At 68.2% G+C, this 55,865-nt stretch carries 50 protein-coding genes and 2 pseudogenes (1 of these 52 running past the window's edge); 23 read left to right on the forward strand and 29 right to left on the reverse strand.

The genetic code is table 11. The features are described 5' to 3' along the window. Positions 1–12: 12 nt before the first annotated feature. On the reverse strand, positions 13–315 hold the full coding sequence (locus tag AC06FA_RS13950; RefSeq protein ID WP_478068818.1) for a hypothetical protein: 303 nt from the start codon (positions 313–315) through the stop codon (positions 13–15). Between the two features lie 210 nt (positions 316–525). Then, positions 526–1,116 (reverse strand): hypothetical protein, encoded by a 591-nt coding sequence (locus AC06FA_RS13955; protein WP_478068819.1) that lies wholly within the window; start codon positions 1,114–1,116, stop codon positions 526–528. 129 nt (positions 1,117–1,245) lie between these two features. Here AC06FA_RS13955 and atpC point away from each other — a divergent pair, with 129 nt between their 5' ends. Continuing rightward, positions 1,246–1,701: an ATP synthase F1 subunit epsilon gene (gene atpC, locus AC06FA_RS13960; RefSeq protein ID WP_478068820.1), complete on the forward strand. Its 456-nt coding sequence runs from the start codon at positions 1,246–1,248 to the stop codon at positions 1,699–1,701. Between the two features lie 63 nt (positions 1,702–1,764). Then, a complete protein-coding gene (locus AC06FA_RS13965; protein WP_478068821.1) occupies positions 1,765–3,270 on the forward strand; it encodes a DASS family sodium-coupled anion symporter in 1,506 nt (501 codons plus the stop codon). Between the two features lie 7 nt (positions 3,271–3,277). On the opposite strand, the gene AC06FA_RS13970 is transcribed toward AC06FA_RS13965, so the two are convergent. Further along, positions 3,278–3,742, reverse strand: a complete 465-nt coding sequence (locus AC06FA_RS13970) for an Lrp/AsnC family transcriptional regulator (RefSeq protein ID WP_478068822.1) — start codon at positions 3,740–3,742, stop codon at positions 3,278–3,280. A gap of 124 nt (positions 3,743–3,866) precedes the next feature. Between AC06FA_RS13970 and AC06FA_RS13975 the strand changes: the two genes are divergently transcribed. The 3 genes from AC06FA_RS13975 to AC06FA_RS13985 all read left to right on the forward strand — a co-directional run bounded on the left by AC06FA_RS13975 (position 3,867) and on the right by AC06FA_RS13985 (position 6,638). Beyond that, on the forward strand, positions 3,867–4,601 hold the full coding sequence (locus tag AC06FA_RS13975) for an AzlC family ABC transporter permease (protein ID WP_478068823.1): 735 nt from the start codon (positions 3,867–3,869) through the stop codon (positions 4,599–4,601). Continuing rightward, positions 4,598–4,912 carry an AzlD family protein gene (locus tag AC06FA_RS13980; RefSeq protein WP_478068824.1) on the forward strand — a complete coding sequence of 105 codons (315 nt, stop codon included), beginning with the start codon at positions 4,598–4,600 and terminating at the stop codon, positions 4,910–4,912. Before AC06FA_RS13975 ends, AC06FA_RS13980 begins: the two co-directional genes overlap by 4 nt. Positions 4,913–5,765: 853 nt before the next feature. Next, positions 5,766–6,638: a hypothetical protein gene (locus AC06FA_RS13985; protein ID WP_478068825.1), complete on the forward strand. Its 873-nt coding sequence runs from the start codon at positions 5,766–5,768 to the stop codon at positions 6,636–6,638. 34 nt (positions 6,639–6,672) lie between these two features. Here the strand turns inward: AC06FA_RS13985 and glgX are convergent, their stop codons facing one another. The 8 genes from glgX to AC06FA_RS14025 form a co-directional block, all read right to left on the reverse strand. Next, positions 6,673–8,793, reverse strand: a complete 2,121-nt coding sequence (gene glgX, locus AC06FA_RS13990; RefSeq protein ID WP_478068826.1) for a glycogen debranching protein GlgX — start codon at positions 8,791–8,793, stop codon at positions 6,673–6,675. Continuing rightward, entirely contained in the window at positions 8,780–8,953 is a 174-nt protein-coding gene (locus AC06FA_RS13995) for a DUF2934 domain-containing protein (RefSeq protein ID WP_478068827.1), read from the reverse strand. The genes glgX and AC06FA_RS13995 overlap by 14 nt, the downstream gene beginning before the upstream one ends. Beyond that, positions 8,940–11,480: a malto-oligosyltrehalose synthase gene (treY, locus tag AC06FA_RS14000; RefSeq protein ID WP_478068828.1), complete on the reverse strand. Its 2,541-nt coding sequence runs from the start codon at positions 11,478–11,480 to the stop codon at positions 8,940–8,942. The genes AC06FA_RS13995 and treY overlap by 14 nt, the downstream gene beginning before the upstream one ends. Then, positions 11,477–13,315 (reverse strand): 4-alpha-glucanotransferase, encoded by a 1,839-nt coding sequence (locus AC06FA_RS14005; protein WP_478068829.1) that lies wholly within the window; start codon positions 13,313–13,315, stop codon positions 11,477–11,479. The genes treY and AC06FA_RS14005 overlap by 4 nt, the downstream gene beginning before the upstream one ends. Then, positions 13,312–15,033 carry a malto-oligosyltrehalose trehalohydrolase gene (gene treZ, locus AC06FA_RS14010; protein ID WP_478068830.1) on the reverse strand — a complete coding sequence of 574 codons (1,722 nt, stop codon included), beginning with the start codon at positions 15,031–15,033 and terminating at the stop codon, positions 13,312–13,314. Before treZ ends, AC06FA_RS14005 begins: the two co-directional genes overlap by 4 nt. Continuing rightward, entirely contained in the window at positions 15,030–17,264 is a 2,235-nt protein-coding gene (glgB, locus tag AC06FA_RS14015) for a 1,4-alpha-glucan branching protein GlgB (protein ID WP_478068831.1), read from the reverse strand. Before glgB ends, treZ begins: the two co-directional genes overlap by 4 nt. Continuing rightward, positions 17,261–18,805, reverse strand: a complete 1,545-nt coding sequence (gene glgA / locus AC06FA_RS14020) for a glycogen synthase GlgA (protein ID WP_478068832.1) — start codon at positions 18,803–18,805, stop codon at positions 17,261–17,263. The genes glgB and glgA overlap by 4 nt, the downstream gene beginning before the upstream one ends. Positions 18,806–19,086: 281 nt before the next feature. Continuing rightward, positions 19,087–19,407: a hypothetical protein gene (locus AC06FA_RS14025; protein WP_478068833.1), complete on the reverse strand. Its 321-nt coding sequence runs from the start codon at positions 19,405–19,407 to the stop codon at positions 19,087–19,089. 180 nt (positions 19,408–19,587) lie between these two features. On the opposite strand from AC06FA_RS14025, the gene AC06FA_RS14030 reads away from it, so the two are divergent. After that, on the forward strand, positions 19,588–21,918 hold the full coding sequence (locus AC06FA_RS14030; protein WP_478068834.1) for a TonB-dependent receptor domain-containing protein: 2,331 nt from the start codon (positions 19,588–19,590) through the stop codon (positions 21,916–21,918). Between the two features lie 404 nt (positions 21,919–22,322). On the opposite strand, the gene AC06FA_RS14035 is transcribed toward AC06FA_RS14030, so the two are convergent. From AC06FA_RS14035 to AC06FA_RS14055, 5 genes are all read right to left on the reverse strand, one after another. Next, a complete protein-coding gene (locus AC06FA_RS14035; protein WP_478068835.1) occupies positions 22,323–22,814 on the reverse strand; it encodes a hypothetical protein in 492 nt (163 codons plus the stop codon). A 91-nt stretch (positions 22,815–22,905) separates the two neighbouring features. After that, positions 22,906–23,730, reverse strand: coding sequence for an alpha/beta fold hydrolase (locus tag AC06FA_RS14040; protein ID WP_478068836.1), 825 nt, complete (start codon positions 23,728–23,730; stop codon positions 22,906–22,908). Positions 23,731–23,762: 32 nt separating this feature from the next. Continuing rightward, complete coding sequence (locus AC06FA_RS14045; RefSeq protein ID WP_478068837.1) at positions 23,763–24,743, reverse strand: MBL fold metallo-hydrolase; 981 nt, start codon at positions 24,741–24,743, stop codon at positions 23,763–23,765. Between the two features lie 101 nt (positions 24,744–24,844). Then, the gene (locus tag AC06FA_RS14050; protein WP_478068838.1) at positions 24,845–25,708 is read right to left on the reverse strand and encodes an alpha/beta fold hydrolase; all 864 of its coding nucleotides are present in this window, start codon (positions 25,706–25,708) and stop codon (positions 24,845–24,847) included. Between the two features lie 41 nt (positions 25,709–25,749). After that, positions 25,750–26,940: an MFS transporter gene (locus AC06FA_RS14055; RefSeq protein ID WP_478068839.1), complete on the reverse strand. Its 1,191-nt coding sequence runs from the start codon at positions 26,938–26,940 to the stop codon at positions 25,750–25,752. A gap of 109 nt (positions 26,941–27,049) precedes the next feature. Between AC06FA_RS14055 and AC06FA_RS14060 the strand changes: the two genes are divergently transcribed. The 7 genes from AC06FA_RS14060 (at position 27,050) to AC06FA_RS14090 (ending at position 32,038) form a co-directional block, all read left to right on the forward strand. Continuing rightward, positions 27,050–27,922: a LysR family transcriptional regulator gene (locus tag AC06FA_RS14060; protein WP_478068840.1), complete on the forward strand. Its 873-nt coding sequence runs from the start codon at positions 27,050–27,052 to the stop codon at positions 27,920–27,922. A gap of 438 nt (positions 27,923–28,360) precedes the next feature. Continuing rightward, a complete protein-coding gene (locus AC06FA_RS14065) occupies positions 28,361–28,717 on the forward strand; it encodes a hypothetical protein (protein ID WP_478068841.1) in 357 nt (118 codons plus the stop codon). Beyond that, positions 28,714–29,049, forward strand: a complete 336-nt coding sequence (locus AC06FA_RS14070) for a hypothetical protein (RefSeq protein ID WP_478068842.1) — start codon at positions 28,714–28,716, stop codon at positions 29,047–29,049. The genes AC06FA_RS14065 and AC06FA_RS14070 overlap by 4 nt, the downstream gene beginning before the upstream one ends. 274 nt (positions 29,050–29,323) lie before the next feature. Further along, positions 29,324–29,980, forward strand: coding sequence for a hypothetical protein (locus AC06FA_RS14075; protein WP_478068843.1), 657 nt, complete (start codon positions 29,324–29,326; stop codon positions 29,978–29,980). A gap of 43 nt (positions 29,981–30,023) precedes the next feature. Beyond that, the gene (locus tag AC06FA_RS14080) at positions 30,024–31,145 is read left to right on the forward strand and encodes a TrbL/VirB6 family protein (protein WP_478068844.1); all 1,122 of its coding nucleotides are present in this window, start codon (positions 30,024–30,026) and stop codon (positions 31,143–31,145) included. A gap of 19 nt (positions 31,146–31,164) precedes the next feature. Further along, the gene (locus tag AC06FA_RS14085) at positions 31,165–31,452 is read left to right on the forward strand and encodes a hypothetical protein (protein WP_478068845.1); all 288 of its coding nucleotides are present in this window, start codon (positions 31,165–31,167) and stop codon (positions 31,450–31,452) included. Positions 31,453–31,510: 58 nt separating this feature from the next. Beyond that, positions 31,511–32,038, forward strand: coding sequence for a hypothetical protein (locus tag AC06FA_RS14090; protein WP_478068846.1), 528 nt, complete (start codon positions 31,511–31,513; stop codon positions 32,036–32,038). A gap of 48 nt (positions 32,039–32,086) precedes the next feature. Here AC06FA_RS14090 and AC06FA_RS14095 read toward each other — a convergent pair whose 3' ends face one another. Then, positions 32,087–33,007: a M14 family metallopeptidase gene (locus AC06FA_RS14095; protein WP_478068847.1), complete on the reverse strand. Its 921-nt coding sequence runs from the start codon at positions 33,005–33,007 to the stop codon at positions 32,087–32,089. Positions 33,008–33,150: 143 nt separating this feature from the next. On the opposite strand from AC06FA_RS14095, the gene AC06FA_RS14100 reads away from it, so the two are divergent. The 4 genes and pseudogenes from AC06FA_RS14100 to AC06FA_RS14115 form a co-directional block, all read left to right on the forward strand. Beyond that, positions 33,151–33,804, forward strand: a complete 654-nt coding sequence (locus AC06FA_RS14100; protein WP_478068848.1) for a DUF3348 family protein — start codon at positions 33,151–33,153, stop codon at positions 33,802–33,804. A 10-nt stretch (positions 33,805–33,814) separates the two neighbouring features. Beyond that, positions 33,815–36,046 carry a DUF802 domain-containing protein gene (locus AC06FA_RS14105; protein ID WP_478068849.1) on the forward strand — a complete coding sequence of 744 codons (2,232 nt, stop codon included), beginning with the start codon at positions 33,815–33,817 and terminating at the stop codon, positions 36,044–36,046. Beyond that, the gene (locus AC06FA_RS14110) at positions 36,043–36,681 is read left to right on the forward strand and encodes an OmpA family protein (protein WP_478068850.1); all 639 of its coding nucleotides are present in this window, start codon (positions 36,043–36,045) and stop codon (positions 36,679–36,681) included. The genes AC06FA_RS14105 and AC06FA_RS14110 overlap by 4 nt, the downstream gene beginning before the upstream one ends. Further along, a pseudogene (locus AC06FA_RS14115) lies at positions 36,644–37,057 on the forward strand (DUF2894 domain-containing protein); the annotation flags it as partial. The gene AC06FA_RS14110 and the pseudogene AC06FA_RS14115, both read left to right, overlap by 38 nt. Positions 37,058–37,518: 461 nt before the next feature. Here AC06FA_RS14115 and AC06FA_RS14120 read toward each other — a convergent pair. From AC06FA_RS14120 to AC06FA_RS14160, 9 genes are all read right to left on the reverse strand, one after another. Beyond that, positions 37,519–38,277 carry a 2,3-dihydro-2,3-dihydroxybenzoate dehydrogenase gene (locus AC06FA_RS14120; protein WP_478068851.1) on the reverse strand — a complete coding sequence of 253 codons (759 nt, stop codon included), beginning with the start codon at positions 38,275–38,277 and terminating at the stop codon, positions 37,519–37,521. Continuing rightward, a complete protein-coding gene (locus AC06FA_RS14125) occupies positions 38,268–42,164 on the reverse strand; it encodes an amino acid adenylation domain-containing protein (RefSeq protein ID WP_478068852.1) in 3,897 nt (1,298 codons plus the stop codon). The genes AC06FA_RS14120 and AC06FA_RS14125 overlap by 10 nt, the downstream gene beginning before the upstream one ends. After that, entirely contained in the window at positions 42,161–42,418 is a 258-nt protein-coding gene (locus tag AC06FA_RS14130; protein WP_478068853.1) for a phosphopantetheine-binding protein, read from the reverse strand. Before AC06FA_RS14130 ends, AC06FA_RS14125 begins: the two co-directional genes overlap by 4 nt. Then, positions 42,418–43,050, reverse strand: a complete 633-nt coding sequence (locus tag AC06FA_RS14135; protein WP_478068854.1) for an isochorismatase family protein — start codon at positions 43,048–43,050, stop codon at positions 42,418–42,420. The genes AC06FA_RS14130 and AC06FA_RS14135 overlap by 1 nt, the downstream gene beginning before the upstream one ends. After that, positions 43,050–44,702, reverse strand: a complete 1,653-nt coding sequence (locus AC06FA_RS14140) for a (2,3-dihydroxybenzoyl)adenylate synthase (protein ID WP_478068855.1) — start codon at positions 44,700–44,702, stop codon at positions 43,050–43,052. Before AC06FA_RS14140 ends, AC06FA_RS14135 begins: the two co-directional genes overlap by 1 nt. Next, the gene (locus tag AC06FA_RS14145) at positions 44,702–45,898 is read right to left on the reverse strand and encodes an isochorismate synthase (protein ID WP_478068856.1); all 1,197 of its coding nucleotides are present in this window, start codon (positions 45,896–45,898) and stop codon (positions 44,702–44,704) included. The genes AC06FA_RS14140 and AC06FA_RS14145 overlap by 1 nt, the downstream gene beginning before the upstream one ends. Beyond that, the gene (locus tag AC06FA_RS14150; protein WP_478068857.1) at positions 45,895–47,091 is read right to left on the reverse strand and encodes an MFS transporter; all 1,197 of its coding nucleotides are present in this window, start codon (positions 47,089–47,091) and stop codon (positions 45,895–45,897) included. Before AC06FA_RS14150 ends, AC06FA_RS14145 begins: the two co-directional genes overlap by 4 nt. Positions 47,092–47,248: 157 nt before the next feature. Then, a complete protein-coding gene (locus tag AC06FA_RS14155; RefSeq protein ID WP_478068858.1) occupies positions 47,249–47,578 on the reverse strand; it encodes a DUF3817 domain-containing protein in 330 nt (109 codons plus the stop codon). A gap of 77 nt (positions 47,579–47,655) precedes the next feature. Next, positions 47,656–48,573, reverse strand: coding sequence for a TIGR03571 family LLM class oxidoreductase (locus AC06FA_RS14160; protein ID WP_478068859.1), 918 nt, complete (start codon positions 48,571–48,573; stop codon positions 47,656–47,658). A gap of 55 nt (positions 48,574–48,628) precedes the next feature. Here AC06FA_RS14160 and AC06FA_RS14165 point away from each other — a divergent pair, with 55 nt between their 5' ends. Next, the gene (locus AC06FA_RS14165) at positions 48,629–49,087 is read left to right on the forward strand and encodes a GNAT family N-acetyltransferase (protein WP_478068860.1); all 459 of its coding nucleotides are present in this window, start codon (positions 48,629–48,631) and stop codon (positions 49,085–49,087) included. A 9-nt stretch (positions 49,088–49,096) separates the two neighbouring features. On the opposite strand, the gene AC06FA_RS14170 is transcribed toward AC06FA_RS14165, so the two are convergent. Next, on the reverse strand, positions 49,097–49,858 hold the full coding sequence (locus AC06FA_RS14170; RefSeq protein WP_478068861.1) for an SDR family NAD(P)-dependent oxidoreductase: 762 nt from the start codon (positions 49,856–49,858) through the stop codon (positions 49,097–49,099). A gap of 105 nt (positions 49,859–49,963) precedes the next feature. Here AC06FA_RS14170 and AC06FA_RS14175 point away from each other — a divergent pair, with 105 nt between their 5' ends. Together AC06FA_RS14175 and AC06FA_RS14180 are read left to right on the forward strand one after the other, a co-directional pair. Next, positions 49,964–50,878 (forward strand): LysR family transcriptional regulator, encoded by a 915-nt coding sequence (locus AC06FA_RS14175; protein ID WP_478068862.1) that lies wholly within the window; start codon positions 49,964–49,966, stop codon positions 50,876–50,878. Between the two features lie 100 nt (positions 50,879–50,978). Next, positions 50,979–52,493, forward strand: coding sequence for a thioredoxin family protein (locus AC06FA_RS14180; protein ID WP_478068863.1), 1,515 nt, complete (start codon positions 50,979–50,981; stop codon positions 52,491–52,493). Between the two features lie 109 nt (positions 52,494–52,602). Here the strand turns inward: AC06FA_RS14180 and AC06FA_RS14185 are convergent, their stop codons facing one another. Then, complete coding sequence (locus AC06FA_RS14185; protein WP_478068864.1) at positions 52,603–52,833, reverse strand: hypothetical protein; 231 nt, start codon at positions 52,831–52,833, stop codon at positions 52,603–52,605. Continuing rightward, entirely contained in the window at positions 52,830–53,645 is an 816-nt protein-coding gene (locus tag AC06FA_RS14190) for a YggS family pyridoxal phosphate-dependent enzyme (RefSeq protein ID WP_478068865.1), read from the reverse strand. Before AC06FA_RS14190 ends, AC06FA_RS14185 begins: the two co-directional genes overlap by 4 nt. 96 nt (positions 53,646–53,741) lie before the next feature. On the opposite strand from AC06FA_RS14190, the gene ptsJ reads away from it, so the two are divergent. The 3 genes and pseudogenes from ptsJ to AC06FA_RS14205 all read left to right on the forward strand — a co-directional run. After that, the gene (gene ptsJ / locus AC06FA_RS14195) at positions 53,742–55,049 is read left to right on the forward strand and encodes a MocR-like B6 salvage transcription factor PtsJ (RefSeq protein WP_478068866.1); all 1,308 of its coding nucleotides are present in this window, start codon (positions 53,742–53,744) and stop codon (positions 55,047–55,049) included. A 51-nt stretch (positions 55,050–55,100) separates the two neighbouring features. Then, positions 55,101–55,718 (forward strand): annotated as a pseudogene (locus tag AC06FA_RS14200) (glutamine amidotransferase-related protein); the annotation flags it as partial. A 72-nt stretch (positions 55,719–55,790) separates the two neighbouring features. Then, a protein-coding gene (locus tag AC06FA_RS14205) for a superoxide dismutase (RefSeq protein WP_478068867.1) crosses the window boundary here: on the forward strand, positions 55,791–55,865 show its beginning. The gene runs 555 nt beyond the window's last position; the window shows 75 of its 630 coding nt (coding positions 1–75); the start codon lies at positions 55,791–55,793; its stop codon lies off the right edge, out of view.

Consider the following 55,865-nt stretch of genomic DNA (forward strand, 5'->3'; position numbering starts at 1 on the left):
GCAAGCTCAACTCTACGAATCGGTGCGCTTCAGGGTTCCCGGCGTCCATTGCAGAAGCCACTGCGCATCGCCTTCCGCTGGGCAGACATGCTTGGAACCGTCGTGCTCACAGACGGTGGCACCGGCCCTCACGGTGAAATCAACCCGGATCCTGCTGCCCTCGATCCGTATGGACCGCACGTCCCCAGGAATCTGCAGCCCTGCGTCATCGGCATAGCCTGACGCACGAATCGCCGCAAAATCGTCCGCTTCCACCGGGGAAAGACTTTTCGGGTTTTCTTTTCCGCGGGGGTCATCGGCCTTCAGCGCGGACATCACCACCACCGCATTGCTCTGGGCGAATGTTCCACCTGTGTAGGTAGACGTGTGGAAGTAGACGATCTGTAGCTGATATTTCTCTTGTAGAGTCGAGCTTGCTCGACTGCACGTGCACCGCCAGTCGAGCAAGCTCGACTCTACGGGCCGGGTCGGGCCGCGATCGGGGTCAGAGCCCTCTCCGTTGGAGAGGGATCCGACCCCATTCCGTCAATCGGCGCGGGCCAGCGTTCCGGCGGTCCACGCATAGCGCCAGGTGTGCCGCCCGTCCGGCGGGCAGGCCGTCCGAACCTTTCCAGCGCCGCACAGCCGGGTGGGCCGCGCACTGTTGAACGCCACCACGATGCGCCCCGCTTCGAACGTCACGCTTTCCACCTCGCCGGGCACGTGCACGCTGGCGGCATCCGCATACCCCGATGCACGGATCAGCGCATAGGTCTCATCGTCGTACACGCTCTTGCCAAGTGCCGGCGCCTGCGCGCGCGGGTCGTTGTCGGCCAGCGCGGTCATCACCACCAGCTCGTTCAACTGCTGCGCAGCGCCGCTCTGCGCGGCCGTGTACAGATAGACGATTTCCGGACGGCCATCGCCATCCAGATCGGCGTTGCCGGCCCACAGCGGGCGGTAGTCGTAGGTGGTGTCGGTGGCCGGGTGCAGCCGCAGCGACGCCTCGGCGGTGCGCCGCGCCTTGTCATAGCTGATGCCTTCTGTCGGCGCGGTCTGCGCAGTCACACCGACTGCCAACAGCATCAACACCGTGGCGCACGCGGCCTGCAACGGCCCCTGCCTGCGTTCTTTCATTGCAGCTCCCTTGGCAATGCGATTCCTGCGCCGATGATCGCACACGACACGCCCCGCATTTGACCCAGATCACGGCCCGCAGGCGGCATTGCTGCCACCCTGAAGTCCCCCGCACCGCACCCTGGCCTTATGTCTTCTCTGCCTCCCGCCGCCCCCGTGGCGGTTGCAACCCCCGGTTCCAGCTTTGCCCTGCAGGTCATCAGCCTGGATGGCGTGCACTGGGACGGCGATGTGCGCGAGGCCAGCGTGCCCGGCGCTGCCGGCCGCCTCGGCTTCCTGCCTGGCCACACCCCGTTGATGGCACCGCTGACCGCCGGGCTGGTGCGGCTGTTTCCGGCCGACACGAAAGACGTGGTGGAGATCCACGTCAGCGGCGGCTATGTGGAAGTGCAGCCGGACCGGGTGATCGTGCTGGCCGACCTGGCCGCGCGCAGCGATTCGCTGGACGACGCGCTGGCCGAGGAGGCCCGCGCCGCCGCGCACTCGCCGATGGCCGCCGCGTTCACCGACGCGGACTACGCACAGCTGCATGCCGAGCTGGCGGCACAGCTCGCGCAGGCCGCGCGCCTGTCACGCCCGCGCTGATCGCCCGTGCCATCATGGCGCGGCAGCTGCCGTGCCCTCCCCTCATCCGGTAAGGAAGCAACGATGCTCGAGCGCATCAAGGCCGCACTGCAGTACTTCAACCAGGCCGTCCCGTTCCGCCTGGTGCCCGCCCTCATCACCACCGCGGTACTGATCACCCTGTTGCTGCTGCCCTGCCCGCAGGGCCTGACCGCCGATGGCTGGCGGCTGGTGGCGATCTTCCTGACCACCATCGTGGCGATCATCCTGAAGGTAATGCCGATCGGGGTGATGGCGATGATGGCCATCGTCATCGTTTCGCTTTCGCAGGTCACCTCCACCAGCTCCAAGGGCGCCATCACCGATGCGCTGAGCAGCTTCGCCAGCCCACTGATCTGGCTGATCGTGGTGGCCATCCTGATTTCCCGTGGCCTGAAGAAAACCGGGCTGGGCAACCGCATCGGCCTGATGTTCATTGCGCTGCTGGGCAAACGCACGGTGGGCATCGGCTACGGGCTGGCGGTGTGCGAGCTGCTGCTGGCACCGTTCACCCCCAGCAACACTGCACGCGGCGGCGGCATCGTGCACCCGGTGATGCGCTCGATCGCCACCGCGTTCGATTCCGATCCGGCCAAGGGCACCCAGGGCAAGGTCGGCACGTACCTGGCATTGGTGAACTACCACGCCAACCCGATCACCTCGGCCATGTTCCTCACCGCCACTGCGCCCAACCCGCTGGTGGTGGATTTCGTGGCCAAGGCCAGCGGCCAGCAGCTGCAGTTGAGCTGGACCACCTGGGCCCTGTGCATGCTGCTGCCCGGCCTGCTGTGCTTGCTGCTGATGCCACTGGTGGTGTATCTGCTCAGCCCGCCGCAGTTGAAGCACACGCCCGACGCGGTCACCTTCGCGCGCAGCGAACTGGCCGCGATGGGCCCGCTTGCCGCCAAAGAGAAGGTCATGCTGGGCACCTTCGGCCTGCTGTTGCTGCTGTGGGCGAACGTGCCGGCCATGATCTTCGGCCCGGCGTGGACGCTGGACCCGACCGTGGTCGCCTTCGTCGGCCTGTTCGTGCTCATCATCACCGGCACCATCAACTGGGACGATGTGCTTTCCGAAAAGAGCGCCTGGGACACCCTGATCTGGTTCGGCGCGCTGGTGATGCTGGCCGAGCAGTTGAACAAGCTGGGCGTGATCGACTGGTTCTCGCAGGGCATGAAGGGCGCCATCGCCAGCAGCGGCATGGGCTGGCAGGCCATCGCCGCGGTGCTGGTGCTGGCATTCGTGTTCTCGCACTACCTGTTCGCCAGCACCACCGCACATATCAGCGCCATGCTGCTGGCCTTCCTGGGCGTGGGCGTGCAGCTGATCCCCGGCGAGTACATGGTGCCGTTCCTGCTGATGATGACCGCCGGCTCGGCCATCATGATGACCCTGACCCACTACGCCACCGGCACCTCGCCCATCATCTTCGGCAGCGGCTACGTCACCCTGGGCACCTGGTGGCGGGTGGGCTTTGTAATGTGCGTGCTGGAACTGCTGGTGTTCGCCGTGGTCGGCAGCGCCTGGTGGAAGCTGCTAGGCCTGTGGTGAGGCGGCGCTAGAGCGGCAGCTCGGTGGTCTGCTTCACCCGCTGCATGGGAATGTCGGTCTTGGTGTTCTGCACCCCGGCAATGCGGTTCAGGTGCTGGATCTGGAACTGCCGGTAGGCATCCAGATCGGCCACCGCCACCCGCAGCAGGAAATCGCAGTCGCCGGCCATCAGGTGGCACTCCAGCACTTCGGGAAACATCTTGACGCTGTTGATGAAGTGGTTGGTGGTGTCCTCGTCCTGCCCACGCAGCCACACCCGCACGAACACCGTGAACCCACGCCCCACCTTGGCCGGATTCAGCAGCGCCACGTAGCGGTCGATGTAGCCGCCCTCTTCCAGCAACCGCACCCGCCGCAGGCAGGCCGAGGGGGACAGGCCGACCTGGCGGGCCAGTTCCAGGTTCTGCAGGCGCCCATCGTGCTGCAGCGCCTGCAGGATGCGCTTGTCCAGGTTATCCAGGGCTTGCAGCATTAGATTTCACCATTTCCGCCATTGATCGATTCTGGTGCGGATTGTTGGCGATCGGGCCGCATCAACGCAACCCGATTTCCCTGCAGGCTCGTTAGCATGGGCCACCCCCAACGAAGCACGCCCCATGGACGCCCGCACCACCCTGCCGCTGCCCGACCCCGCCTGCCAGACCAGCACCCGCAGCGAATTCCTGCGCGGGCTGCGCGCCGCCGTTCCGGTCATGATCGGCTTCCTGCCGTTCGCCCTGGTGCTGGGTGCACAGGCCGCACAGAAGGGCCTGAGCGCGCTGGAAGTACCGTTGATGACCGGCCTGAACTTTGCCGGCGGCTCCGAATTCGCCGCCGTTGAGCTGTGGAGCTCGCCGCCGCATATCGCGCTGATCGTGGCCATCACCGCGCTGGTCAACAGCCGCCACCTGCTGATGGGCGCCAGCCTGGCGCCACTGCTGCAGCACCTGCCGCGCCGCAGCGTGCTGCCGGCACTGTTCTTCATGTGCGATGAGAGCTGGGCGCTGGGCGTGGCCGACGCGCGCCGCCGCGCCCTGGGCTTCAGCCTGGCGTACTACCTGGGTGTTTCGGCCGGGCTGTATACGGTGTGGGTGCTGTGCACCTGCATCGGCGCACTGGTCGGGCCGCTGCTGGGCGACATCCATGCCTACGGCTTCGACATGGCTTTCCCCGCGGTGTTCCTGGTGCTGTTGCGCGGCATGTGGCAGGGCATGCGCGCCGCACGCCCGTGGCTGGTCAGCCTGCTGGTGGCCGCGGCCACTTACCTGCTGGTGCCGGGTGCCTGGTACGTCGCCAGTGGTGCCTTGGCCGGTCTGGCCGCCGCGTGGTGGCTGGCGGGAGACGAAGCATGATCGTCGACGGCCTGCTGCACTGCACCTCGCTGCTGACCATCGTGCTGATGGCCGCGGTGACCTACCTGACCCGCATCGTCGGCTTCCTGGCACTGCGCAACCGCACGCTGAGCAAGCGTGCGATCACCGTGATGGAAGCGGCGCCGGGCTGCGTGCTGATCTCGGTGATCGCGCCCGACTTCGTGGCCGACAACCCGGCCGACCTGGCCGCGCTGGCCATCACCCTGCTGGCGGCAACACGCTGGTCGATGCTGCCCACGGTGCTGATCGGCGTGTTTTCGGCGGGCGTGCTGCGCTACGTGCTCGGGTGATCCGTCCGCCGGGCATGGCCCGGCGCTACCAGTTATCCCGCACACGGCGTCATCCCGTCATCCCAATCGCCCGACGCGGTAGCGCCGGGCCATGCCCGGCGTCTGATGCAAGTGTCGCGATTGGCTCGGCCTGCGGACTTTCCCAAGGCGTCAAAGATAGCCCAAAGCCAACTGCCGGATCCATTTGAAACAATTCCGATTGCCCGCGCGCGCTCAAGCCGATATGGATCGAATACCGAATCAGTAGCTTGAACTGTTCGGTCAGTCGAAGTTCAACGTGGAGAATACCAATGAGCAATCTACGAGTAGTCGTGGCAGCAATCGGTATCACCCTCACCGCTACTGGGTGTGGGCCAACGGAGTGGCAGTTGAGCGCATCGTGTGAAGAGAGCAAGAAATGCCGGATAGAAGGAAAGGTCGGAGGAAAGATCGGCGGGGGTGAGCGCGACGGCCTACCGTGGTTTGATCGGATAATGCTCGCGTCGATAGCGGAAGTACCAGATGCAGCCCAGTTCGAAATCGACATTTCGGGATCATCCGTAGCATTCCCAGCCAATGGATCTGTAACCCTGCAGCTGTTTGATCCCAGGCAAGGCGTCACGATTGCCTCCAGGGATTTCCAATGGCATCGCACGGGAACAATCCTTCGACTTGTCGACCCAGATGGAGCGAACACGTGGGCCGCAGCTGAGTCCGGTCCGGCGACTGAACTAAGGTATGACCTCGCAACATTTGATGTAGGTGCGGCCCCTGGGCCAAACACCATTGCGGCAGCGTCTCGATACAGCGGAGCCACCAAGGCAGCCTCCGTCTCGGACTTTCAAGTCTGTACGAAGTATCCATCACCCTATCAATGTGGGCTGACACCCTGATGGAGTGCCGCCAGTCCGTGCGCCACCAGCGGGGCTTCGCCCTCGCAGGCCGTATGGGGCTGGCGGCCATCCTCCTGGCAACAAGTGCATGCCATTCCATCCAGCTTCCTCCCCGTGACCTGGTCGGCGCCGACGGCGGATATGCCACCGTGCTGCGAGGCCCTACCTCCCGTCTGAAAATCAGCACAGTGTCTGTGCTGCCCGGCCCGGAGAGCGCGGAACGGCCCAACCGGTCCACCGAGTGCGGGTGGTCTACTATTGCCACCCAGGTTCTCTGGGCAGATGACACGCTTTCAGCCGTGCAGGCCTTGCAACTCTGCGAGGCCGCAGCACGCTCCGCAGCCCTACCGTTTCAGGCCAACGGGCTTGAACACGTTCCTGTGCGCTATCGGCTCACGATCGTCAGCGACGGAGGTGGCATCTGGCGCCAGTGGCCGCGAGCGGAGCCGCCTGTGCACTTCGTCGGCTTCTGGTTGCCTTCCGCACCGCATTTCGATGCACTGCGTCGGCGCGTAATCGCCACCACCGCACATGAATTCCAGCATATCGCCATCGCACTGGCAGGCTTGGCCCGGCGCGGAAGGCAGCGCGAACCCGATGCCTATCTGGCCGGTGCGTGTGCCCAGCTGCTGATCGAAGGTGCTCTGAAACGCGCCGATCTGCCCGGCGGACACGATGCGCGCGCAGATCCGTTGCTGACAGCCGCAGCCAGGCGCTCCGGGCATGCCGCCAACACGTCCGGAACCGCACTATTGAAGTTGTTTGGGGACGCAGATGTCCTGCATCTTGATGGTGGAGGCCGTAATCTGCTGCGGCATTGCCGCGCGAGGATCGGCTTTCCTTTGCAGCCGTGAGACGTTCCGCCGGGCGTGGCCCAGCGTCACGCCATCACGCCGCGCTGCTCGATGCCAACAGGCACAGACTGCGCGCCGGCAGCGTCCACTGCCCTTCCTCATCCATCTCCAACGGCGCCTCATCGGTCTGCAGCACCACCCGGCGGAAGGACAGCACCGTATCGGACGGGCGGAAGCACTGCGGCTGGTCACTCGGGTTCAACAGCAGGGCCAGGCTGACGTGGCGACCCGGTTCGCGCAGGCCACTGTCCGGACTGCGGCCATCGAGCACGATCAGCAGGGCGCGCTGCTCCGCATCGTGCCAATCACTCTCGCCCATGGGCTCACCGTCCGGCCGCCGCCACTCGATGTCCCGCATGCCCAGTGATTCATCGTAGTCACCGGTAAGGAAGCGATTGCGCCGCAGCAGGCCATAGCGCCGGCGCAGCGCGAGCGCGCGCCGCACGAACGCCGCCTGCGCCTGCGGGCCGGGCTGCGCTGCGCGTTCCCAATCGATCCAGCTCAGTGGATTGTCCTGGCAGTAGGCATTGTTGTTGCCGCGCTGCGAATGGCCGAACTCATCGCCGGCCAACAGCATCGGCGTGCCCTGCGCCAGCAGCAGCGTGCCCAGCAGGTTGCGCATCTGCCGTGCACGCAGGGCGAGGATGCCTTCGTCATCGGTATCGCCTTCAACCCCGTGGTTCCACGACAGGTTGTGCGAATGGCCGTCACGGTTGTCCTCGCCATTGGCCTCGTTGTGGCGATCGTTGTAGCTCACCAGGTCATGCAGCGTGTAGCCATCGTGGGCGGTGACCAGATTGATGCTGGCCGACGGTCGGCGGCCATGATGGTCAAACAGGTCGGCCGAACCGGTGAAGCGTGCCGCGAACTCCGGCAGCTGCCCGGCATCGCCGCGCCACAGGGCACGGGTGGTGTCGCGGAAACGGTCGTTCCACTCGGCCCAACCGGGCGGGAACTGCCCGAGCTGGTAGCCACCCGGACCGATGTCCCACGGCTCGGCAATCAGTTTGACCTGGCTCAGCACCGGGTCCTGGCGCACGGCATCGAGGAAGCTGCCCGACGGATCAAACCCATGCCGCTCGCGGCCGAGAATCGTGGCCAGGTCGAAACGGAACCCATCCACGCGCATCTCGGTCACCCAGTAGCGCAGCGAATCCATGACCATGCGCAATGCACCGGCATTGGTCAGGTCGAAGGTGTTGCCGGTACCGGTATCGTTGATGTAGTAGCGGCGATCCTCGGCCAGGCGGTAGTAACTGGCGTTGTCGATGCCCTTGAATGACAGGGTCGGTCCCAGTTCGTTGCCCTCGGCGGTGTGGTTGTAGACCACGTCCAGAATCACTTCGATGCCCGCGCTGTGCAGGCGCGCCACCATCTGCTTGAATTCGGCAACCGTCTCCAGCGACAGGTAGCGCGGCTGCGGTGCGAAGAAACCGATGGTGTTGTAGCCCCAGTAGTTGCGCAGCCCGCGTTCCAGCAGTTGCTGGTCGTCCACGTAGGCATGCACGGGCAGCAGCTCGATCGCGGTCACCCCCAGATAGACCAGATGGTCCACCACCGCGTCGTGGCGCAAGGCTGAGAACGTGCCGCGCTCGGCAGGCGGTACGCCGGGGTGCTGCATGGTCAGCCCGCGCACGTGCGCCTCGTAGATCACCGACCTGTCCCAGGCAGTTGCCGGCGCGCGCTCGCCGCCCCAGCTGAAGGCCGGGTCGATGACCGCACAACGCGGCATGTAGGGCGCGCTGTCGCGGCGGTCAAAACTCAGGTCTGCATCGCGGTGGCCGAGCGTGTAGCCGAACAGGTGCGGCGCCCACTTGATCTCACCTACGATCTGCTTGGCATACGGGTCCAGCAGCAGCTTGTTGGGGTTGAAGCGGTGCCCGTCCTGCGGCGCATAAGGCCCGTGCACGCGGTAGCCATAGCGCTGACCCGGCCGCACGTCCGGCAGGTAACCGTGCCACACCTCGTTGGTGTACTCGGGCAGCACGATGCGTTCGACTTCCCGGTTGCGCGCATCAAACAGACACAGTTCCACCTTGGTGGCATGTTGCGAGTACAGCGAGAAGTTCATGCCCAGGCCGTCCCAGGTGGCACCCAACGGGAACGGGCGGCCTTCGCGCACGCGCGAGGTCTGGGTCCACTTACGCGTTGCCATCGTGTTCGTCCTCAGCCGCCCGCAGGGCCGCTATCTCTGCTTCAACAAGGCGTTCGGCCATATGCCAGTGGCGCTGCTGCTGGTCATCCGGGCGCCCTTCGGCCTCCCAGATCTGATGCGCGAGCATCCTGATGCGGCGGCGCCGCTCACTGCTGTCCATCTGCCCCACTCTCCTGGTTGATCCATACCGCCACCGGGCTGCCGGCAAACAGCAGCGCGTCGGTGGCGGAACCGTTGAATACCTGCGTGCGACCGTCCAGAACGTTGCGCAGGCAACCTTGGGGCAGCCCGCTCACGGTCTGCGTCCCATCGTCGTGGCAGGCGAGCCCGGGGCCGGCAGGTCGTCCCACCCCCGCGCGCCTGACGGCGACCAGCAGTTGCTGCCCGGCGTGCTCGCGCACAAACACCAGCCGTGCCGAACCGGGATCGGGCACCCGGCGCAGCGTGCCCTGCAGGAACACCGCCACATGGTCCCTGCGCAGCTGCAGCAGCACGGCCAGCAACCGCATCTTCGGCGCTCCGCTGTGCCAGTCCTGCAGCAACGCTGGCCACGGTCGATCATCGGCGAGTGCCTGTGCGCGCTGCGCGAAATCCACCGCGCGTCGGTTGTCCGGATCAACCAGACTCAGATCCCAGAACTCGGTACCCTGGTAGATGTCCGGAACACCCGGCAGGCACAACTGCAGGCACAGCTGCGCCAGGCCGTTGCAGGCACCGGCCGGGGCAATGCGCTGCACATGGTCGGCCAGCGCGTTGCGGACGTTCTTCAGGCTGTCGGCGGTCAACAAGGACTGCAGCCACGCACACGCCGCATCTTCCAAGGGCAGATCGGGATCGAGCCAGCTGCTGATCCGTTTGCCCTCGCGCAGGGCCTTGCGCAGCCACTGCTGCATCCGCGCGGCGAATTCCGGCTCTGGCGCACCGTGCATCGGCCAGGCCGCGACCAGCGCCTGCCAGACCGCGTAGGCTTCGGCGGCGGGCAATGGCAAGGGCAGCGCGGCCGCGGCGCAGTCGTGCTCCCAGCCGGCCAGCGCCGCCTGCCAGGCGGCCACATCGTCACTCATCAGTGCCAGGCGTGCGCGCGCATCCGGGCCACGCTTGTGGTCATGGGTGGCCAGGGCCAGCATCGCCCGTGGATGCCGGCGCGCACGCGCCTGTGCAAGGTCAATCAGCTCGCTCCCCTGCAGACCGATCCGTTGCGCGTCACTGCCCACCTCGTTGCGCGAGAGCAACCGGAAGTAGCGATAGAAGGCGGTATCCTCCACCGCCTTGGCGTTCAGCGGTGCGGAAAGCTGGCCAAAGCGCACGCGCAGTACATCCGCCTGCGGGGCCTTCAATGCATCCACCAGCAGACGCAAGGCGGTGCGCACCGCCGCATCAACGCCTGCGGCCGCCGCGGCTTCGGCGCGATGCAATGCCTGGCGCTCGGGTTCGGTCTGAAGATCGTAGGGGCGATACACCGGGTAGCAGCGCAGCAACGCGCACACGGCCCTGCGCAGCATGGCGTCGGTGATATCCTCCTGCCGCGCCGCGTCGCCCACCCCCTGCCGCACGCAGACCAAAAGGCGCTGCAGATCCGCATGCAGGGACCCATCGAGCAAGACATCGCGCGCCGTCCGCTGTACCTCGTCCACCGTGCGGTGGTCCGCCGAGCGTGCCTGCCACAGCGCGGTGAGCGCGTCGGCGGCAGCGGCGTCATGCAGCCAGGCGCCCACCTGGTCCATGAAGTCATAGCCGGTGCTGCCATCGCAGGCCCAGGCAATCGGCAGTGCTTCGCCTTCGGCGAGAATCTTTTCCACGTGCAGGGTGACCTCGCTGCACGCGCGATCGCTTTCTGCAGCGGCCTGGTCCATACACGCACGCAGCCGGGCCAGATACCCCCCCGGATCGGCAAGACCATCCACATGGTCAATGCGCAGCCCGTCCGCCCAGCCCTCGCGTATCAGTCGCAGGGGCAGCGCGTGCGCGGCATCGAACACATCCTCGCGCTCTACCCGCAGCGCAACCAGCGAGGTGATATCGAAGAAGCGACGGTAATTGACCTGGTCACCGGCGGTGCGCCACCACGCCAACTGGTAGTGCTGTCGCTGCAGCAGCGCGTGCATGCGCTCGGCAGAGCGATTGCAGCGCTGCACCCACCCCTGCCGGGCGCCGGGTTGCGGCGGATAGCTGCGGGGTGACAACGGTAGGCGCAGGTCGTGATGGCAGAGCACAGGCAGATCGCCATCGTCCTCCACGCGCAGCAGGCCGCAGCGGAGGGCGGCCTGCAGCGGGCGATCCAGCACCGGCAGCCACACACGCTGCGGGCAGGCCGCGGCCTCCCAGTCAATATCGAACCATTGCGCGTAAGCACTGCGCCGTCCATGCCTCAGCACGTCCGACCACCACCGGTTCTGTGGCGCGGCGGCCAAGTGGTTCGGCACCCAGTCCAGGATAAGCCCCACCCCGTGCGCGCGGGCGCGGCGCGCAAGGTGCAGGAAGCCCGGTTCGCCACCCAGTTCCGGACTGATGCGCGTGGGGTCGATGCCATCGTAGCCGTGGCTGGAACCGGGCATGGCCGCCGCAATGGGCGACAGATACAGATGGCTGACGCCCAGCGACGCGAAGTACGCCACCTGGTCGGCGGCGGCAGCGAAGTCGAAGCCTGCGTGCAACTGCAGCCGGGCGGTTGCGCGCAGCGCGGTCATCGACCAGCTCCGCCACGACCGGCACTGATGCGTCGCAGTCGCGATTGCAGCGCAGACGCATCCCAGCGCAGCGGAAGCCGCCGCCGCCAGTTCGGGTGACCGCCGACGGTGCCTGGCAGATTGACCTGGGTACGCAGCCCCAGCGCATCCTCCAACGGCAGCAGGGCCAGCCGTGACGGTGTGGCGGCCAGCCGGTCCAGTGCCGCGTCTTCAACGGCCTCTGCAGGTGCGGCCTGCGCAAGTGTCCACGCATCGGCGCGGCGCTGCGCCATGGCCGCAGGCAGATCGTCGATCTCGCCCAGACGTGCGCGCCAGCGCAGGTCGCGCCCGCGCAGCCAGCCGGCCAGCGGTGGCAGATCATGCGTCGATGGCATGGCGACGGCGTTGCGACGCCAGTCCGCGGGCGCCAGGAATCGGCCCGCGTCGCGCGTGAACGGCAAGACATCCACACCCAGCACGCCGCGGCTGGCCAGCTGCTGGCGGATACCGGCAGGCACCACCCCCAGGTCCTCACCGATGACAACACACTGGTGGCGCCAGGACTCCAGCACCAGCAGGTTCAACAGGTCCACCAGCGGAAACTGCAGATAGACACCGTCGCCGGCAGACGCCCCGCGCGGCAGGACCCACAGCCGATGCAGTCCAAGAATGTGGTCGATGCGGATACCGCCCCTGTCGGCCATCACCGCCCGCAGCAGATGGATGAACGGCGCGTAGCCCTGGCTGCGCAGGCCCAGCGGAGAGAAGCCGGTGATGCCCCAGGCCTGGCCCTGCGTGTTGAAGGCATCCGGTGGCGCGCCCAGTTCCAGACCGGCGAGCATGGCCTGCGGCTGCGAGCGTGCCTCGGCACCGTCTGCCGCGCAGCCCACGGCCAGATCGGCAATCAATCCGATCGAGGCGCCATCGCGACGTGCGTGCGCCTGCAACTGCGACCAGCAGCGCCGCGCCATCCATTGGGCGAACGCGTGATCGTCAGCATCGCCGCTACGCGGGTCGGCGGCGAGGGCGCAGTAGGCCTGCAGCGCGGGCCCGGATTCGCAGCGCCACTGGCTGATCTGGCTCCATAGCGCCGACTGCCGGTGCTGCAGCTCCGCCCTGGCCACGCGCAGCCATCGCCACTTCAGGTCGGCCGCGCCGGGCCAATCGATACGCCGCGCCGCCGTGGCGGCCTGCACGGCCTCGGCCAGGGCGGGGTCGCTTGCCAGCGCGGCATGGGCCGCGTCGGGTACTCCTTGCAACAGCGATGCCTGCAACGGGTCAAGCCAGCGGCGGTCGCTGGGCGAATACGGGCTGTAACCCGCCGTCGGCGGCAAGCCGGCATGCATCGGGCTGAGCGCCAATGCGTGCCCGCCCTGTTCACGCAGGCGCTGCAGCCACGGCGCACACCCGGCACTGTCACCGATTCCCGCGTCTGCCTCGCCGCGCAGGCTGTACACCTGCGCCGCCAGGCCCCAGGCCCGGTCAAGCTGCGCTGGCCACCACGCCCGCTGCGGCGCCACGGCGATGGCGATGGATCGGTTGCCCTGTTGCCAGTGCCAATAGCCCGGTTGATCCGGCGCCGTCCAACCACCTCGGCCCTCCGGCCGCGCGTCGTGTGCCCTGCCCGCCTCGTCCACCCAGCCCGCCGCACCCGAAGCGGCGGGCAACACCACCGATTCACCACAGACAGCGGTAAGAAGCGGGGCATCCACGCGGTCCGCCTGCGGTTGCAACTGCGCCAGCACCGCGCGCAGCACATCCGGGGACACCGTGCAGGGGCGACCTGAAACGTCCTCCCACTCGGCCAGCAGCCCGGCCGAACGCGCAGCGGCCTGCAACGCAGCGTCGGCCCTCATGCCGGCACCCAACGCAGCTGCAGGCCACCCCGGGCGGCAAGCCGTGGGCCGTCCGCAAGCGGCAAGGGTCGCTCGCCCTCGGGAAGCGAATGCGCCACCGGCGCGGGGCCCGCGTTGATGGCGATCCACCACTGCCCGGAAGGCAGCTGCCAGCCCGCCTGCACGGCGCCGGCGCCGAGTACCGTCGCGCCCAGCGAGCGCGCGTGCTCCAGCTCCGGCTGCAGATAGCGGCGGCGCAACACCAGCAGCGCGCGCAACCACGCCAATGCCGCCTGCGACGCGGGGTCATCGCCGGGCGGCATCACGCAGGAGGCCTGCAGCGTGGCCGGATCGTTCGGATCGGGAATACGCGCGCGCGATGCAGCATCGGCGAAGGCGCTGAATCCGGCGAACTCGCGCCGGCGCCCCTCGCGTACGGCCTCGTCCAGCGGCGGCTTGAAATCGGTGAAGAACAGGAAGGGTGACCTGGCCTGCCACGGCTCGCCCATGAACAGCAGCGGCACCATCGGCGTCAGCACGGTCAGCGCGGTGGCCATGTCCAGCAGCGGTGTTGCAACCAGCATGCTCAAGCGCTCACCGAACGCGCGGTTGCCCACCTGGTCATGGTTCTGCGCGAACACCACGAAGCGGGACGGCGGCAGGTCAGTGCTGGTTTCGCCCCTGGGCACGCCGTGCAGATCCGGCTCCCCCTGCCAGGCGAAGCCTTCGGCAAGGCAGCGCGCCAACAGTTCCTCGGCGCGGCCAGCATAGGCAGCGTAATAGCCTTCATGCTCGCCGGTCAGCAGCACGTGCAGCGCATTGTGGAAGTCATCATTCCACTGTGCCTGGTAGGCACCGCAAAGCCAGCGAGCCTGGTTCCGCTCGTTTTCCAGCACCAGGTGCGCATGCGGCACCTGCGCCCGCACGGTATCGCTGAGCTGCTGCAGGAAGCGGTCGTCAGCGATGGCATGCACGGCGTCCAGGCGCAGGCCGTCGAACCGGTACTCCTGCAGCCACATCAGCGCGTTGTCGATGAAGAAGCGCTGCACCTGCGGCTGCGTGAAGTCAATGGCCTCGCCCCACGGCGTGCTCTGCCCGCTGCGGAAGAAGGCCTTGGCGTACCGGGCCAAGTGGTTTCCCTGCGGCCCGAAATGGTTGTAGACCACGTCCAGCAACACCGCCATGCCCGCCGCATGTACCGCATCAACAAAGCCTTTCAGTGCGTCGGGGCCGCCATAGGCCTGCGCCGGGGCATACGGGAACACACCGTCATAGCCCCAGTTGCGCGTACCCGGAAACTGCGCCACCGGCATCAGTTCGATCGCGGTAATGCCTGTCTCGGCCAGCATCGGCAGCTGTGCGATGAGCGCGGCGAAACCGCCCGCCGCACCGATATGCACTTCGTAGATCACCATGTCCTGCCAGGCAACCCGCGGGCCCGGTCCGGTCAGCCAGACAGCGCGGTCAGGCATGACCACTGCGCTGGGCCCTTCTACGCCCTCCGGTTGCCAGCGCGATGCAGGGTCCGGCACTTCAGTGCCGTCGGGCAGACGAAAGCGGTAGCGGTCGCCATGGCCGGCAGCGGAACGAACCCAGTGGGTGCCATGGGGTTCCCGGCGCATCGGTATCGCCGCGCCAGCCAGCACAAGCTCGACCTGCGCCACATCCGGCGCCCACAGCCGGAACGCCACTGTGCCATCGTCCACCGGCCACGCGCCCAGGCGCGCGTCTGCGGTCATTGCGCAACCTGCAGATACAGCGTTGACATGGGCGGCAGCGTGAGCCGCAACGATTGCGCATGGCCATGCATGGGCCGCGCCTCGGTCGCCAGCGCACCCAGATTGCCGGCATTGCCGCCGGCATAGTGATGGCTGTCGGTATTCAGGCGTTCCGACCAGCGGCCCGCTGCCGGCACCCCGACCCGATAGCCATCGCGCTGCACCGGGGTGAAGTTGCTGACCACCAGCAGCGCAGGCGCGACGCCTGCAGGATCCTGCCGCACGAACGCGAATACGCTGTTGCGGCTGTCATCGGCCACGCTCCAGGCAAAGCTGCGTTCGTCACGCAGGTCCCGGTGCAGCACGGGCTGCTGCCGCAGCTGCGCGTTCAGATCCGCCACCAGCCGCATCAGTCCGCCGCCTTCGGCCGTTCCGGCCTGGTCCCACTGCAACCCGCGCTGGTGGGCCCACTCGCCGGCCTGGCCGAATTCCCCGCCCATGAAGAGCAGCTTGCTGCCGGGGTGTGCCCACATGAAGGCGTAGTACGCGCGAAGCTGGGCGAACTGCTGGTCGCGCTCACCGGTCATCTTGTTCAACAGCGAGCCCTTGCCGTGCACCACCTCATCATGGGAAAGCGGCAACACGAAACGCTCGGAAAACGCATAGACCAGCCCGAAGCTGATTTCGCTGTGATGGTGCTGGCGATGCACCGGATCGCGCCGCAGGTACTGCAGCGTGTCGTGCATCCAGCCCATGTTCCACTTGTGGGTAAAGCCCAAGCCACCCTCGGCGACCGCGCGGGTGACCCCCGGCCAGGCGGTGCTTTCCTCGGCGATCACCAGCACATCCGGGAAGCGCTCACGCACGGTCTGGTTCAGCCGCTGCAGGAAGGCCACCGCTTCCAGATTCTCGCGCCCGCCCTGTGCATTGGGCACCCATTGCCCGTCGGGGCGGCTGTAATCGCGATACAGCATGGAAGCAACGGCATCCACACGCAGTCCGTCGATATGGAAGCGCTCGATCCACTCCAGCGCGCTGCCGACCAGATAGCCCGCCACTTCGTTGCGACCGTAGTTGTAGATCAACGTGTCCCAGTCGGCATGCTTGCCTTCGCGCGGATCGGCATGTTCGTACAGCGCCGTGCCATCGAAGCGCGCCAGCCCGTGGGCATCATCCGGGAAGTGCGCACCCACCCAATCCACGATCACGCCCAGCCCGGACTGATGGCAACGGTCGACGAAGCGGGCAAAGGCCTCTGGGCTGCCATAGCGCGCCGTGGGTGCATAGATGCCCAGCGGCTGATAGCCCCACGAGCCGCCAAAAGGATGCTCGCTGATGGGCAGCAGCTCGACATGGGTGAATCCCAGGCCGATCACGTGCGGGATCAGTCGCGCGGCCAGTGCGTCCCAGTCCAGCACACTGCCGTCTTCCTGGCGCTGCCACGATCCGGCGTGCACTTCGTAGATCGAGAGCGGCGCCTCAATGCCCACCTGACCGCGCCGTTGCAGCCATGCCTGATCGCTCCACGCCAGTGGTACGTCAGCCACCACCCGCGAGGCCGTCGCAGGCGCCCGTTCCGCCCAACGCGCCATCGGATCGAGCTTGTCCGGCAGCACCTGGCCCTGCGCGCCGGTAATGCGGAACTTGTAGCACGCGCCCGCCTTCACACCCGGAACGAACAGCTCCCAGACGCCAGCCGCATGGCGCAGGCGCATGGGGTGGCGGCGGCCATCCCATCCATTGAAATCGCCCACCACGGCCACGCGTCGGGCATTGGGTGCCCACACGGCAAAGCGCACGCCCTGGATGCCGTGCAGCGTCGTCGCGGTCGCGCCCAGTGCGCGCATCGCCTCCGCATCGCCGTGGTGGATGCGTTGCAGCAGGGGCTCATCCAGCAGCGGGCCGAACGCATAGGCATCGTGCACCTGCTCGATACCGTGCGGAAAATGCAGCGCCAGCAGTGGAACCGCATCGTCGCCAGCACGTCCCTCAAACAGCCCCGGCAGTTCCGTGCTGCGCAGGTCCCAGCGCGTGCCATTGGACGCGACCACCTCCACCCGCCTTGCGTCCGGCACCAGCACGCGCAGCGCGCGACCGCCACGGGCATCAGCATGCGGTCCCAGCCAAGCAAAGGCGTCCGCAGGGCGCGCATGGAACAGATCATGCAGCTCCGGCGGCAGCGGCCCGGCGCTTTCACCCTGCACTGCGGGCTCGTAATCCAGCGCGTCCACGCCGCGTCCTGCGTCGGTCATGCGGCCACCCCGCAGGTCTGCTGGTACAGCGCCAGGTACGCACGCCCGGCGCTCTCCCAACCACCGGGCCGCAGCATGGCGGCGCGCCGCATGGCCTGCATCAGCGCGGGCAGCCGGAACGTGCGCATCGCCCGCTCCACGCAGCGGCGAAGCCCGTCGGCGTTGGCGCCGTGGAACAGGAATCCGGTCACGCCATCTTCCACCGTGTCGACCAGGCCGCCGGTGGCGTGCGCCACGGGCAGGCAGCCGAAGCGCTGGGCGTACATCTGGCTCAGGCCACAGGGCTCGAAGCGCGACGGCATCAGCAGGAAATCTGCCCCGGCGAACATCTGCCGCGCCAGGCCTTCCTCGAAACCGATGAAGGCGCCCACCCGGCCGGGGTATCGCTGTGCCAACGCCTGCACCTGCGCCTCGACCTGTGGCTCTCCGCCGCCGATCACCACCAGCTGGCCACCGGCGGCCACGATCTGCGGGGCGACATCGCAGGTGATATCCAGGCCCTTCTGGTGGACCAGCCGCGAGACCACCGCAAACAGCGGCCCCTGCGATGGTTGCAGGCCGAAGGCCTGGCGCACGGCCTGCGCATTGGCATCGCGCCCAGCGCACTGGCCAACGCCGAAACGGGCCTTGAGGTGGGTGTCTCGACGCGGATCCCAGCTGGCGTCAATGCCGTTGACGATCCCGCTGAGGTGGCCGCCGGCAGCGCGACGCGCCAGCAGCTCATGCAAGCCACAACCATCCTCGACCGCCGTGATCTGCTGCGCGTAGCGAAGGCTGACCGTGTTCAGCCGTGTTGCATTGGCAATGCCGCCCTGCAGGAAGGACATCTGGCCGTGGAAGTGCAGTTCGTCCAGACGCTCGGCCGGCACGCCCAACGCGGGCGCCAGCGCGAAGGGAAACAGCCCCTGGTAGGCCAGGTTGTGGATGGTCAGCAGGGTCGGCACGGCGGTGCGGTCCCAGCGCACGTAGGCGGCGGCCAGCGCCACCGGCCAGTCATTCAGGTGCAGCAGCTGCGGTGTCCAGTCCAGACCCGCCCTGCCCGCCGCGAGCTCGGCGGCGGCGTGCGAAAGCGTGGCGAAGCGCACCGCGTTGTCCGGCCACTCCCTGCCCTGCGCATCCACATAGGGCGAGCCTTCGCGCTCATACAGTGCCGGTGAGAGCAGTACGTAGATCGGCAGTCCGTCGGCCTGCAAGGCCATGCCGACGGTGCAGGCCGGAAGCCCGGCGCGGCCGCCAATGCGGCCCACTTCCCGCAGTTGCGGCAGGCGCTGCAGCACTTCGGGATAGCCCGGCAGCAGCACCCGCGCATCACATCCGGCCCGTACTGCCCGTGGCAGCGCCGCAGCGACATCACCCAGGCCACCGGCCTTGATGAAGTCGGCCATCTCGGTCGCCACGAACAGCACCCGCTGCACCAGCGCGGGCAGTTCAACGGGCTGTGAGGGGCCGCGGCGGGTGCCGATGGGCACAGCACCGGGCGCGGGCAGCGCGGTGTCTGCCACGGAGTCGTACGGGGAACCGGCGACGAGGTCGAGGGCCATGATGGTTCTCTGAATCAGTCAGGCAGACGCCAGCGGCGCCCTGCTGGGCGCGTGTGCTGGAAAGGAAGTCGTCGCGGAACGTGGGGGACGTGCGCGTAGGCTCTACGCGAATGTGCCCTGTTGCATATCAAACAGCCGTGAAGTGATGGCGATTTATTTGTGACAGGGCTTCATCAGCTGAGAACGCATCGTTCGATGCGGCCTGCCACGGGCCCGCCGTGGCCATCTGAGTGGCGCGCGGGCCTGCTTTGCGGAGGCGGCAACGCCGCCCCCGCGCGGGATCACGCGCCGGGCTGCGCCGGCGCGACCAGAACCTGCACCTGCAGCGTGCTGCCATCGTCCAAGTACAGCACCTGCTGCACCGCCGCCGTTCCTGCGTCGGCCAGCGGCTGCACGGTCTCGCGCGGCAGTACCAGCCGGCAGAAGGTGCCGCCATCGAGCAGCACCGGCTGGTCGCCCGCGTGCAGCGACAGCGCCAGGCCCCAACCCTCCACGCCACCGAAGCGGGTCATGTTCTCCACCGTTTCCCCGCCCAGCAACGCCTGCAGTTCAGCGGGGTCCAGGAGCAGGCGCAGCGCTTGCTGCTGCAGTTCTACTTTCATGCGGGCACCTGGGCGGGACTGTACGCAGACATCATGATTCAACGCCGGAACGATCGTGGGCGTGCATGGTAAACGAGCGATCGTACTGGAGCGCCACGGACGCGCAGCCGTTTGCCCATTGCGACGCTTGTCGACCTGAATGTGATGTTATAACATCCCGCCTCTTTTTCAGGGGGATGTATGCGTCGTCACGTTCTTGCCGTTGCTGTACTGCTTGCTGTCCATGGCGCCTGCGCCGCCGAAAGCACCACCCTGCCCACGCTGGATGTCCGCGCCGATCGCCTTTCCAAGGTCGACTCGGTGGTGGTGGTCGAAAACACCGATGCGCCCAACCGCACCCTGGGCGACATGCTGGAACACGTGTCGGGTGTGCAGAGCAGCGCTTTCGGCCCCAATGCCGGCGCGCCGGTGATCCGCAGCCTCAGTGGCAACCGCGTGCAGCTGCTGGAGGACGGCCATTCGATCCTGGGTATGAATGCCATCAGCGGCAACATCAACGTGCCCTTCGACCCGCTGTTCGTGAAGCAGGTAACAGTCAACAAGTCCTCCGACAGCGTGCGCTACGGCGGCAACGCCATCGGCGGCAGCGTAAACGTCGACACCGGGCTCATCTCGCGCCAGATGGAAGCCAAGGACCAGGAAATGGAACTGCTGCTGCGCCAGGGCTTCAATGCCGCCGACGCACAAGGCTTCCGCATGAACTTCAACAACCAGCGCAACGTGTCCACCAACCTGCAGATGTCGGTGCAGCGCATCTCCCACTACGACATCCCCGGCAACAGCAAGGCCAGCGTGTGCGACAGCCAGTTGTTCCCTGCCGCCGGCGGCGTGAACAGCGCGCTGGCCGATGCCTGCCAGAAGGAAGCGCGCGTGCAGCGGGTCTACAACAAGGGCTCGCAGCCCTTCATCGACCAGTTCATGACCGAGAACCCGGACTGGGCAGACGGCGATTTCTCCTTCTTCACCAACCAGCCCACCTCGGTGTGGATGGGCAAGACCTACGTCAACCCGGCCAATCCGCAGTACGTGCAGGGCACGCCGCCCTACGTGCAGCAGCAGATCAACCGCGATGTCACGCCCAACTATTCCGGAACGCTGGGCAACAGCTACTTCCGCAATACCCACCTGGCGGTGGGCTCGACCTACTTCTTCGACCGCGGCTACGTGGCCGCCAGCATCGACAGCAAGGACAGCGAGTACGGCGTACCCGGCTTCTCGATGGAGAACCTCTCCTTTGGTTCGGACTACAGCCAGGGCCGCCCGGTCGGGGTGAAACTGCAGCAGGACACGTATACGGTGCTGGCCAACGTACGCGAGCCGCTGCCGCTGCTGGACAGCGCCGAACTGAACCTGTCCAAGCTCAGCAGCACCGCAGGTGAATACCTGGGCGCCAGCAAGGCCAACCAGTATGCCTTCCAGACCTACCAGGGCGAGCTGCTGCTGAACCATCGCCGCGTGGGTGCACTGACCGGCCTGCTGGGCGTCAGCCAGCAGACCCGTTCCATCACCGGCAGTGGCCCGCAACGCTATCTGCCCGACGTGGATACCCAGGCAAGGGCGCTGTTCGTGAAGGAGACGCTGACCCTGCCGTGGGCCACCTTCGTTGCTGGCTACCGGCACGAGAAGATCGATCACGAAATCCAGGCCAGTCGCTTCCAGAGTGGCCGCAACTCACCCAACGGCAGCCTGAAGGACCATGGTTTCAACCTGGAAAGCTACAGCGCCGGTGGCTACTTCAAGCTCGGCAAGTGGTTCGCGGCAACCCTGCGCTACGCCGATTCACAGCGCGCCCCCGACGTGAACGAGCTTTATGCCAGCAACGCGCACTACTCCACCATGACCCAGGAGGAAGGGAACCAGGCGCTGGAACCCGAGCGCGCCAAGACCCAGGAGTTCACGCTGGCCTTCAGCAACGCAGGCTTCGAGGCCACGGCCACCGCCTATGAAATGAAGTACGAGAACTATCTCTACCTGGGCTATTCCGGCCTGCAGACCGCCAACCGCCTGCCGCTGAAGTACTGGAAGCAGACCGACACCACGGTGAAGGGCTTTGAGGTGGATGTGTCGCAGGCCCTGGAACTGGGGCGTTACGGCAGCCTGCAGGTGTCGGCGTTCTCCGATCTGGTGAAGAACAAGGCCGACCAGCCCGACGCACTGCGCGCCCACAACGATGGCCAGTACCTGCCCAACATGCCCACCAACCGCTACGGTGCGAACGTGGCCTGGCAGCGCGGCGGCTGGAAGGCACACGTGTCTGGCACCTACTACGATACCCAGCAGTATCTGGGCCGGAACGTCAGCGAAGAGATTCCGTTGCCTGCCTTCACCCTGGTCGAAATGCAGGTCAGCTATGCCTTCCCGATCCGCAATGCGTATGTGTCGGCGCTGGAGGTCTTCGTCAACGGCAGCAACCTGCTGGACGAAGAGGCGCGACCGCACAACTCCCCGCTGAAGTACATCGCACCCTTGCCGGGGCGCGGCTTCCAGATCGGGCTGAACGTGAAGCTGTAAGGGCGGCAGCAAGGTGTCCATACGACCCAGGCCGCAGGTGTGGCTGCAGGGCGCGGCCGCAGCTTACTTCGTCGCCGTGCTCTGCGCGGCCTGGCTGCCGCAGCTGATGCCGGGCCACCTGCCCCACGCCCCCTGGGCCGCAGGCGGCACCGGGCTGCGTGGCCTGTGCACACCGCTAGTGTGTGCAGGCGTGGTCGCCCAGCTCTGCCGCGCACTATCGCTTGGGCAGGCACCTGTGGCGCCGGTGTTGGCCAGCGCTGGCGCTGCGCTGCTGATGTGGTCGCAGTTGCCCGTCGATGCCAGCAGCCTGCCCTTGGCACGGCTGCTGGCAGCGTCGGCGGGCGTCAGCCTGCTGCTGGTGGCGCAGCACATGCGCTGCACCACCCCGGCAGGGTCTACCGCGCTCAGTTTTCCTGGTAGTCGCGCTCGTCGTACTCACCCGGCACGGTGCAGGTCAGCGTAACCGGGCTGCCCTCGCTCACCATCAGCGAGCCCAGCTTGGTTTCGCGGCCACCGCCGGCATCCAGCTTGGCCGCCTTGCGCACGGCGGCAACGCTGGCGCCCAGTTCGGCGCTGTAGCTCTGGCCCATGCCATCGCTGTCGTCGATGTAGGCGGTGATTTCCTTCACCGGCAGACCAAACAGGGTGAACCCGGCGGCCGGGGTGATCGGCTTCAGGCTGCCGTCTTCTTCGCGCGGCAGCGCCTTCCAGGCGGCAGCGTTGGTATCGGGGGCGGCGCGGCATTCCAGCGCGGCCTGCAGCGACGGCGCAATGGCCTGCCACTGGCTGGCGTTCGAGGCGTGGGCGGCCGGTGCGGTGGCGGCGACGGCCAGCAGCGGAGCCAGCAGCTTCAGGCGCGTGCGGCGTGCACGAGACAGGGAGGGGGTTGCGTTCATTACCTACATTCCATTTGCAGTGGGGTTCCTTGCCGCTGGCACTGCGGATGCAGGCGCCAACGGCGAAGGAATTCTACGCTTCCACGTGCACTCAGACGTAGGCAAATGCGGCCAGATCGGCGTTCAGGCGATCCCGATGGGTGACCAGGAAACCGTGCGAGGCGCCCTCGTACACCACCAGGGTGGCATTGGGCAGGATCTCGACGGCACGACGTGCGGTGGTGTCCAGCGGCACGATGTCATCGCCACTGCCGTGCACCACCAGCGTCGGCAGCGTGATCGATGCCATCTCCGCGCGGAAGTCGGTACCCCAGAACTGGTCGACGCAGGCAAGCTGCGCATGCAGCGCGCCGCTCATGCCCTGCTGCCAGAACGCCATCTGCCAGCCCGCGTCATGCGGCACGTCACCCTGTCCCATGGCGAAGAAGGCGGTGGGGAAATCCAGGTACAACTGTGAACGATTGCCCAGCACGGCCTGCTTCACCCCGTCAGCCACCGCCCTCGGCACGCCCTCGGGATGGCCGTCGATAGCGCCCATCAACGGCGTGATGGCACCCAGCAGCACCAGTTTGGCAACACGATCGGTACCGTGCCGGGTGACATAGCGCACCACTTCACCGCCGCCCATCGAGTGCCCCACCAGTACCGCATCGCGCAGGTCCAGGGCCTGCATCACCGCCGCCAGGTCATCGGCGAAGGTGTCCATGTCATAGCCGCCCGGCGGCTGGTCCGAGCGCCCATGCCCGCGGCGGTCATACGCCACCACACGGAAGCCGGCGTCGGCCAGGAACTGCATCTGCGGGTCCCAGGCGTCGCTGTTCAACGGCCAGCCGTGCGAGAGCACGATCGGGCGGCCACTGCCGATGTCGCGGTAGAAGATCTGGGTGCCATCCTGGGCAGCAACGAAATTGGTCATGTCTGATCCTGTATGCGGTTGGGGGAAGCGGTTCAGCGATTGAGCGTGTAGTTGGCCGGCACCCAGCGGTACTGGTACGGCGCGCCCTCGGCGATATGGCCGATGCCGGGGAAGGAAATGTGTGCCGCGGCGATCCACCAGCCGTTGGCTACCGCCTGCTGGTACAAGGCATCACGCGAAGCAATAGCCCGGGTGCTCTGCCAGTCGTAACGAATGGCCACCTGCGGGTCATCGAACTGCACCGCCGCCACATGCACGGTGTCACCCCAGAACAGCATGGCCTGATCGGCATCGTGCAGCAGGTAGACACTGTGGCCAGGGGTGTGGCCGGGGGCTGGCAGGGCACGCAGCCCCGGCACCAGGTCCTGGCCTGCCGGTTCGAAGGTCTGCACGCGCCCGGCCGCACGATACGGCGCCAGCACGCTCTGCGCGGCTGCGAAGAACGGACGCTGCAGCGGTCCCACCTGGTCCTGGTTGCGGCTGTTGGTCCAGAAGTCGAACTCGCGCTTGGCCACATGCACCGTGGCATTGGGGAACACCGCCTTGCCATCGCGCAGCAGGCCGCCGGCATGGTCTTCATGCAGGTGGGTGATGAAGATGTCATCCACATCGTCCGGGCTATGCCCCGATGCCCGCAGCGCCGCGACCAGGCCGCCACCCTCGGCGCCGTACAGATCGCCGGCGCCGGTATCGACCAGCATCACCCGACCGCCCTGCTCGATCAGGAACGCGTTGATCATGCCTTCCACAGGTGCCTTCAGATACTGCTGCGCCAGCAGCCGATCCACTTCGCCGGGGCGCGCGCCCAACAGCAGCTGGTCCACGGGGAACAGATGCGTGCCGTCCAGCAGTGCGGTCACCTGGAACGTGCCCAGCTGCATGCGGTAGAAGCCCGGTGCCTGCTGCGGCTGCTGCACGGCCGCCGCAGCGGGTTCGGCCGCCATGACAGCCATCGGCAACGCCGAGGAAGCGGCCAGCAACAGTGCGGCCGCGAGAGTGTGTGTCTTGTGCATCATTGCATTCCTGCGTGTGTTGAACGAAAAGGCCGATGAGCCCGGGGATACAGGGCGGTGTACTGCACCGTGTGCAGCCGTGTCTGCAGTAGCGCGGTCCATCAGCCCCTCCAGTCCTGCAGGAACTCCATCAGCAGGCCGTTCACCACCTCCGGGCGCTCTTCATGCGGCAGGTGGCCGCAGCGTTCGATGGCAACCGCACGCAGGTTTTCGGCCATTTCCGCCCAGACCTTCGGCATGTCGAACATGCGCCCCACCGCCTCGAACTCCGCGCCCCAAAGGGCCAGCGTCGGGCAGGCAATGCGCACGTGCGCGTCTTCCAGGTCCTGCTGTACGTCCACTGCGTTGGCGCGGTAGTCCGACATCGCCCCGCGCACCGCACCCGGCGCACTGTAGGCGCGCACATAGGTGTCGAAGGCTTCGCCGCCGATCGCGGCCGGGTCGTAGGCCCAGTCAGAGAAGAACCAGCGCAGCCATTTCGCTTCATTGCCGGCAATCAGCGCCTCGGGCAGATCCGGCACCAGGTGGAACAGGAAGAACCAGTACGCCTTGGCGATGGCGGCGTTCAGTTCACGCGCCACGATGCGGGTGGGCACGTTGTCCATCACCACCAGGCGGTCCACGCGCTGCGGGTGATCCTTGGCCAGGCGCGTGGCCACGCGGGCACCACGGTCGTGCCCGACCAGCGCCACCTTGTCGATGCCCAGCGTGTCCAGCAGGGCCACGATGTCCTGCGCCATGGTGCGCTTGTCGTAGCCGGTGGCCGGCTTCTCGGTTTCACCGTAGCCACGCAGATCGGGCGCAATCACCCGGTGGTTGGCCGCCAGCACCGGAATCTGGTGCCGCCAGGCGTAGTTGGTTTCCGGAAAGCCGTGCAGCAGCACCACGGGGGCGCCGTTGCCGGTGTCGATGAAGTTCTGGCGGATGCCATTGGCACGCACGGTGTGGCTGACGAACGGGTTCATCAGAGTGTCCTTTCAACGTGGGGGGAAAGATGAGGGGGTTCTCAGCGCGCTGCGGCGCGGGTGCCGAGCTGCAGTGCGGTGGCCAGCGCGGCCAGGCCGATCGACAACGCCACGACGCCCCGCCAGCCATCCAGCGACCAGGCCCAGCTGGCGGCCGCAGCACCGGAGGCACCGCCCAGGAACATCGAGCCCATGAACAGCGTGTTGAGGCGCGAACGGGCTTCCGGCCGCAGTGCGTAGACCACGTGCTGCTGCGAAACCAGCACGCCCTGCACCGCCAGGTCCAGCAGCACGCAGCCCACGACCAGGCCGATGATGGACGGCCACAGGCCCAGCAACAGCCACGACAGCAGGGTGAGCGCGCTGCCGGCGATGATGGCCAGGTGCGGGCCACGGCGGTCGGCAATGCGGCCGGCCAGCGGTGCAGCCAGGATGCCGACCGCACCGACGATGCCGAACAACCCGGCCACCTGGGCGCCGTAATCGGCACTCAACTGCGGCAGGCGCAGCGACAAGGTGGTCCAGAACGCGGCGAACGCAGCGAACAGCAAGGCCTGAGTGATGGCGGCGCGGCGCAGCACCGGCAGTTCACGCCACAGCCCCACCAGTGAACGCATCAGCACCGGATAGCTTGCGCCCTGCGTGGGCTGGCTGACCGGCAGCAGCGTGCGTGCCAGTACCGCAGCACCCAGCGCCAGCGGCACGCCCAGCCAGAACATGGCGCGCCAGCCGGCGTGGTCGCCCACGGCGCCGGACAGGGTGCGGCTGAGCAGGATGCCGCACAGCACGCCGGACATCACGATGCCGATGGTGGCGCCGCGGCGTTCGGGCGCGGCCAGTGCGGCGGCCAGCGGCACGATCTGCTGGGCCACGGTGGCGGTCACCCCCACCAGCAGCGACGCGGCCAGCAGCAGGGCACCGCTGGGCGCCAGCGCGGTCAACGCCAGGGCCACGGCCAGCAGGGTGAACTGCACCACGATCAGGCGGCGGCGCTCCACGCGGTCGCCCAGCGGCACCAGTGCGAACAGGCCGAGCGCGTAGCCCAGCTGGGTGGCGGTGGGCACCAGGCCGGTCAGCGTGCCCGGCAGCTCGCGCTGCATCAGGCCCAGCATGGGCTGGTTGTAATAGATGTTGGCCACGGCCAGGCCTGCACACAGGGCCATCACCAGGGTGAGGGCCGGGGTCAGGGCCGGTAGCGCGGCAGGCTGTGCCGGAGTGGTTGCAGTGCGCATGGATCGGGCTCGGTTCGCACCCGGAGTGGGCGTGGCGAAACTATGAGCGCGTATCGAATCATGCAGTAGACTGCCAATCAGTTAGGCCAGCCAAACGGAAATCGTTAGAATGAACCTGAGCGATGTGCAGGTGTTCGTGGAAGCCGTGCGCGTGGGCAGCCTGGCCGGCGCGGCGCGCAAGCTGGGCCTGACCGCCATGTCGGCCTCGCGCAGCCTGGGGGCGCTGGAAGCCGAACTGGGCGCGCGCCTGCTGCACCGGACCACCCGGTCGCTGTCGCCCACCAGCGATGGCGAGGTGTTCCTGCCCTACGCGCAGGCCCTGCTGGAAGGCCAGGCCAATGCCCTGGCCGACCTGCACCCCGATGGCGGCGGCCTGAGCGGCCAGTTGCGCGTCACCGCGTCCACCGCATTCGGGCGCCGCGTGGTAGCGCCGCTGCTGCCGGCCTTCATGACCGAGCACCCGCGCCTGCACGTGGATCTGCACACCACCGACGAGCAGGTGGATATCGTCGCGCAGGGCATTGATGTGGCCATCCGCATTGCGCCGCTGCGCGACAACCGGCTGGTGGCGCGGCGCCTGGCCGACAACCCGCGCGTGCTGATCGCTTCATCCGCGTATCTGCAACAGCGCGGGCAGCCGCAGCTGCTGTCCGATCTGGCGGGGCACGAGTGCCTGGCCGCCAGCGGCACCCGCCACTGGGCGTTCCTGCGCGACGGCAAGCCGCTGCGGCAGCGGGTGGCGGGCCGGCTGACGGCCAGTTCGGTGGAAGCGGTGTATGAAGCCTGCGCGGGCGGGCTGGGCATCGCCAATCTGTCGCAGTGGTATGTGCGCGATGCGCTGGCGCGTGGCGATGTGCAGGCGATCACGCTGGAAGATGCCGCGCCCGAACCGCTGGATATCTGGGCGGTCTATCCCAGCGCCAGCCGGGTGCCGCCGAAAGTGCGCGCGTTCGTGGCGGCGGTGCAGGACGCGCTGGGCTGAGGCCTTGTCGCAATTGCCACGTTGTGGGGTGTAAGTGCAGGTGTTCAACACGGCACTGTGTCGCAGATTGCCGGTTGGGCGCAGCGCCACGCGCCACTTCGGATCGCGGTTACTTAACAGCCTGCGACAATGCCGAAAGCGTCGCTATCAGAGTGCGTTCTTCAACTTTTCTGATTGGCATTCGGCATCACCGCGGTTACAGATGGCGGGCCATCGATAACGGATGGCCGGGCTTCGAATCCCGCATTAAAGCTGAGTGATTGCGCTTGCCAGTCGGCGCCGCCGTGTGCGGCGTCGGCTGGCAATCCGCCTGCCGGCCATGGCGGGCGGTGCGCGGGGGCGTTCGCGCCCGCCGGCTTGGCTTCATCCGGATTCGAACCGCGTACCGCCCGCCACCTTTGTGTGGCGGTTGTTGCTTGCCCCTTTCGGAGCCACGCCATGACCACGCCTGATGTATCGCCGCTGCGCCCTGCCCGCCCGGCGGCCGCCGACCCTACTTCCTTTGCCGCGACCCTGCGCCGTATCGGCCGCGGCGCCGCCGCCAACGGCCAACCCTGGCCCGAGCAGCACCCGATGCCCACGCGGCGCGTGCAACTGGCCGATGCAGACTGCGCCGTGGCCGGCCTGCGCGTGGTGCAGGAACTGCTGCTGGCCGCCGAGCGCGTGCGGCAGAGCGGCAACGAGGACGAATGCCTGGGCGACCGCGTGATGGAAGGGCTGATGATGGCCTGCATGGCGCTGAGCGCACAGGTAGGTGATCGCCTGCAGGGTGAACACGTCGGGGCACAGCCATGAACCGCGAGCGCTTCCGCCACCTGCACATCGACCTGCACGCCCGCGAGCGTCAGTTCCTGATCCACCGCCTGTGCCTGTTCGCCGTTCTGCTGGCCGTGCCGACCCTTGTGCTGGCGCTGCTGCCAGCGGCCACACGGCCACTGCCCACGCTGCTGCATCTGGGCGTGCTGCTGGGTTTCATCGCGCACATGGCGCGCCACGGCCCACGCAGCGTGCCACCCGACGGGCTGCTCTGCGCCACGTGTGGCCACGCGCTGCTGGACACGTGCGGCCAACACGCACTGGCCACCGGCTACTGCCCGCAGTGCGGCGCGGAACTGTTCAACGACTGAGGGCGAAAGCGCATACCGCGCGTGCTGGCGTGAACGACCTCGATAGGGCGTTGCCGCAGGCCCTTTCTGCAACGGAGTGCAGGTTGCGATCGCTGCGGTGGTAACGCCGCAGAACCGCGCCACGGCGGGCTGTCCGCGCACTGCGCGCGACCGGCGTGGCCGCATGCGACGCGGCACGCAATGGCGCCGATTGACGGTCCCGTGCCCGCGCAGTGAACTGCCGGCACCGACGCGATTTCCGCCATCGAATGCCTCTTCTCTCGCAGCCACTGCCATGACCGACCTTCAGCCCGCGCGTGCCCGACCGGCACGCCTGCTTGCCTGCCTGTTCCTCGCCGTCCTGCTGGTGGCCGGCTCCGCCCACGCGACGTGGACCGTCAATGACCCGCAGTTCATGAACCGCGCCATCGAGCAGTACAACCAGCAGCGTGAGCACTACCGGCAGCAACTCATCCGCCTGCAGCCCCTGCAGCACAGCAACGCCGCGTTCACCCAGGGCTTCAGCGAGCGCAGCGTTGACTACCGGCTGCAGGAGCATTGTCCCGGCGCGGGCAAGGCGGCCACGGAACAGCACACGCTCTGCGCGCGCATCGTGATGGCGCGCAACACGCAGTACAACGCCACCGTGCGCATGCTGGATCGGCTGGTCGCGCGCCACCAGCAGTTCATGGCCATCCAGCAACAGCGCAGCCAGACCGGTACCCGCCAGGGCGATCTGGCCGCCAATGACAACGAGGTACTGCGCTTCATCGCACAGAACGCGCTGGAGCGGGACTACTGGATGGCCCAGATGAAGGCCTACGACGGCTACATCGACAGCCTGGACGCAGACCGCTCGCGGCTGGCGCGGCAGGCACTGGATGGCGGCCCGCCCAACCTGCTGGGCGAGGTCATCCAGGCGCGTGTACTGGCCCACGCGCTGTCGCACTAACGCCCTGGCGCGCTTCTTTCACCGTATCGCATGGACCGATGGCATGAATGGATTTCTCGACACCCTCCCCTGCGGGCTGCTGCTGGCCGACGCCACGCCGGGCCAGTTCCTGTTCTTCCGGCTGGTGAATGACTACTTCGACGGCGAGATTGCCCGCTTCGGCCTGGAACTGACGCGTCGCGCCGCGCACTGGGTCAGCGTGCTCGCGCTCACCCTGACCACGTGCTGGCTGCTGGTGCGGGGCTTTGCGATTGCCACCGGGCGGTCAGCGCTGAACGCAATGGCGACCATGACCCAGGCCGCGAAGGTGGCGCTGGTGGTCATGCTGGCCACCGCCACCGGCGCCAATGGTACGGCGCTGCACACCGCGGCAACCGACCAGCTGGACCGGGCCATCCACACGCTCTTTACCGGCAAGCTCGACAGCAGCGCGGCCGATGCGATCGATGAAAACCTGATGTACACGCAGTTGGCGCTTTCCACGCTGGATGCCCTGCACGTGGACGGCGGCGATACGGAACTGGTTGCCAAGAAGCAGCGCGCCCTGCAACTGGCCAGTTTCGGCACCGCCAGCCCACCCATGGCCGCCGCCGCGATGCTGTTGTTGTTCAAATTCACGATGGCCTTCCTGATGGGCGTCGGCCCGATCTTCATCCTGTTGCTGATGTTCGAGCGCACCCAGGATCTGTTCAAGAAGTGGTTGTTCTACGTGCTGGGCACGCTGTTCTCGATGTCGGTCCTGTCTGCGGTCTCGGCCATGGTGCTGAAGTTCAGCGCCAAGGTTGCCGCCGCGTTCTGGGTGATGGAGAAGATTCCGATCACCAGCGGCGAAGGCCTGTCGTCGCAGGCACTGCAGCAGGGTGGCATCGGGCTGCTCATGACCGCGCTGATCATCACCACGCCCACCCTTGCGGCGGCCATCTGGCAGGGCAACATGGGGTCGTTCATGGCGTACTCGCCGTTTGCCAGCGCGACCCCGCCGCCGGGGTCCTCCGGCGCACCGGGGCTCTCCTACGGTCCTGCCGCAGTGCCGCCCGCTACCGGTTCGGTCGTCGACACGCACGCGGCACCGCCCGCCCGTTTCGCCGCACCCCATCGGCCTGCATCGCTGGAAGGCACCGGTCTGCGCGGCAACGCGAACCGCGACAACGACCGTTTTCCCTGATGCATCCGGAGCCGATGCCATGCACACATCCGTCGCCTGCGCGGTGGTCCTGATGCTGCTGCCCACGCTGGCTGCGGCGGAATCGGACAATTACTACGAGCCCATCCCCTATTACAACGACAACCCGTTCCTTTTCTGCACGCTGGGCGTGCCCAGCGACTGCTGGACGCCCATCGACCCGGCCACCGGCACGTTCACCGTCACCAACATCTACTGCTACAACCCAGCCTCGGCCGTGCTGTACGCGCGGGTCTGCCCAAAGGCATTCCCGGCCGGCGCCCCGCCTGGCGCCGCCACGACGGAGTGACGGGCAGCCGGCCGGGTGCTACCGTCCGCAGCAGCTCCCTGCCCCGGCTGGACCACACATGAAAGCAAACGCGCTGCTGTTCGTGGTCGCCACCTTCGCGCTCGGCGCCACCAACACCCAGGCCCAGGAGGCGCGATTCATCTCCTCCGAACCGTCGCCGTTCAAGCGTTCGGTTTTTGTTGAGCCGAACGAAACCCGCTTCAGCGGCAGCGCCACCGTATCGGGCACACTGCAGGTGTCCTGGGAACCGGAAAGCGAGGGCTTCGGCGGCGGCTACCGGGTGGTGCTGAAGCCCGATGCGGCCAGCCAGCGGCGATTGCCGCACGATGCGGGCCGTGGCCCGGTCAGTGAAATCTGGATCCGCAACACCGACACGATCATCAGCGCGCTGCTGTCACCGGCCCAGCGCAAGGCCGGCTTGAAGCAGCAGCACTACTTCAGCGGCCCGGTACGGCTGGTGTTGAATTCCTACCGCACCGGCGTGGACTGCGACATGCGCGGCTACAACGCGCTGTTCGTTGCGGTGGCTGACGAACGCCCGGCCCTGGCCCTGGCACCGCGCCCGGACGAAGTGCCCAGCTGCTAGGTCGAGTGGCCGTGACCCGCTCGCCGGGCATGGCCCGGCGCTACCGGGTTACGGCGCGGCCAGGGCGAAATCCAGCCCGGCGCAGACGGCCGCCACCTGGGCGTCGTTGCATTCCTGCGCGTTGGTGCGCGGGCTGTCCGGGTAGACCTCGGTGGTGGTGGCGTACAGCGCATCGGTAAAGCCGGCGCATGCGCCGATCGAGCGCGATTCGCCCCACACCACGCCGGGCGACTGCAGCGGCAGGCCGACCAGGTTGCCTTCGGCGTCGGCCGGGGCGATATGGGTGATCGGCGCGACGGCGGCAATCAGCGCCTTCTGGAATTCCGGCTGCGGGTCTTCACTGTTGCCGATCACGTAGAAGCCATCGGGAATGGTGTCGCGCTCGAACGGCTTGCCGTCGCGGGCGCAGCGCGCCGGGTCGAACTCGTGCAGGTCGCTGTCGGTGGTTTCGTGCAGGTCCAGGTGCACCCGGATGTCCGGTTTGCGCTCGGCCAGCCAGCGCATCAGTGCGGCCGCTTCCTCGATCTGGCCACCGTCACGGAAACTGCGGTTCGGGTCGATGGCGTCCGGGTTCCAGCGCTGGATGCGCTCGTAACCCCACGGGCTGACGCACGGCGCCACGATCAGGTTGTAGCGGCCCAGGTAGCGCTCGGCCTGCTCCTGCAGGAACTGCAGGGCGCCATGCACCCCGCTGGTCTCGTAACCGTGCACGCCGCCGGTCACCAGCGCGGTCGGCAGGGCCGGGTTCCAGTCGTGGTTGACCACCGCAAACAGCGGGTAGTGGTCGGGCGCGTAGTCCAGCTGGCCGTACTGCACCACATCGAAACGCTCGTCCAGGCGTTCCAGCTCGGCCACCACGTCGTCGTGGTAACTGCGCTGCTTCTGCTGGCGGGCCCGCCACTGTGCGCGTTCAGCATCGCCCCAGGGCTGGCCGGGGGTACCGATGGGGTAGAACTGCGCCAGGGTCATGCGGAACTCCAGTGGATTCAGGTGCGGTAGTGCAGCCGACCATTGTACGCCCGCTGCCGGGCGCGGGCGGCATGCCGCCGGCCCTTTCATACGGGCCGGGTCATCTGGCTGTAAAATCAACCGTTTTGGCCCCCAACCCCTTGATGGCGAACGCAGTGCAGCCGGTCCTGGGTGGACCGGACTTCCTCCGTCTGCTCGCCCGTCTCAGTGACGGTGCGATGCCGGCCACCAGTCCTGCCCTGACCGATCGCCTCGGCCAGTGGGTGGACTGGAGCCGTGCCGTGGCCCTGTCCGGGGCGCTGGATGGCCGCCTGCCCGAGCCAGCCGAAGCGGCCGAGACGCTGGACGACCTGCTGGCCGATTGCGCCCAGGCCGAGGCCAGCCTGCTGGCGTCGCTGAAAGAGGATGCCGAGGCCGAGCGCCTGCTGGACCTGGCCGAGGCGGCCGCCACCGCCAATTTCGCCTCGCTGCGGCAGCGCTATCTGGTGCTGCAACGCGCGATCCAGACCGCCACCGGCCGCCTGCGCGGGCGCCTGCGCGATCAGCTGGTGCAGATGGCGCCCGAACTGGCGCGGCTGGCCGAGGTCGACGCGGTGATGGAACAGACCCTGAGCCCGCGCGAACAGGCCCTGCTGGCCACCGCCCCCGCCGTGCTGGGCGCGCGCTTCGAGCGCGTGCATGGCCAGCCCGGCTGGCGCGCGCCCTTCCGCAACGATATGCGCAGCCTGCTGCTGGCCGAGCTTGAGCTGCGCTTCCACCCGATTCAGGGGCTGCTTGCAGCCCTGCGCCCCCACTGACCGGAACACCATGTCCAGAACCGTCTTCCCTGTCGTTGTCTTCCTTGTGGGCCTGCTGGCCGTGTGCTGGATCGGCATTGGCTACGTGGCCGTGCATCCGCTGGGCGCGCTGGTGGCGGCGGTGATCGCGGCCTGCTACGTGGCCGGCGGCGTGGAGCTGTACCGCTACCGCCAGGCCAGCAACGGCCTGCGCGCGGCACTGGCCGATGTATCGCTGGCCCAGGACAGTCTGCAGCCCTGGCTGCAGCGCGTACCGGCCGGCCTACGCAATGCGGTGCGCCTGCGCGTGGAGGGCGAGCGCACCGCCCTGCCCGCGCCGGTGCTGACCCCGTACCTGGTGGGGCTGCTGGTGCTGCTGGGCATGCTCGGCACCCTGCTGGGCATGATGGACACCCTGCGCGGCACCGGCCTGGCCCTGCAGAGCGCCACCGACATGGCCGCCATCCGCGGTTCGCTGGCTTCGCCGGTGCAGGGCCTGGCCGTGGCCTTCGGCACATCTATTGCGGGTGTGGCCAGCTCGGCCATGCTAGGCCTGCTGGCCGCCCTGCTGCGCCGCGACCGCCTGCAGGCCGTGCAGCAGCTGGACCGCGCCATCGCCGGCGACCTGCACCCGCACTCGCAGGCCTGGCAGCGCGCCGAATCGCTGCGCCTGCTGCAGGCACAGTCCACCGCCCTGCCCGCGCTGGTGGATCGCCTGCAGGAGATGACCCGCGCCTTCGAACAACACAGCAGCGCCGCCAACGAGCGCCTGCTCGCCGGCCAGGGCGAGTTCCTGTCCCAGAGCCAGGCGCTGCAGGAAAGGCTGGCGGTGTCGCTGCAGCAATCGCTGCGCGAAGGCGCCGAAGCCAGCGCGGCGGCCATCGGCGGCGCCCTGCAGCCGTTGGCCGAAACCACGCTGGCCGGCCTGGCCAGCCACGGTCAGGCCTTGCATGCGCGCGTCGAGCAGGCCGTGCAGCAGCAGCTGACCGGCCTGGCCGATGGCTTCGAGCGCAGCCGCGTAGCCACCGAAGCCAGCTGGGCGCGCGTGGTGGATGAGCAGACCCAGGCCCAGCAGGCGCTGGTGACCGAGCTGCGTCAGCATCTGCAGGCCTTCAGCGACGGCCAGGCCCGCCAGAGTGAAACGCTGCTGGCGAGCCTGGGTGAGCGCCTGCAGGGTGATGCGCAGCGCCACGCCGACACCTGGCGCACCGCCGCCGAGCAGCAGCACGACCTGAACCGCGAACTGGCCGAGCGCCAGCAGCAGGCGCTGCAGAGCGCCAACGACAGCCTGCACACCCAGGCGCAGGCCCTGCTGCAGACGCTGGACACGCGCCACGCGGACAGCCAGGCGCTGCTGCAGGCCCACGAAGAGCGTCGTGCGCAGGATTGGCACAGCGCGCAGGCCGCCACGGCCGCCGCGCATGCCGAACTGCAGGCCAGCCTGGACACCCGCGAACAGCAGCGCCAGGCGCGCTGGGATGCGGTAAGCGCCGACCTGCAGCAGGCCCATGCCGCCCTGCAGGCGCAATTGCAGGCCAGCGACGAACAGCGCCTGCAGCGCTGGACTGCGGCACTGCAGGCCGCTTCCGCCGACCTGACCGCGCAGCAGCAGACCGTCTGCCAGACCCTGGCCGAGACCGCCCAGCAGATTGGCGACAACGGCCGCGCGCAGGCCAGCGCCACCCTGGCCGAAGTGTCGACCCTGCTGCAGACCGCCGCGCAGGCCCCGAAGGCCGCTGCCGAAGTCATCAACGAACTGCGCAGCACGCTGTCGGAAAGCCTGGTGCGCGACAACGCCGTGCTGGAAGAGCGCGGCCACCTGCTGGCCACCGTGCAGACCCTGCTGGATGCCATCAACCACGCCTCGCACGAACAGCGCAGCGCGGTGGACGCGCTGGTGGGTGGCTCGGCCGAACTGCTGGAACGCGTGGGCAGCCGCTTCACCGATCACATCGCCGCCGAGACCGGCAAGCTGGATGGCATTGCCGCGCAGTTGAGCGGCAGCGCCGGCGATGTGGGCCAGCTGGCCGGCAGCTTCGGCGCGGCAGTGGAGCAGTTCGGCAGCGCGGCCGTCGAACTTTCCGGCCGCCTGGAGCAGATTGGGGGCGCGCTGGATGCCTCGCTCGCCCGCAGCGATGAGCAGCTGGCCTATTACGTGGCCCAGGCCCGTGAAGTGGTCGACCTGAGCCTGCTGTCGCAGAAGCAGGTGATGGACGAACTGCAGCAGTTGGCCGCGCGCCGCGGCAAGGCCGGCAACGCATGAGCGACGAACTGGAGGTCGATGGCGGATCCCACGCGCCGATCTGGGCCGCCTTCGGTGACCTGATGTCGGTGCTGCTGGGCGCCTTCGTGCTGATCCTGGTGGGCGTGGTGGCGGTGCAGCTGGAGTTGTCGCAGCGCCTGGATGCCGAAGTGAAGCAGCGCCAGGCCGAGGCCAAGCGGCTGCAGACGCTGGAACAGGCACTGGCCGGTCCGCTGGCTGCCGGCCGGGTGACCCTGGTCGATGGCCGCATCGGTATCAGCGGCAACGTGTTGTTCGCGTTGAACTCGGACCAGCTGCAGCCGGAAGGCCAGGAACTGCTGCGCAGCCTCGCAGCCCCGCTGTCGGCCTACCTGGGCTCGCGCGATGAGATCCTGATGGTGAGCGGCTTCACCGACGATGCGCCGATCCGCGATGGCAACCGCCGTTTCGCCGACAACTGGGAGCTGTCCGCGCAGCGTTCGCTGACGGTCACCCGCACCCTGATTGCCGACGGCGTGCCGCCCGATGCCGTGTTTGCCGCCGCGTTCGGCAGCGAGCAGCCGGTCAGCTCGAACGCGGACGAAGCCGGCCGCGCGCGCAACCGCCGCGTGGAGATCGCGCCGATTCCCAAGCCGAAGGCCGGCGATGGCAAGTAAGCCGGTTGCCAGCGCGGCGCGTGAGGGGTTGCGTGCGCTGGTACGCGATCTGGATGCCGGTTCGCGCGCGCGCGAACACTACCCGCAGGTGCCGATGCTGGACACCGTGCGCCGCGAATGGTCGGCCCTGCGCAGCGAACTACAGGTCAAGCGATCGTTGCGCGCCGAAGCCCCGGCCGACGGCGGCCCGCTGAACTCGGCGGTGCTGGTGCAGCGCATGCTGGACACCATGCAGGGCGCCAGCCCCGGCTACCTGCGGCATTTCATCGATTACGTCGATACGCTGTCGTGGCTGCAGGCACTGCAGGACGGCGTAGCCAGCGGCAGTGATTCCGCGAAGCCGAAGCGCACGCGCAAGCCCCGCAGCACCGGTTGACCGCCTGGTAGGTGCCAACCTTGGTTGGCATGCGCAGCACCCGTGTGCCCACCAAGGTGGGCACCTACCAAAACCGGCACCCGCAGCACCCCGTCGTCTGGCAGGTGCCAACCTTGGTTGGCACGCGCGGCACCCGTGTGCCCACCAAGGTGGGCACCTACCAAAACCGGCACCCGCAGCACCCCGTCGTCTGGTAGGTGCCAACCTTGGTTGGCATGCGCAGCACCCGTGCCCACCAAGGTGGGCACCTACCAAAACCGGCACCCGCAGCACCCCGTCGTCTGGTAGGTGCCAACCTTGGTTGGCACGCGCGGCACCCGTGTGCCCACCAAGGTGGGCACCTACCAGAACCGGCACCCGCAGCACCCCATCGTCTGGTAGGTGCCAACCTTGGTTGGCACCTACCGGGAATCGGCGGCCCAGAGTGTGCCCACCAAGGTGGGCACCTACCGGGCATCGCATCACCCGCGCAGGGTGGCGCCGCCGTCTACGTACAGATCACTCATGGCTACATGGCCGGCCTGCTCGGACAGCAGGAACATCACCGCGTGGGCAATGTCGTCCGGGGTCGCCAGCTTGCGCAGCGGAATACCCGCCTTGTAGGTGTCCAGGTTCCCCGCGATCACCCGTTCGGCGCCCTGCGCATCCTCCCACATGCCGGTCTGCATGGGGGTGAGCGTAGAGCCGGGCGCCACGATGTTGCAGCGGATGCCCAGCGGCGCCAGCTCCAGGCCCAGGCAGCGGGTGAACATGGTCGCCGCAGCTTTGGAGGCCGCATACGCGGCCATGCCATGGCGCGGCACCCCGGCCGCATTCGAGCTGACCGTCACCAACGTGCCACGTCGGCGCGGTGACATCACCCGCGCCACCGCGCGGCTGACATGGAACACGCCGTCGGCATTGACCGCGAACACGCGGCGCCAATCGGCATCGGTGGTCTGCACCACTTCGCCCACATTCAGCACGCCGGCTACGTTGGCCACCAGCGCGATCGGGCCGATGCGCGCTTCCACCTCATCCACCAACGCATCCGCTGCGTCGCTGTCGGTCACGTCCAGTGCGAAGGCGTGCACCCCGCCGGCCTGCGCCTTGGGCGCGGCAAGATCGGTGGCCACCACCGTGCAACCGGCCGCCGCAAGCAGCTCGACCAGCGCCGCACCGATGCCGCCGCCGGCCCCGGTCACCAGCGCCACGCGACCTTCAAACCCGGTCAACTGCATGTTGCGATCTCCTGTTGTTCATCCCAGTGCTGCAGGCGTGCCGACAGCCATGGCGCCAGCTGTGCCACCGCATCACGGCCGGTCAGTTCGGCGTGCAGGAACGGCAGTTCCAGCGCCTGCACTTCCAGCGCGTGCGCCTGCCACAGCGCCGACTGCAGTTGCGGGCGGGCCGCGTGGTCGCGCCCTGCCCGCACATGCACCAGCGTACCGACATACGGACGATGGTGATGCGCGCGAATCAATCGATTGGTGCCGGTCACCGCGCGCACCACGCCTTCCAGCACCACGTCCGGCAGGCTGCCCAATGCGCTGCCGCCCTGGCGCAGGAACGCCAGGATGGACGCGCGGTTGTCCAGTTCCGGGTACGCATCGGGATCCTGCCCGGCGATGGCCAGCAGCGCCCGCAGCGCGGCAATCGGGTCAGGCTCCGGCTCGGCCCGCCAGCATTCAGCGGGATAGGCATCCAGCAGCACCAGTTCGCCCACCTCACGCCCGATGTCGTGCAGGCGCACGGCCATGGCCTGGGCCAGGATGCCGCCCACCGACCAGCCCAGCAGATGCACCGGGCCGCGCGGCTGCAGGGCCACCACGCGCTGCACGTAGTCGTTGGCCATGGCGTCGATGCTGCCGGGCAGCGGCTGCGCGGGATCCAGTGCGGGCGACTGCAGGCCATACACGGGGCGCGCCGGCTGCAGTGCGCGCGCCAGCGTGCGGTAATTCCAGGCGATGCCACCGGCCGGGTGCAGCACGAACAGCGGCGCGGGCGTTGACGCCTCTTCCGGCGCCGTCGCCAGTGCGATCACCGGACCCAGCGCATGGTCGGCGTTGGCCGGCGGCTCGGCCAGCCGCGTGGCCAGCGCCGCCACCGTCGGCTGGGCGAACAGCGCGCCCAATCCCAGTTCACACCGCCAGCGCTGTTCGATGGCCAGCAGCAGATGCACCGCCGACAACGAATCGCCGCCCAGGCTGAAGAAGTCCGCGTCCACCGGCGCCGGCGCATCGCGCCCCAATGCCTGCGCGAACAGCTGCGCCAGTTCCTGTTCCAGCGGCGTGCGCGGCGCCAGGCCGGCCACCTGCACCTGCGCAGGCGCCGGCAACGCCGCGCGGTCCAGCTTGCCGTTTGCGGTGACCGGCCACTGCTCCACCCCCACGAACAGCGACGGCACCATGTAATCGGGCACGCGTGCGGCCAGATGGCTGCGCAGCGCCGCTGCATCGTCCAGACCAGCCGGCACGTAGGCGACCAGCCGCGGCTCGGCCGGCGCATCGTGGCGCAGCAGCACTTCCACCCGCTGCATGCCGGGCAGTTCGCGCAGCGCCGCCTCGATCTCGCCCAGTTCGATGCGCAGGCCGCGCAGCTTCACCTGATGGTCGCTGCGGCCGAGGTACTCGACCGCGCCATCCGGGCGCCAGCGCGCCACGTCGCCGGTGCGGTAGATGCGTTCGCCGGGCACGAACGGATCGGCCAGGAAGCGTTCGGCGGTCAGGTCGTCGCGGCCCAGATAGCCGCGCGCCAGCTGCACGCCGCCCAGATACAGATCGCCCGGCACGCCGACCGGCAGCGGCTGCAGAGCGGCGTCCAGCACATACAGACGCGTGTTCCAGACCGGGAAGCCGATGGGCACCGGGCGCGACGCATCGTCCACCGATGCAGGCCAGTAGCTCACATCCACCGCCGCTTCGGTCGGCCCATACAGATTGTGCAGCTGCGCCTGCACGCGCGTATGGAACCGATCGCGCAGCGAGGCGTCGAGCGCTTCGCCGCTGGTGAACACGCGACGCAGCTGCAGGTCCTGCGCATCCGGCGCGGACAGGAACGCATCGAGCATGGACGGCACGAAATGCGCCGTGGTGATGGCGTGCACACGGATCAGCCGCGCCAGCGCCACAGGGTCGCGATGCGCCTGCGGCGGCGCCAGCACCAGGGTCGCCCCGCACAGCAGCGGCAGGAAGAACTCCCACACCGATACGTCGAAGGTGGTCGGGGTCTTCTGCAGCACGCGATCATCAGCGCCGAACCGGTAATGCTCGCGCATCCACAGCAAGCGGTTGACGATGGCGCGGTGCTCGATGACCACCCCCTTGGGCTCGCCGGTGGAGCCGGAGGTGTAGATCACATAGGCCGCGTCGTGCGCATCGGGCCCCGGCCATGGCGCAGCGAAGCTGATATCGGTCCACTGCACCGGCGCCAGCACCGGCACCCCTGCCAGTCGCGGCGCCGTGTCCGCTTCAGCCAGTACGCAGAGCGGCTTGGCCGACGCGACAATACGTGCCAGGCGGTCATCAGGATGGTCCAGGTCCAGCGGCAGATACGCGGCGCCCGCACGCAGCACGGCAACCAGGGCGATCACCAGTTCCAGCGAGCGCGGCAAGGCCACTGCCACGACCGTGCCCGGGCCAGCGCCCAGCGCGCGCAGCTGCGCGGCAAGCGCGAAGCTGCGCGCCTCCAGCGTGGCGTGGTCCAGCACCTGCTCACCCAGCACCAGCGCCGGTGCCTGCGGGTCGCGATCCATGCCCTGTCGCAGCAGCTCGGCCAGGGTGGTATCGGGCAAAGGGTGGGCCGTGGCGTTGAAGCCGTGCAGCACCCGCTGCGCCTCCTCGGGCGTAGCCAATGGCACCGCATCGAGCGTTTCGGCCTGCAACGCGGCCGACACGAAATGCAGCAGGCGCTGCGCATGGGCCTGCAGGTCCTGCGCGGTGTAAAGCGCGGGATTGGCTTCGATTTCCAGATCCAGCAACTGCTGGGCGTCGCCGCGGAACCCCAGCGTCAGGTCATCCACCGGGCCGGTGCACAGCACCTCCAGCGTGGCCTGCACACCGGCCACGGCCAGTGGCCGGTAGAACGGCTGCACGTTCACCAGCGGCCCATGCAGGCGCTGCTGCGCCCCCACCAGGCCAAGATCCCGGCGCAGCTGTTCACCGCGGTAGCGGCCGTGCTTGCGGCCCTGGCTGAGTTGACGGCCCAGCGCACGACAGGCCGATTCCACGCTGCCCGCGCTGGCGGCAACGCGCAGCGGCAACACATTCATCACCATGGCCGGCACGCGGGCCGAGGCGTTGCCCAGCCGGCCCATGTAGGGGATGCCCAGCACCACTTCCCCGGCAGAGCTCATGCGCCGCAGGTACTCGGCCGTCAGTGCGGTCAGTACGTCCGGCCATGGCTGCAGCCAGGCCGCAGCGGTCTGCAGCAGCTGCTCACGGAACGTGCCGTCCAGTGGCTGCACCCAGCGCAGCGCGTCGTCGCTGGCCGCCGCGGTTCCGGCCACGCCCGCGCCCGCCGGCGCGCCCTGCAGGTGCGCATGCCACCACTGCCGGGCCTGCTCGCGGCGAGCGTCGTCACGGTACGCGACATCATCGGCCAACACGGCATCCAACGATGGCAGCGGATCGCCGGCGCGGCCGGCGTACAGCGCGCAGACGCGATCGCTGAACAATGCCATGCCATAGCCATCGGTGCCCAGATGGTGCACGCGCAGGTACCAGACCCAGCGCTGCGGGCCCAGTTGGAACAGCACCTGCCGTGACAGCCGATCGCGGGTGGGATCCACCGCCGTCAGCCGGTCGCGCTGCATCACCGTGCGCGCCGCCGCCGCCGGGTCGGCCGTGCCGGAGACATCCTGCAGTTGCACGGCCGGCACATGCGCCGGATCGTGCCATTGCAGCGGCTCGCCCTGCGCGCTCTGGGTGAAGCGCAGCGCGAACGCCTGCGCCTCCACCGCTGCCTGGTCGGCCGCCGCCAGAAAGCGCGGAACATCCAGCGCGCCGTCGATCCATACCGCATGCGCGGTATTGAACGCGGGGCTCTGCGGCGCCAGCCGTTGCGCGTACCACAACCCGGTCTGCGCCTCGGTCAACGGCACCGCGCTGGCCAGCGTGGCCGCACTCATGCCGTCTGCGCAGCCTGCAACCGCTGCACCACCGCCCACCACTGGCGCAGCGTGCTGTGTTCGGCCAGCTGCGAGAACTCCAGCGGCAGCCCGGTGTTGCCCCAGGCCAGGACCAGCCCAAGCATGCGCATCGAATCCAGGTCCAGATCGATCAGGTTGTCATCATCGCCGATCTCGGCGGGGCTGCAGTCCAGCACCCGCGCCACATCGGCGCGCATGCGTTGCAGGGTCAGCGGTTCAGTGCCTGCATTCATCACAGCAGCTCCAGCAGTCGATCGGTGGTCATCGGCACTCCGCAGGTGCGGGCGATCCAGTGCAGTGCCTGGTCGTGGTCGGCACGTGAGAAATCGGCCACCGCATCGGCGGCGATGAAGGCTTCGATATCGCGCTGGAAGGCTTCGACCACGGTCGCGGTGCAGCCGATATGCGCGTAGACACCGGTGACCAGCAACTGGTCCCGGCCGCGCACGCGCATCAGCGTTTCGAGGTTGCTGCGCTGGAACGCGCTGTAGCGGTGCTTGACCAGCACGTGCTCGCCTGCCTGCGGCGCCAACGCGTCGATGATCGCTTCATGCGCCTGCCCGCGCTGCATGCCCGGGCCCCACAGATCGGCCTGCAGGCCACGGTCGCGCCGGTCCTGGTTGCCGTGCTGGGCGGTGTAGAACACCGGAATGCCGTGCGCGCGGCAATGCGCCAGCAGCCGCGCGATGTTGGCCACGGCCGGCTGCAGCGGTGCCTGTTCGCCATCGAAGGCGGCCAGGAAGTAACGCTGCATGTCATGCACCAGCAGCGCCACGCGGTCGCGCTGGGGCTGCCAGGGGCCGCGCGCGGCCGGCAGTTCGCTGGCCGTCGGCAGTGCGTAAGGGGTAATGCGGGGCAGCGCCATCAGCGCGTTCCTCCTGTCTGTTGCAGATGACGCGCGCGCAGCTGCGCGCGCAGTTCGCGGCGGCTGATCTTGCCGACCGCGGTGGTATCGAAACTGTCCACGAACAGCACCTGGTCGGGCACCTTGAACGCCGCCAGGCCGCGGGTGCGCATCCAGGCCTTCAGGGCCGGCGCCTTGATCGGCTCGCCCTGGGCAATGACGAAGGCGCAGCTGCGCTCGCCCAGGTATTCATCGGGAATGGACACCACGGCCGCGTCGAACACCGCCGGGTGGGCCAGAAGATGGTCTTCGATCTCTTCGGCAGAGATCTTCTCGCCAGCGCGATTGATGTGGTCGCCTGCCCTGCCCTGCACCACCAGGTAGCCGCCGGGCAACTGCTGGACCCGGTCGCCGGTGCGATAGAAGCCGTCGTCGGTGAAGGCGCGCGCATTGGCCACCGGGTCGTTGTGGTAGCCGTTGATGGTGTACGGCCCGCGCGTGATCAGGTGGCCGACTTCGCCTTCGGCCACCGGCTGGTCGTGGTCATCGACCACGCGCACCTCATCGTCGGCACTGATCGGTCGGCCCTGGCAGGCCACGATCAGCTCCAGCGGGTCGTCCAGCCGGGTGTAGTTCACCAGCCCTTCGGCCATGCCGAACACCTGCTGCAGCGTGCAGCCCAACCCGTCCACTACGCGCCGCGCGGCCTCGGGCACCAGCTTGGCACCGCCCACCTGCAGCACCTGCAGGCTGGACAGGTCCTCGCTACGGCTGGCGGCGGCCTGCGCCCACAGCAAGGCCAACGGCGGCACCAGACCGCAGCAGGTCACCTTTTCGCGGGCAATCAAGGGGAATGCGGCGTCGGGGCCGGGGCCGGGGCTCAACACCACGCGTGCACCGGCATACAGCGCGCCCAGGAAACCGGGCGAGCTCATCGGGAAATTGTGCGCGGCCGGCAACGCCACCAGGTACACGCTGTCGCGGTCGATGCCGCAGATCTCGTTGCTGGCGCGGAACGAATAGAGGTAATCGTCGTGCGTGCGCGGAATCAGTTTCGACAGGCCGGTGCTGCCACCGGAAATCTGCAGGAACGCCACCGACTGCGGATCAGGATCGGCCGGCAACAGGCTGCGATCACCCTGCAGCGCCTCCAGCGCCGTGAACTCGGCCGCCTCGCCATCGATCACGACCTGGTGCAGCCCGGGCACCGCCGCCTGCAGCGCGCGCGCGAGTTCGCGGTGGTCGAAGCCTTCATGCAGCGCCGCGGTGACATACGCGCTGGCCTCGGCTTTCTCTGCGAAATGCACCAGCTCGGTGATGCGGTGCGCCGGCAGCGCGTATACCGGAATCAGCGCGGCGCGGAACAGACCGCAGGCCACGCTGATGAAACTGGCGGTGTTGCCCAGCTGCAGCAGCACCCGATCGCCCGGTTGCAGCCCGCGGGCAAGCAGACCGGCGCCGATGCGCCCGGCTTCGTGCCACAACTGCGCGTAGGTCAGGCGGGTATCCCCGGCGACCACGGCAACATCGTCGGCATAGCGTTCGGCGCGTTCGCGCAGGAAGCCGGGGAAGGTTTCGCCGCGCCAGTAGCCGGCCTGGCGATAACGCTGTGCGCGCTCGGCCGGCCAGACCTGCTGCAGCGGGACACGGTGGGAATCAGTAGGCGCGGTCATTACAGGGTTTCCTGCAGCGGCGCCGGGTCGTGGACCCCGAGCGCATTCAACAAGGCGGCGAATTTCGCCGACGTTTCGGCCACTTCGGCCTGCGGCGAGGACTCGGCAACGATGCCGGCGCCGGCATACAGCCGCAGCTGGTGGCCCTGCAGGCGCGCACAGCGGATGGCCACGTACCAGTCACCATCGCCCTGGGCGTCCAGCCAGCCCACGGCGCCTGCATAGAAGCCGCGCGGCACCGGTTCCAGTGCGCGGATCCGCTGCAGCGCAGACTGCTGCGGCGTGCCGCAGACCGCCGGGGTGGGATGCAGCGCGGCCAGCAGCAGCGCCGCCGGCGTGGACGGATCGTCCAGCGTGGCGTGGATACGCGTGCCCAGGTGCCACATGCTGGCGGTGGCATGCAGCACCGGGCGCGGCTGCGCTTCTATCTGGCGGCACCACGGTGACAGCGCAGCCACGATGGCCTCGACTACGTGACGGTGTTCGTCGTGATCCTTGCGCGAGGCCAGCAGGGCCTGCGCGGCGGCCTGGTCCTGGGCCGGATCGGCGCTGCGTCGGGCCGAACCAGCCAGCGGGTGCGACAACACCTGGGTGCCGCGCTTGCGCAGCAGCAGTTCCGGCGTTGCGCCCACCAGCCAGGCCGGCGGCTGCGACGGTTCGACCGGCAGCGGTACCGCGTAGGTCGCCACCGAGGGGTCGGCGCCCAGCCGCGCCAGCAGCGCGTCCGGCGCCAGCGGTTGCAGCGTCTGCGCCAGCAGACTGCGCGCCAGCACCACTTTATCCAGCGGGTCGTCGCTGGCCTGCAGGATCTGCACGGCCTGCGCTACCGCATCGGCATAGGCCGCCGCAGAGGGCTCGGCATGCAACGCGCCCTGCAGCACCGGCGCGGCCTGCGGCAGCAGCGGCAGCGCCGGCAACAAGCGCTCGGGCTGGTACAAGGCATCGTCGGCGCGCGGCTCGAACGGCACCGCGCCCACCAGCAGCCCCGAACCACCGCGCTGCTGGCTGAAGAAATCCGCTGCGCGGTCGGCCAGCGTGCTCAGTGCACCGGCAGGCAGCCGCGCACGGCAGCCGCGCGCGTGCACCTGCTGGCCGGCCTGCTGCAGCACGAACAGGTCGGCCTGATCGGCGTTGATCGCCGCCTCGGCCAGTGCTGCATCGTGGTTGCGATCCCTCAACACGCTCGAATCGTTCATGCGGCCTCCGCGCGACGGTGGGCCAGCGCCAGTGCGCACAGCAGCAGAAGCAGCACGCCCACCATCAGGTACGGCAGGCTGGCGTTGGCGCGGTACAGCAGCGTGCCCAGCATCGGCCCCACCACCATGCCCACGCCCTGCGCGGCGGCCACGGTACCGGCGGCGGCGCCCTGCTCATGCGGCTCCACCGCATCGGCGGCCAGCGCCTGGAAGGACGGGAACACGAAGCCCATGCCGAACGCCGCGATGGCGTAGGCCGCCGGCAGCTGCCAGGGCTGCTGCACCAGCGCGACCGAGGCGAACCCAAGGCCGCCGATCAACGCGCCCAGCGCGATCCAGCGCCGCGGATGTACGTCCAGCTTCATCACCAGCACCTGCGCCAGGATCAGGCCGACGCCGACCGCGGTAAGCGCGATGCCAGCCATGCGCGCGCCTGCGGCAGCATCCAGTGCCACGCGATCAATCGCGAAGAACCCCACGGTGACCTGGGCGATGGTGACCGAGATCATCGCCAGGAACGCGGTCAGCTGTGGCAGCCGCACGCGTGCATCCATGCGCGCCAGCGGCGTGCGCTTCTGTGCCGCGTTGGCCGCCACCGGCGGCGTGGCCGGCAGGCGCCAGGCCAGCAGGGCCAGCGCCAGCAACGGCAGCAGCGCGGCGGCATACAAGGCCAGCGGCAGATTGCGGTAGGCCAGCCAACCGGCCGCGGCCGGGCCCAGCACCATGCCCAGCGCATTGGCGCTGCCCAGTCGCGCCAACAACTGCGTGCGCTGCCCCGGCGGCGACTGGTCGGCGATCAGCGCCGCCGCCGTCGGCGGCACCGCCGCATAGAAAAGACCGATCAGGCCGCGCGTGCCGACCAGCACGGCCACCGAGACCAGCACCGCAGGCACCGACTGCAGCGCGCGATCGATGAATACCGCCAGGCCGATGTAAACCACGGTGTAGGCACTCATGGCCAGCAGCAGCACGCGCTTGCGGCCGATGCGGTCGCTGAGCAGGCCCCACGGCCGGGCCGCGATCATCCACAGCACACCGGCCGCGGTGACCGACAGGCCGGCATGCCATTCGGCCAGGCCCAACAGGCGCACCACCGGGCCGATGACCGCGACGAAGGACATCATCGCCATGGTGCCGATCAGGGCTGCCAACACCAATGCCGGCAGACCGGCGACGACGGGACGTGCATTCATGGAACACCAGCCGTTTCAGGAAAGGAGCGCGGGCGCCTTGCGGGCCCGTCTGGCGCGGCGCCTATCGGCACCTGCTCAGCCCCTAAATGATAACGGCTCGTATTTGCATTTGATACCCATTCACTTGAACGGGACAGCAACGCGTACTTGCGCAGGCTCAGCCGGCGCTACGTGCCGACAACAGGCCACGGCGGCGGAACCACCATTCCAGCGGCAGGGTCACCAGCGGCGGAATCGCCGCCAGCAAGGCCAGCCCAGTGGCCCACCACGGCCAACGCAGGCGCAGCGCCGCCAGCAGACTGACCGCCACATAGACCATGAAGGCACCGCCGTGCAGCGGACCAAATACCTTCACCAACGCCACGGTGTCGGCCGGCCCGTATTTCAGCCACATGCCCAGCAGCAGCCCGGCCCAGGTAAGCGCCTCGATGAAGGCGACGATGGCGAAGGCGCGCCCGAACGGGTGCAGGGGGGAACGTGGGGTCACGAAAGGCTCCGGGGCGGGGAATCAAACGCGAATGATACGCAGATGCGAACGCCAGCAGGAACCCGGCCCGTCTACCGTCACACCCCGACCGACGCGATTTCAACCAGCACGTCTTCCACCGGTCGCCCGTTGTCGACCAGGTTGAACATCACATGCGCCACGCCCTGCGCCTGCACGCGCTGCAGATACGCCTGCAGACCGTGCCGCCCGACTTTCATGCCCAACGGCAACGGCGTGGCCGGCGCGTGCGGATCGGCCTGCAGATCCAACTGCATGGACTGCACGAACGGCTTGCGGGTGCCCGCATGCGCCAGCGCCTGCTGCCACAGCCCGATGCGCCCTTCCTGTGCCACCTCTTCGCGATGGTAGGTGGCCCAGCCCTCGGCCTCGCGTGCGATCCACTGCAGGCTCTGCCGCGCCGTTCCCACCACCAGCAGGGGAATACGCTGCGTCGGTGGCGGCAGTACCGGGAAGCCGCCGGTGGCATCGGCCAGTTCGGCCTGCGCGTCGGCCTCGGCTGAAAGCGCTGAGCGCAACACCGACCAACGCTGGCGGAACGCCGCACCGCGATGGTCCAGGTCTTCGCCGAACGCGGCGAATTCTTCCGGACGGTCGCCCGAACCCAGGCCGAGGATGAAGCGCCCGTCGCTGATCCGGTCCAGGCTGCGCGCCGCCTTGGCCACATGCAGCGGATGCCGCAACGGCAGCACGATGGCCGCGGTACCCAGCGCGATGCGCTCGCTGGCGCCGGCCAGCGCTGAAAGCCACAGGAACGGATCATCCAACGCACTGGCCGTGGCATCTGGCCCCTGCGGCACCATCAAGGGCACATCGCGCGCCCACAACGCAGCAAACCCCAGATCGTCGGCCAAGCGTGCATGCGCACGTGCAGCGCGCAGATCGGCCAGACCGTGCGCGGTCAGCGGGGTCATCAGGCCAAGACTGAGGCCCTGCGATGGAAACACCCGCGCATGCGCGGCATTGAACTCGCTCATGCAATCAGCTTAGCGTGGCAGGCTGACCATCACGCCACCACAGGAAGAACACTGCATGCACAGGATCCGCCCTGCCCTCGCCCAGGACACCCACGCGATCAGCGCGGTGTGCATGGCCGCGTTCGCTCAGGCGGTGGCGCCGACCCTGAGCGCACAGGGCGTGGCCACGTTTACCGCGGTGGCTGCGCCTGCCGCCTTCGCCGACCGCCTGCTGGGCGACAACCACATCCTGGTGGCCGAACAGGACGCACGCATCGTCGGCGTGGTGGAACTGAAGGAAGGTCGCCACCTGGCAATGCTGTTCGTAGCCCCGGCCTGCCAGGGCCAGGGCATCGGCCATGCCCTGCTGCAGGCGGTACTGCCGCATCTGCGCGCACCGCAGATGAGCGTCAGCGCATCGCTGAACGCCGTGCCCACCTACCAGCGCTACGGCTTCGTGCTGGCTGGCGCGGTGGCCGAGTCGCACGGCCTGGTCTACCAGCCGTTGACCCTGGCCGCGCCGCCGCCGCACTGAGCGCGCGGTTCAGACGAACATGCCGCCGGACGCTTCCACGCGCTGGCCGTTCACCCAGCCGGTGGCCGGCGACAACAGCGCCACCACCACCGGGCCGATGTCATCGGGCACGCCGGCACGGCCCAGCGCGGTGATCGAGGACACCATGGCATTGGTCTGCGCATCGTCGCGCACGCGGCCACCGCCGAAGTCGGTCTCGATGGCACCCGGCGCCAGGGTGTTGGCGCTGATGCCACGCGCGCCCAGTTCGCGCGCCAGATAGCGGGTGAACACCTCGATGCCGCCCTTCATCATCGCGTAGGCGGAACTGCCGGGCAGCGAGAAGCGCGCCAGCCCGCTGGATACGTTGAGGATGCGACCGCCATCGGCGATCAGCGGCAGCAGCGCCTGGGTCAGGAAGTACGGCCCCTTCAGGTGCACGGCCACGGCGTGGTCGAACTGCGCCTCGGTGGTGTCGGCAATCGGCGCGTACAGGCCTTCACCGGCATTGTTCAACAGGCCCTGCAGGCCGGCGGCGCCCCAGCCCTGCAGCACGCCCTGCAGTTGCCCGGCGAAGGCGGCGAAGCCGGCGCTGTGGGCCATGTCCAACGGCAACGCTGCGGCGCGGCGGCCCAGGGCCTGGATCTGCTGCACGACCTGTTCGGCCGCATCGGCCTGCGCGCGATAGGTAATGACGATATCGGCGCCATCGGCGGCCAGCGCCAAGGCGGCGTTACGGCCGAGGCCGCGGCTGCCGCCGGTAACAAGGACAACACGGGAAGAAGACGTCATGACAGCGCACCTGGCTGAGGAGGAAGTGGGACCAGACTATTGGGATTGCCGGGCGCCATAAATCGCGCGATCCTGATTTGACTGTTTAACCTGGCCAAACAATCAATGGACCGCCTTGATACCCTGCGGGTCTTCCTGCGCGTGGCCGAGCTGGGCTCGTTCACCCGCGCTGCCGACGGCCTGGGCCTGCCCAAGGCCAGCGTATCGCAGGCGATCCAGCGCCTGGAGGCCGAGCTTGGCACCCAGCTTCTGCACCGCACCACCCGCCGCGTGCACCTGACGGCCGACGGCACCCAGCTGCAGCAGCGTGCCCACGACCTGCTGGACGACATGGAAGAACTGCAGGGCCTGTTCCGCCGCCAGACCAGCGAACTGAGCGGGCGCCTGCGCGTGGACATGCCCGGCGGCCTGGCGCGCAACCTGGTGATTCCGCAGCTGCCCAGCTTCCTGGCCCAGCACCCGGCGCTGGAAGTGGAACTGAGCGCGACCGACCGCCGCGTGGACGTGGTGCGCGAAGGCTTCGACTGCGTGCTGCGGGTCGGCAACCTGGACGACAGCAGCCTGGTCGCGCGCCCCCTCGGCCACATGCACATCGTCAACGTGGCCAGCCCGGCCTACCTGGCCGCGCGCGGTGTGCCGCGCGAACTGTCCGACCTGGACCAGCATGCGCTGGTGCATTACGTGGGCACGCTGGGCCAGCGCTCGCCGGGGTTTGAATACTTCGATGGCCAGCAGTACCGCAGCTGGCCGATGCGCGGCGCGCTGACGGTGAACAACGCCGACGGCTACAGCGCCGCCGCACTGGCCGGCCTGGGCATCATCCAGGTACCGGAAATGGGCGCCCGCCAGGCGCTGCGCGAGGGCCGGCTGGTACAGGTGCTGCCCGACTGCGTGGCCGAACCGATGCCGGTGAACCTGGTCTATGCGCAGCGCCGCCACCTGCCCCGCCGCGTGCAGGCCTTCATGCACTGGCTGGCCGGCCTGTTGGCCGACGAACTGCAGGCGGCCCGCACACCCTGACCGGCATATGCCCGCAGGCACGGCCGTCATGCCCAAACTGCATCAACCACGGCCGGCGGCGTTCCTACAATGCGCTATTCCCCTTACGGACCGCCCGCCGATGCGCACCGCCTTTTCCGTACTGCTGCTCGCCTCGGCGCTGAGCGCCTGCTCCCCTGCACAGGCACCGGTTGCTTCGGCCCATGCGGCCAGCGCCGCGCCGGCCAAGGCCATCGCCTGGCGCCAGGGCGACGTGGACGATGCGTTCAATGAGGCGGCGGAGAGTGGCAAGCCGGTGCTGCTGTACTGGGGCGCGGTGTGGTGCCCGCCCTGCAACCAGCTGAAGGCCGGGCTGTTCAAGGATCCGGCCTTCATCGCCCTGACCGGCAAGTTCGTGCCGGTCTACCTGGACGGCGACGAGGAAGGCGCGCAGGCCTGGGGCGAGCGCTTTGGCGTGCGCGGCTATCCCACGCTGATCGTGCTGGACCCGCAGCGCAATGAGATCACCCGGGTGGCCGGCGGCAACGATGCGGCCGAACTGACCCGGGTACTGACCGTGGCCGCCGGCCGTCGCAGTGCCGTGGCAGACACCCTGGCCACTGCATTGGCCACGCCCGCCACGCTGGGCGCTGAGGATTGGCAGGTACTGGGTGACTACGGCTGGGAGGTGGACGCCAACAAGCTGGCCGGCACACGCAGCAGCGAGGACGTGTTGAATGCGCTGGCCACCGCCGCGCCGCAGGCTGCGTTGCAGCGCCGCTTCGCGCTGTTGGCACTGGCCACGGCGGAGACGCCGCGCAGCACGCCGACGGCCACGCGCGAACTGCTGGAGGCCGTGCTGGCCCAGCCCGCCGAGGTGCGCCGCAATCGCGAACTGCTGGGCTACGCCGGTGCCAAGCTGGTGAAACTGGCCAGCGCCGGCCCGGCCACCCAGCAACGCCTGGGCCAGCAGTTGCTGGTGGCGCTGGAGCGGGCCGACGCCGCGCAGGGCAACCGTGCCGACGATGCGCTGTCGCGTGCGCTGACCGAAGTGGCATTGGCCCGCCAGCAGCAGCCCGAAGGCGCGCTGCCGTCCGATCTGGTGGCACAGGTGAAGCAACGCGTGGCCGCCGCCGATGCCGCCGCCAGCGATGCGCATGCACGCCAGGCCACGATCAGCAGCGCGGTGTACGCGCTGCGCCAGATCGGCGATGACGCCGGTGCCGAGGCGCTGCTGCTGGCCGAGATCAAGCGCAGCGAGCAGCCCTACTACTACATGCCCGAACTGGCCGAACTGGCCGAGCAGCGCGGCGACACCGCCGGCGCGCTGGAATGGCTGAAGCGCGCCTACGAAGGCGCGCAGGGCCCGGCCACCCGCGTGCAGTGGGGCGTGCTGTATGTGGAGGGCCTGCTGCGGCTGGCGCCCGAAGACGCGCCGCGCATCGAACAGGCCACCGATGCGCTGATCGCCGAACTGCAGGCGCAACCGTCCGGCTACCACCAGCGCACGCGCCAGCGCTTCGAGCGGCTGGCGGTGCAGTTGAAGGCGTGGAGTGGCAAGCATGAGGGGGCGCAGACGCTGGCCCGTCTGCAGCAGCGCATGCAGCAGGCCTGCGGCGAGCAGCGCGACAGTGCGTGCCGGGATTGGTTGAGCTGAGCGGCGTGTCCACCAAGGTGGACACCTACCGGCGGATTGACCGGTAGCGCCGGGCGATCACGGCGTGTCCACCAAGGTGGACACCTACCGACGGGCAACGGGGCCGTCGTCAGGTCAGGTCGACCGGCCTGAACTGCAGCTCCCGGTAAAGCACCTTGATGCCTTCCGCAGACGCCTCGACCAGTCGCTTTTCGTCGTAGCTCGCCAGCGTCTCGACCCGATAGTCCACGCTCAAGCGGTCCACCAGCTCCCGCAGATCCTCCCGGCGGGTGGACGTTCCCGTTTCAAAGTGCCCGAGCAGGCGATCGTCCCGGTACAGGTTCAGTCGGTACACCGTCATGCCCCGCTCCCCTCGCCATCAGAAGGCCAGTAGTGGGAATCAAGCGTGGCACGAGCGCCGAAAATGGCCTGCCCGACGCGCACGACCGTGGCGCCTTCTTCGATGGCAATCTCGTAGTCGCCCGACATGCCCATGGACAGCTCCTGCAGTGACACACCCGCGATGGCCTCCCGCTGCAGGCGGTCGCGCAGCTGCCTGAGGCGGATGAAGCAAGGGCGCACCTGGTCGGGTTGCGCGGAGAGCATGGCCAAGGTCATCAGGCCCCGCACGCGTAGCGCGCTGTAGGGTGCCAACTGGCGCAGGAATGCATGCACGCTGTCGATGTCCAGCCCGTACTTGCTGGCTTCACCTGACGTGTTGACCTGCACGAAGACATCCAGGCCGCGCCCCTCGGCCTGCAGCCTGCGGTCCAGTGCTTCGGCCAGTTTCAGGCTGTCCAGTGCCTGGAATTCATCGGCGAAGCGGGCGACCACCTTCGCTTTGTTGGTCTGCAGGTGGCCGATGACCGACCACTTCAGCCCCGCCAGGTCCTGGGTCGCTTCCCACTTCGCCACGGCCTCCTGGACCTTGTTCTCGCCCAGCATCCGGCAGCCCGCTGCAAAGGCGCGGCGCACGGTGGCTTCCGGCTTGGTCTTGCTGACCGGCAGCAGCCTGACACTGGCCGCGTCGCGCCCAACGCGCAGGCAGGCCGCGTCGATCCTGGACTGCACCGTGGACAGATTCGCCACGATGTCCTGCACCGAGGTCGCCTCGGGCCACAGACCGTGAAGATCGTGCCGTGTGGCCGTCTGTGGGTTGCCGCCAGTCGTCATTCAATGCCTCACGCGGTGTGGTTGCCGCTTCGCGCCCTGCGCGATGGCATCCGTGTTATTGTCCTAGGCCAATAAGCTATCACGTCCCAGGACATTGTGGAAATCGCAGGCAACTCGGCAGTGGCCATCTTCGAAAGCATTCGCGGCCTGGTCCAGGCCGGTCGCCTGCGAGCGGGGCAGGAGCTGCCGACCGTCCGCGATCTGGCCGCCTTGCTGGGGGTCAACCGCAATACGGTGTCCAGCGCGTACAAGCGCCTGGTCAACGCAGGCGTTGCGACGACCCAGGGCCGCCTGGGCACGACGATTCGTGACCCGATGCGCCTGGGCGAAGCCGAGGGAACCCGACCGGGATGCAGGTTGATGGACCTGGCCGGAGGCAACCCGGATCCCGATTGGCTGCCGGACATCGTGCAGGTGCTTGCTCAACGGCCCAAGCCAGCTGCGCTTTACGGGGCGCCGGCGGTCCATCCCGAGCTGGAAGCACTGGCCATTGCGTGGATGCAGGGCGACTGCCCGCCCGCCTTCCAGATAGACATCACCGGGGGCGCGGTAGACGCCGTGGAGCGGCTGCTGGCCTGCCACCTTGTGCCCGGCGACAAGGTGGTGGTGGAAAACCCCGGCTTTGTCAGCAGCGTGAACACCTTGCGCGTGGCGGGCCTGCAGCCGGCGCCGGTCGGGATGGATGGCAAGGGCATGATCCCGGCGGAGCTGGAGGCGGCACTTGCCCAGGGCGCCCAGGCCGTGATCCTGACGCCACGTGCGCAGAACCCCACCGGATGCGCGCTTGGCGCCAGGCGAGCCGCCGAGATCCGGGGCGTACTGTCCCGCCATCCCAATGTTCTGGTCATCGTTGACGATCACTTTGCCATGCTCGCCACGGACCGCTATTTCAACGTGATTCCGGCCAATGCGCGGCGCTGGGCACTGGTCAGGTCCGTGACCAAGGCGCTGGGGCCGGACCTGAGACTGGCCGTTGTTGCCAGCGACGATCACACCGCCAGCGCACTGCGGCTTCGATTGACCGCCGGTACCCACTGGGTCAGCCACCTGCTGCAGCAGGCGGTGATCGGTTGCCTCACTTCGCCCGCAATCAACGCCCGGATCGCAGGCGCACGCGACCGCTATGCGGAAAGACGCTCCCTGTTGCGGCGCCTCCTGCAGGAGCGCGGGATCGCGACCGCCGCGTCGACCGACGGGCTCAATGTATGGATTCCCATGGAAACAGACAGCCAACCGCTGGTGCTCGAGCTTGCCCGGCACGGCTGGCTGACCCGGGGCGGAGCGTCTTTCGGCGTGCCGTCGCCGTGCCATGGCGTGCGCCTGACGATTTCCTCTCTCGCAGCCGATGATGCGGTGCGTTTTGCCGATGACCTGGCCGCTGCGATGAAACGTCTCGCGCTGTAGCGCGCGCATGCACTCCCCCCCTGCCCCACATTCCGCTCAACCCAGGATGCCCACGACATGCTGGTCGTCATGGGCGGCCCACAATCCCCGGCGACCACCCTCGACCAGTGTCCGCATTTCAACGCCGCGGCAGAGAAAGCCTTGATTTCAGCGTTTGTCGCCGCAGCCAAGCCGGTCGTGGGCGTCTGCCTCGGCGCGCAATTGATCGGCGAAGCCCTGGGTGCTTCCTTCGAGCACAGCCCACACAAGGAAATCGGCACGTTCCCGATCACCCTGACCGCCGCAGGGCGTGCCAACCCCAAATTCGCCCACTTCGGCGACACGCTCGACGTTGGCCATTGGCACAACGACATGCCCGGCCTGACCGCCGATGCCACGGTCATCGCCCGGAGCGAGGGCTGCCCACGGCAGATCGTGCAGTACAGCCCCCTGGTGTATGGCTTCCAGTGCCACATGGAGTTCAACCGCGAGGTTGTTGCGTTGCTGATTGCCGCATCCACGCAGGAGCTGGACGCCTTCCGTTCATCGCGCTTCGTCCAGCAGCCGGCGGAACTGTTGGCGCAGGACTACGAGGGCATGAACAAGATCCTCTTCACGTTCCTCGACAAGCTCGAAGCCGCGTTCGAAGGTAGCGCCGGGCCACGCCCGGCGAGCGCAGCGGATGCTTGACCTCAACCATGGTTGAGGCGCGATAACAGTGCTCCCCCGGCCAGACACCTGGCCCCCACGGAGACTGTTGCAATGCCGTACTCGCTTCCCGCCCTGCCCTACGCCTACGACGCGCTGGAACCGCACTTCGATGCGCGCACCATGGAA

It is taken from the genome of Stenotrophomonas sp. Steno-C17 (genome assembly GCF_056393165.1).

Bases quoted from the DNA above. Each gene is read 5' to 3' on its own strand.
- AC06FA_RS14160 (WP_478068859.1), bottom strand. From the start codon at position 48,573: ATGAGCGAGTTCAATGCCGCGCATGCGCGGGTGTTTCCATCGCAGGGC.
- glgA (WP_478068832.1), bottom strand. From the start codon at position 18,805: ATGGCCCTCGACCTCGTCGCCGGTTCCCCGTACGACTCCGTGGCAGAC.
- AC06FA_RS13995 (WP_478068827.1), bottom strand. From the start codon at position 8,953: ATGGACAGCAGTGAGCGGCGCCGCCGCATCAGGATGCTCGCGCATCAG.
- AC06FA_RS14130 (WP_478068853.1), bottom strand. From the start codon at position 42,418: ATGAATGCAGGCACTGAACCGCTGACCCTGCAACGCATGCGCGCCGAT.
- AC06FA_RS14040 (WP_478068836.1), bottom strand. From the start codon at position 23,730: ATGACCAATTTCGTTGCTGCCCAGGATGGCACCCAGATCTTCTACCGC.
- AC06FA_RS14165 (WP_478068860.1), top strand. From the start codon at position 48,629: ATGCACAGGATCCGCCCTGCCCTCGCCCAGGACACCCACGCGATCAGC.
- AC06FA_RS13980 (WP_478068824.1), top strand. From the start codon at position 4,598: ATGATCGTCGACGGCCTGCTGCACTGCACCTCGCTGCTGACCATCGTG.
- AC06FA_RS14070 (WP_478068842.1), top strand. From the start codon at position 28,714: ATGAACCGCGAGCGCTTCCGCCACCTGCACATCGACCTGCACGCCCGC.
- AC06FA_RS14150 (WP_478068857.1), bottom strand. From the start codon at position 47,091: ATGAATGCACGTCCCGTCGTCGCCGGTCTGCCGGCATTGGTGTTGGCA.
- AC06FA_RS14175 (WP_478068862.1), top strand. From the start codon at position 49,964: ATGGACCGCCTTGATACCCTGCGGGTCTTCCTGCGCGTGGCCGAGCTG.
- AC06FA_RS13985 (WP_478068825.1), top strand. From the start codon at position 5,766: ATGTGGGCTGACACCCTGATGGAGTGCCGCCAGTCCGTGCGCCACCAG.
- AC06FA_RS14090 (WP_478068846.1), top strand. From the start codon at position 31,511: ATGAAAGCAAACGCGCTGCTGTTCGTGGTCGCCACCTTCGCGCTCGGC.
- AC06FA_RS14135 (WP_478068854.1), bottom strand. From the start codon at position 43,050: ATGGCGCTGCCCCGCATTACCCCTTACGCACTGCCGACGGCCAGCGAA.
- AC06FA_RS14005 (WP_478068829.1), bottom strand. From the start codon at position 13,315: ATGAGGGCCGACGCTGCGTTGCAGGCCGCTGCGCGTTCGGCCGGGCTG.
- AC06FA_RS13965 (WP_478068821.1), top strand. From the start codon at position 1,765: ATGCTCGAGCGCATCAAGGCCGCACTGCAGTACTTCAACCAGGCCGTC.
- atpC (WP_478068820.1), top strand. From the start codon at position 1,246: ATGTCTTCTCTGCCTCCCGCCGCCCCCGTGGCGGTTGCAACCCCCGGT.
- AC06FA_RS14025 (WP_478068833.1), bottom strand. From the start codon at position 19,407: ATGAAAGTAGAACTGCAGCAGCAAGCGCTGCGCCTGCTCCTGGACCCC.
- AC06FA_RS13975 (WP_478068823.1), top strand. From the start codon at position 3,867: ATGGACGCCCGCACCACCCTGCCGCTGCCCGACCCCGCCTGCCAGACC.
- AC06FA_RS14055 (WP_478068839.1), bottom strand. From the start codon at position 26,940: ATGCGCACTGCAACCACTCCGGCACAGCCTGCCGCGCTACCGGCCCTG.
- AC06FA_RS14180 (WP_478068863.1), top strand. From the start codon at position 50,979: ATGCGCACCGCCTTTTCCGTACTGCTGCTCGCCTCGGCGCTGAGCGCC.
- AC06FA_RS14065 (WP_478068841.1), top strand. From the start codon at position 28,361: ATGACCACGCCTGATGTATCGCCGCTGCGCCCTGCCCGCCCGGCGGCC.
- AC06FA_RS14075 (WP_478068843.1), top strand. From the start codon at position 29,324: ATGACCGACCTTCAGCCCGCGCGTGCCCGACCGGCACGCCTGCTTGCC.
- AC06FA_RS14030 (WP_478068834.1), top strand. From the start codon at position 19,588: ATGCGTCGTCACGTTCTTGCCGTTGCTGTACTGCTTGCTGTCCATGGC.
- AC06FA_RS14100 (WP_478068848.1), top strand. From the start codon at position 33,151: ATGGCGAACGCAGTGCAGCCGGTCCTGGGTGGACCGGACTTCCTCCGT.
- AC06FA_RS13970 (WP_478068822.1), bottom strand. From the start codon at position 3,742: ATGCTGCAAGCCCTGGATAACCTGGACAAGCGCATCCTGCAGGCGCTG.
- AC06FA_RS14145 (WP_478068856.1), bottom strand. From the start codon at position 45,898: ATGAACGATTCGAGCGTGTTGAGGGATCGCAACCACGATGCAGCACTG.
- AC06FA_RS14190 (WP_478068865.1), bottom strand. From the start codon at position 53,645: ATGACGACTGGCGGCAACCCACAGACGGCCACACGGCACGATCTTCAC.
- AC06FA_RS14105 (WP_478068849.1), top strand. From the start codon at position 33,815: ATGTCCAGAACCGTCTTCCCTGTCGTTGTCTTCCTTGTGGGCCTGCTG.
- AC06FA_RS14080 (WP_478068844.1), top strand. From the start codon at position 30,024: ATGAATGGATTTCTCGACACCCTCCCCTGCGGGCTGCTGCTGGCCGAC.
- AC06FA_RS14110 (WP_478068850.1), top strand. From the start codon at position 36,043: ATGAGCGACGAACTGGAGGTCGATGGCGGATCCCACGCGCCGATCTGG.
- treZ (WP_478068830.1), bottom strand. From the start codon at position 15,033: ATGACCGCAGACGCGCGCCTGGGCGCGTGGCCGGTGGACGATGGCACA.
- AC06FA_RS14050 (WP_478068838.1), bottom strand. From the start codon at position 25,708: ATGAACCCGTTCGTCAGCCACACCGTGCGTGCCAATGGCATCCGCCAG.
- glgX (WP_478068826.1), bottom strand. From the start codon at position 8,793: ATGGCAACGCGTAAGTGGACCCAGACCTCGCGCGTGCGCGAAGGCCGC.
- AC06FA_RS14085 (WP_478068845.1), top strand. From the start codon at position 31,165: ATGCACACATCCGTCGCCTGCGCGGTGGTCCTGATGCTGCTGCCCACG.
- AC06FA_RS14095 (WP_478068847.1), bottom strand. From the start codon at position 33,007: ATGACCCTGGCGCAGTTCTACCCCATCGGTACCCCCGGCCAGCCCTGG.
- AC06FA_RS13955 (WP_478068819.1), bottom strand. From the start codon at position 1,116: ATGAAAGAACGCAGGCAGGGGCCGTTGCAGGCCGCGTGCGCCACGGTG.
- treY (WP_478068828.1), bottom strand. From the start codon at position 11,480: ATGACCGCGCTGCGCGCAACCGCCCGGCTGCAGTTGCACGCAGGCTTC.
- AC06FA_RS14140 (WP_478068855.1), bottom strand. From the start codon at position 44,702: ATGACCGCGCCTACTGATTCCCACCGTGTCCCGCTGCAGCAGGTCTGG.
- AC06FA_RS14045 (WP_478068837.1), bottom strand. From the start codon at position 24,743: ATGCACAAGACACACACTCTCGCGGCCGCACTGTTGCTGGCCGCTTCC.
- AC06FA_RS14035 (WP_478068835.1), bottom strand. From the start codon at position 22,814: ATGAACGCAACCCCCTCCCTGTCTCGTGCACGCCGCACGCGCCTGAAG.
- AC06FA_RS14060 (WP_478068840.1), top strand. From the start codon at position 27,050: ATGAACCTGAGCGATGTGCAGGTGTTCGTGGAAGCCGTGCGCGTGGGC.
- AC06FA_RS14125 (WP_478068852.1), bottom strand. From the start codon at position 42,164: ATGAGTGCGGCCACGCTGGCCAGCGCGGTGCCGTTGACCGAGGCGCAG.
- AC06FA_RS14185 (WP_478068864.1), bottom strand. From the start codon at position 52,833: ATGACGGTGTACCGACTGAACCTGTACCGGGACGATCGCCTGCTCGGG.
- AC06FA_RS13950 (WP_478068818.1), bottom strand. From the start codon at position 315: ATGTCCGCGCTGAAGGCCGATGACCCCCGCGGAAAAGAAAACCCGAAA.
- AC06FA_RS14120 (WP_478068851.1), bottom strand. From the start codon at position 38,277: ATGCAGTTGACCGGGTTTGAAGGTCGCGTGGCGCTGGTGACCGGGGCC.
- glgB (WP_478068831.1), bottom strand. From the start codon at position 17,264: ATGACCGACGCAGGACGCGGCGTGGACGCGCTGGATTACGAGCCCGCA.
- AC06FA_RS14170 (WP_478068861.1), bottom strand. From the start codon at position 49,858: ATGACGTCTTCTTCCCGTGTTGTCCTTGTTACCGGCGGCAGCCGCGGC.